This window comes from Clavibacter sp. GW821-FHT01D01 (genome assembly GCF_059422605.1).
Genome location: NZ_JBWKXC010000005.1, coordinates 190,623 through 239,487, shown reverse-complemented (window position 1 = coordinate 239,487; position 48,865 = coordinate 190,623). Strand labels below are relative to the sequence as shown.

General features: G+C 73.1%; 39 protein-coding genes (1 of these 39 running past the window's edge). 16 read left to right on the top strand and 23 right to left on the bottom strand.

The features are described 5' to 3' along the window. Positions 1–41: 41 nt before the first annotated feature. On the bottom strand, positions 42–1,127 hold the full coding sequence (locus AC07VC_RS09390) for an ABC transporter substrate-binding protein (protein WP_317230134.1): 1,086 nt from the start codon (positions 1,125–1,127) through the stop codon (positions 42–44). A 310-nt stretch (positions 1,128–1,437) separates the two neighbouring features. On the opposite strand from AC07VC_RS09390, the gene AC07VC_RS09385 reads away from it, so the two are divergent. Further along, positions 1,438–2,490: a LacI family DNA-binding transcriptional regulator gene (locus tag AC07VC_RS09385; protein WP_317230135.1), complete on the top strand. Its 1,053-nt coding sequence runs from the start codon at positions 1,438–1,440 to the stop codon at positions 2,488–2,490. 10 nt (positions 2,491–2,500) lie between these two features. On the opposite strand, the gene AC07VC_RS09380 is transcribed toward AC07VC_RS09385, so the two are convergent. The 8 genes from AC07VC_RS09380 to zapE all read right to left on the bottom strand — a co-directional run bounded on the left by AC07VC_RS09380 (position 2,501) and on the right by zapE (position 11,772). Further along, the gene (locus AC07VC_RS09380; protein ID WP_317230136.1) at positions 2,501–3,346 is read right to left on the bottom strand and encodes an SDR family oxidoreductase; all 846 of its coding nucleotides are present in this window, start codon (positions 3,344–3,346) and stop codon (positions 2,501–2,503) included. Between the two features lie 139 nt (positions 3,347–3,485). Further along, the gene (locus AC07VC_RS09375) at positions 3,486–5,462 is read right to left on the bottom strand and encodes an endo-1,4-beta-xylanase (protein ID WP_494675878.1); all 1,977 of its coding nucleotides are present in this window, start codon (positions 5,460–5,462) and stop codon (positions 3,486–3,488) included. A gap of 203 nt (positions 5,463–5,665) precedes the next feature. Continuing rightward, complete coding sequence (locus AC07VC_RS09370; protein WP_494675877.1) at positions 5,666–6,499, bottom strand: putative protein N(5)-glutamine methyltransferase; 834 nt, start codon at positions 6,497–6,499, stop codon at positions 5,666–5,668. Positions 6,500–6,576: 77 nt separating this feature from the next. Next, entirely contained in the window at positions 6,577–7,008 is a 432-nt protein-coding gene (locus AC07VC_RS09365; RefSeq protein WP_494675876.1) for a winged helix DNA-binding protein, read from the bottom strand. Between the two features lie 180 nt (positions 7,009–7,188). Beyond that, a complete protein-coding gene (locus AC07VC_RS09360; RefSeq protein WP_494675875.1) occupies positions 7,189–8,028 on the bottom strand; it encodes an aldo/keto reductase in 840 nt (279 codons plus the stop codon). A 184-nt stretch (positions 8,029–8,212) separates the two neighbouring features. Continuing rightward, positions 8,213–9,010 carry an SDR family oxidoreductase gene (locus AC07VC_RS09355; RefSeq protein WP_494675874.1) on the bottom strand — a complete coding sequence of 266 codons (798 nt, stop codon included), beginning with the start codon at positions 9,008–9,010 and terminating at the stop codon, positions 8,213–8,215. A gap of 145 nt (positions 9,011–9,155) precedes the next feature. Continuing rightward, positions 9,156–10,442, bottom strand: coding sequence for an ammonium transporter (locus AC07VC_RS09350; RefSeq protein ID WP_317230566.1), 1,287 nt, complete (start codon positions 10,440–10,442; stop codon positions 9,156–9,158). Between the two features lie 265 nt (positions 10,443–10,707). Then, positions 10,708–11,772, bottom strand: a complete 1,065-nt coding sequence (zapE, locus tag AC07VC_RS09345) for a cell division protein ZapE (protein WP_494675873.1) — start codon at positions 11,770–11,772, stop codon at positions 10,708–10,710. Between the two features lie 159 nt (positions 11,773–11,931). Here zapE and AC07VC_RS09340 point away from each other — a divergent pair, with 159 nt between their 5' ends. From AC07VC_RS09340 to AC07VC_RS09310, 7 genes are all read left to right on the top strand, one after another. Next, the gene (locus AC07VC_RS09340) at positions 11,932–12,843 is read left to right on the top strand and encodes a sulfurtransferase (RefSeq protein WP_494675872.1); all 912 of its coding nucleotides are present in this window, start codon (positions 11,932–11,934) and stop codon (positions 12,841–12,843) included. Continuing rightward, entirely contained in the window at positions 12,840–13,280 is a 441-nt protein-coding gene (locus tag AC07VC_RS09335) for a SufE family protein (RefSeq protein WP_317230563.1), read from the top strand. The genes AC07VC_RS09340 and AC07VC_RS09335 overlap by 4 nt, the downstream gene beginning before the upstream one ends. Further along, positions 13,277–14,023, top strand: a complete 747-nt coding sequence (locus tag AC07VC_RS09330; protein ID WP_494675871.1) for a dihydrofolate reductase family protein — start codon at positions 13,277–13,279, stop codon at positions 14,021–14,023. The genes AC07VC_RS09335 and AC07VC_RS09330 overlap by 4 nt, the downstream gene beginning before the upstream one ends. An 85-nt stretch (positions 14,024–14,108) precedes the next feature. Beyond that, on the top strand, positions 14,109–14,705 hold the full coding sequence (locus AC07VC_RS09325; protein ID WP_104343067.1) for a DUF3000 domain-containing protein: 597 nt from the start codon (positions 14,109–14,111) through the stop codon (positions 14,703–14,705). Next, positions 14,702–16,186, top strand: a complete 1,485-nt coding sequence (locus AC07VC_RS09320) for a ribonuclease D (protein ID WP_494675870.1) — start codon at positions 14,702–14,704, stop codon at positions 16,184–16,186. Before AC07VC_RS09325 ends, AC07VC_RS09320 begins: the two co-directional genes overlap by 4 nt. A 71-nt stretch (positions 16,187–16,257) precedes the next feature. Then, complete coding sequence (locus tag AC07VC_RS09315) at positions 16,258–17,469, top strand: thiolase family protein (protein ID WP_317229664.1); 1,212 nt, start codon at positions 16,258–16,260, stop codon at positions 17,467–17,469. Then, positions 17,466–19,595: a 3-hydroxyacyl-CoA dehydrogenase NAD-binding domain-containing protein gene (locus AC07VC_RS09310; protein WP_494675869.1), complete on the top strand. Its 2,130-nt coding sequence runs from the start codon at positions 17,466–17,468 to the stop codon at positions 19,593–19,595. Before AC07VC_RS09315 ends, AC07VC_RS09310 begins: the two co-directional genes overlap by 4 nt. 67 nt (positions 19,596–19,662) lie before the next feature. On the opposite strand, the gene dxs is transcribed toward AC07VC_RS09310, so the two are convergent. The 5 genes from dxs to dut all read right to left on the bottom strand — a co-directional run bounded on the left by dxs (position 19,663) and on the right by dut (position 26,754). Next, positions 19,663–21,615 (bottom strand): 1-deoxy-D-xylulose-5-phosphate synthase, encoded by a 1,953-nt coding sequence (gene dxs, locus AC07VC_RS09305; protein ID WP_494675868.1) that lies wholly within the window; start codon positions 21,613–21,615, stop codon positions 19,663–19,665. Between the two features lie 114 nt (positions 21,616–21,729). Continuing rightward, positions 21,730–24,543: an aconitate hydratase AcnA gene (acnA, locus tag AC07VC_RS09300; RefSeq protein WP_317229667.1), complete on the bottom strand. Its 2,814-nt coding sequence runs from the start codon at positions 24,541–24,543 to the stop codon at positions 21,730–21,732. Between the two features lie 233 nt (positions 24,544–24,776). Continuing rightward, entirely contained in the window at positions 24,777–25,589 is an 813-nt protein-coding gene (locus AC07VC_RS09295) for a DUF3159 domain-containing protein (RefSeq protein WP_494675867.1), read from the bottom strand. Between the two features lie 2 nt (positions 25,590–25,591). Next, positions 25,592–26,287, bottom strand: a complete 696-nt coding sequence (locus tag AC07VC_RS09290) for a DUF3710 domain-containing protein (RefSeq protein ID WP_494675866.1) — start codon at positions 26,285–26,287, stop codon at positions 25,592–25,594. Next, the gene (gene dut / locus AC07VC_RS09285; protein ID WP_494675865.1) at positions 26,284–26,754 is read right to left on the bottom strand and encodes a dUTP diphosphatase; all 471 of its coding nucleotides are present in this window, start codon (positions 26,752–26,754) and stop codon (positions 26,284–26,286) included. The genes AC07VC_RS09290 and dut overlap by 4 nt, the downstream gene beginning before the upstream one ends. 38 nt (positions 26,755–26,792) lie before the next feature. Between dut and AC07VC_RS09280 the strand changes: the two genes are divergently transcribed. Continuing rightward, positions 26,793–27,242, top strand: coding sequence for a DUF3093 domain-containing protein (locus tag AC07VC_RS09280; RefSeq protein WP_494675864.1), 450 nt, complete (start codon positions 26,793–26,795; stop codon positions 27,240–27,242). A 46-nt stretch (positions 27,243–27,288) separates the two neighbouring features. Here AC07VC_RS09280 and AC07VC_RS09275 read toward each other — a convergent pair whose 3' ends face one another. Further along, complete coding sequence (locus AC07VC_RS09275; protein WP_012038342.1) at positions 27,289–27,582, bottom strand: DUF4193 domain-containing protein; 294 nt, start codon at positions 27,580–27,582, stop codon at positions 27,289–27,291. Positions 27,583–27,908: 326 nt separating this feature from the next. Here AC07VC_RS09275 and sepH point away from each other — a divergent pair, with 326 nt between their 5' ends. Then, on the top strand, positions 27,909–29,117 hold the full coding sequence (sepH, locus tag AC07VC_RS09270) for a septation protein SepH (protein WP_494675863.1): 1,209 nt from the start codon (positions 27,909–27,911) through the stop codon (positions 29,115–29,117). An 81-nt stretch (positions 29,118–29,198) separates the two neighbouring features. Here sepH and AC07VC_RS09265 read toward each other — a convergent pair whose 3' ends face one another. Continuing rightward, positions 29,199–30,338: an alkaline phosphatase family protein gene (locus AC07VC_RS09265; RefSeq protein ID WP_494675862.1), complete on the bottom strand. Its 1,140-nt coding sequence runs from the start codon at positions 30,336–30,338 to the stop codon at positions 29,199–29,201. Between the two features lie 69 nt (positions 30,339–30,407). On the opposite strand from AC07VC_RS09265, the gene AC07VC_RS09260 reads away from it, so the two are divergent. Continuing rightward, positions 30,408–32,954 carry a DNA gyrase/topoisomerase IV subunit A gene (locus AC07VC_RS09260; protein ID WP_317229538.1) on the top strand — a complete coding sequence of 849 codons (2,547 nt, stop codon included), beginning with the start codon at positions 30,408–30,410 and terminating at the stop codon, positions 32,952–32,954. Between the two features lie 84 nt (positions 32,955–33,038). Here the strand turns inward: AC07VC_RS09260 and AC07VC_RS09255 are convergent, their stop codons facing one another. Then, positions 33,039–35,117 (bottom strand): DNA gyrase/topoisomerase IV subunit B, encoded by a 2,079-nt coding sequence (locus tag AC07VC_RS09255; RefSeq protein ID WP_494675861.1) that lies wholly within the window; start codon positions 35,115–35,117, stop codon positions 33,039–33,041. Between the two features lie 212 nt (positions 35,118–35,329). Here AC07VC_RS09255 and AC07VC_RS09250 point away from each other — a divergent pair, with 212 nt between their 5' ends. Next, the gene (locus AC07VC_RS09250) at positions 35,330–35,557 is read left to right on the top strand and encodes a DUF7455 domain-containing protein (RefSeq protein WP_012038337.1); all 228 of its coding nucleotides are present in this window, start codon (positions 35,330–35,332) and stop codon (positions 35,555–35,557) included. Between the two features lie 98 nt (positions 35,558–35,655). Here the strand turns inward: AC07VC_RS09250 and AC07VC_RS09245 are convergent, their stop codons facing one another. From AC07VC_RS09245 to AC07VC_RS09225, 5 genes are all read right to left on the bottom strand, one after another. Further along, positions 35,656–36,390 carry a type 1 glutamine amidotransferase gene (locus AC07VC_RS09245; RefSeq protein ID WP_494675860.1) on the bottom strand — a complete coding sequence of 245 codons (735 nt, stop codon included), beginning with the start codon at positions 36,388–36,390 and terminating at the stop codon, positions 35,656–35,658. Further along, on the bottom strand, positions 36,387–37,667 hold the full coding sequence (locus tag AC07VC_RS09240; RefSeq protein WP_494675859.1) for a MurT ligase domain-containing protein: 1,281 nt from the start codon (positions 37,665–37,667) through the stop codon (positions 36,387–36,389). The genes AC07VC_RS09245 and AC07VC_RS09240 overlap by 4 nt, the downstream gene beginning before the upstream one ends. A 3-nt stretch (positions 37,668–37,670) precedes the next feature. Then, entirely contained in the window at positions 37,671–39,143 is a 1,473-nt protein-coding gene (locus tag AC07VC_RS09235; RefSeq protein WP_494675858.1) for an RNA polymerase sigma factor, read from the bottom strand. Between the two features lie 233 nt (positions 39,144–39,376). Beyond that, entirely contained in the window at positions 39,377–40,702 is a 1,326-nt protein-coding gene (locus AC07VC_RS09230) for an MFS transporter (RefSeq protein ID WP_494675857.1), read from the bottom strand. A gap of 144 nt (positions 40,703–40,846) precedes the next feature. Further along, the gene (locus tag AC07VC_RS09225; RefSeq protein ID WP_317229532.1) at positions 40,847–41,767 is read right to left on the bottom strand and encodes a proteasome assembly chaperone family protein; all 921 of its coding nucleotides are present in this window, start codon (positions 41,765–41,767) and stop codon (positions 40,847–40,849) included. Between the two features lie 179 nt (positions 41,768–41,946). Here AC07VC_RS09225 and AC07VC_RS09220 point away from each other — a divergent pair, with 179 nt between their 5' ends. The 3 genes from AC07VC_RS09220 (at position 41,947) to sucB (ending at position 46,429) form a co-directional block, all read left to right on the top strand. Next, on the top strand, positions 41,947–43,455 hold the full coding sequence (locus AC07VC_RS09220; RefSeq protein ID WP_494675856.1) for a leucyl aminopeptidase: 1,509 nt from the start codon (positions 41,947–41,949) through the stop codon (positions 43,453–43,455). A gap of 91 nt (positions 43,456–43,546) precedes the next feature. Beyond that, positions 43,547–44,920 (top strand): dihydrolipoyl dehydrogenase, encoded by a 1,374-nt coding sequence (gene lpdA, locus AC07VC_RS09215; RefSeq protein ID WP_317229530.1) that lies wholly within the window; start codon positions 43,547–43,549, stop codon positions 44,918–44,920. A 60-nt stretch (positions 44,921–44,980) separates the two neighbouring features. Next, positions 44,981–46,429 (top strand): 2-oxoglutarate dehydrogenase, E2 component, dihydrolipoamide succinyltransferase, encoded by a 1,449-nt coding sequence (gene sucB, locus AC07VC_RS09210; RefSeq protein WP_494675855.1) that lies wholly within the window; start codon positions 44,981–44,983, stop codon positions 46,427–46,429. A 27-nt stretch (positions 46,430–46,456) separates the two neighbouring features. Here sucB and AC07VC_RS09205 read toward each other — a convergent pair whose 3' ends face one another. Continuing rightward, positions 46,457–48,031 carry a protein kinase domain-containing protein gene (locus tag AC07VC_RS09205; RefSeq protein WP_494675854.1) on the bottom strand — a complete coding sequence of 525 codons (1,575 nt, stop codon included), beginning with the start codon at positions 48,029–48,031 and terminating at the stop codon, positions 46,457–46,459. A gap of 336 nt (positions 48,032–48,367) precedes the next feature. Between AC07VC_RS09205 and AC07VC_RS09200 the strand changes: the two genes are divergently transcribed. Further along, positions 48,368–48,865, top strand: partial view of a DUF4191 domain-containing protein gene (locus AC07VC_RS09200; protein ID WP_317228755.1) — the 5' portion only. Its footprint extends 213 nt past the window's final position; only the first 498 of its 711 coding nucleotides appear in the window; its start codon is at positions 48,368–48,370; the stop codon falls past the right edge of the window.

Genomic DNA, 48,865 nt, shown 5'->3' with positions numbered 1-48,865 from the left:
CCCCCCCCCCCCCCCCCCCCCCCCCCCCCCCCCGGGGTCGATCAGTCCAGGTCGCCCTGGACGAGGGTCATGAACTCCTCGGCGGTGATGGCGCCGGTCACGAGCTGCGCGGCGTTCTGCTGCGAGGTCGTCGTGGCCTGCGCGGAGAAGTACGCCTCGAACCACGGGACGGTGGTGTCCGTGGAGGAGATGAGGTCGCGCACCTCGGTGGTCAGCGGCGAGGTCTCGACGTCGCCGTCGACGGTGAAGCCGGAGATGCGGCTGCTGTCCTGCAGGGCGACCGTGCCGTAGTTCTCGGTGATGCACTTCACCCAGGCGCGGCTGTCGTCGTTGAGCGCGGACTCGTTGATGGTGAAGGGCAGGCCCACGTTGGCGACGAGCTGGCTGCTGTCGCCGGACCCGCCGTCGACGTCGGGGAACGGCATGAAGCCGATGTTCTCCTCGCCGATCTCGTTCAGCTCCGGGTCCCCGATGCTGCTGAGGATCCAGCTGCCCATGTAGATCATGGGCGAGCTGCCGTTGAGGAACTGGTTGATGGAGGTGTCGTAGTCGATGGAGCCGACGCCCTGGCCGAAGTAGCCGGCGGCGCCGAGGTCGGCGACCTCCTGCGCGGCCGCCACGTACTCGGGGTCGGTCAGCTCGGCGTCGCCGTCCTTCACCTTCTGCAGCGCGTCCGGGCCGAGGTCGCGCTCGATGTAGTTGCCGATGAGGCGCGTGAGGGGCCAGCCCTGCTCGCCGCTGGCGGAGAACGGCACGACGCCGGCGTCCGCGAAGGTGGCGGCGGCCTCGACGAGCTCGTCCCAGCTCGTGGGGACCGCGATCCCCTGCTCGTCGAACTGCGCCTCGTTGTACCAGACGCCCTCGATGTTGTACTCGGTGGGGAGCACCACGAAGTCGCCGTCGTAGAGGGACTCGACGGTGGAGCGGGCCGCGGGCTCGATGCTGTCGGAGACGCCCAGGTCGTCGAAGAGGGTGCTGAGGTCGGCGCCGCTGCCGGCCTCCTTCAGCTGCAGGGTGAGCTCGCTGGTGTCGACGGCGTACATGACGGGGAGGCCGCCCTGGCCGGCGAGGAGCTGGACCTGCTGGTTGAGGTTGGTCTGGGGCACGGTGTCGACCTTCAACGGCATGGCCGCCTGCTCGGTGGCGCACGCGCCCTCCGCCAACGTTTGAAGCGTTCGAGGGACGACCTCGTTCTCGACGTTCCCGAGGACGGTGAACTCCGTGGGGGCAGCGCCCCCGCCGCCGCCGGCGCACGCGGACAAGGCCAAGATGGTCACGCCCGCTGCGGTGACCGCAGCAGCCCGACGAGCTGACTTGAGCAACATTCCTCCTTGAATGGCTGGACGCTCCAGAAGTTGAAGCGCTTCAAAGTAAGACACGCCCAGATCGCGATGTCAAGGGGCGTGCGCCGTCCGGGGCGGTACGCTCGGTCGCACCATGACGGTCTCCTCCTCGACTCCCCCGCGCCGGGCACCGCTCATGTCGGACGTCGCGAAGCTCGCCGGCGTCTCCATCGGCACGGTCTCGAACGTCCTCAACAGTCCCGCCGCGGTGCGGGCGAGCACGCGGGAGAAGGTGCTCGACGCCATCTCCACCCTGGGGTTCGTCCCCAACAGCACGGCCCGCAGCCTGGCGGTCGGCCGCGGGACGGCGATCGGCTTCATCGCGGTGGACCTCGGCAACTCCTACTTCCTCGACATCTCCCGCGGCATCGAGCAGGAGGCGGACGCCGGAGGGCGCCGCGTCCTGCTCGCGAACTCGGACGTCGACCTCGGGAAGCAGACGGCGCACCTGGAGCTGTTCGAGCAGGCGCGCGCGGCCGGCATCGTCCTCGCGCCCTTCGACGGCCCCCTGGACGAGGTGCGGGCGCTCCGCCGACGCGGGACGCAGGTCGTCTACGTGAACTGGCCGGGCGTCGAGGGCGAGAGCTGCGGCGTGGTCGTCGACGAGGTCCTCGGGGGCGAGCTGTCGGCGCGGCACCTCATCGAGCAGGGCAGGACGCGCCTCGCCTTCATCGGGGGTCCCTTCAGCCTGACCGCGGTCCGCGACCGCTTCGAGGGCGCCTCCCGCGCGGTCCGCGCCGCGTCGGGCGTGACGCTGGAGCTCATCACGACCCCCAAGCTGACGGTGCCCCCGGGGATCGCCGTGGGTCGGGAGCTGGCGGGGCGGGACGCGCGATCGCGTCCGGACGGGATCGTCTCCGCCTCCGACGCCCTGGCGGCCGGCATCGTGCAGTCGCTCGTCGTCGAGGGCGTCCGCGTCCCGGAGGACATCGCGATCGTCGGCTACGACGACAACCACTTCGCGGACAGCACGCTCCTGCCGCTCTCGACGGTGGGGCAGCCCGGCGTCGAGATGGGCCACCGGGCCATGCGCCTGCTGGCGGAGGAGATCGGGACGTCCGGCGACCACGTGCACGCCCACCAGACGGTCACGCTGTCGCCGCGGCTCATCGTCCGCGCCAGCAGCTCCGTCGGCGCGCTCGGCTAGCGGTCCGCGGCTACCCGGTCGACGCCGCGAGGAACGCGTCGAGCCCCACGGGCGGGCGGCCGAGCACGCGCTCCACGTCGCCGCTCACGTGCGCCATCTCCCCCGCGGCCATCGCCGTGTAGGTGCTGACCCACGCGTCCACCTGCCAGCGCGGCGCGCCCCAGCGCTCCCGGGAGGCGTACGCCTCCGCGAGGCTCTCGTCCCGGTAGGCGACGGGGCGGTCGCCGTGCGCCGTGAGGGTCGCCGCGACCTCGGCGAGGGAGAGCGCCTCGGGGCCGGTCAGGTCGTAGGTGACGTCGCGGTGCGCGTCGGGGTCCCGGAGCACCGCGGCGGCGACCTCGGCGACGTCCGACCGGGTCACGGCGGCGACGCGCCCCGCGCCGGCGGGCCCGCGGATCACGCCGTCGTCGCCCACGAGCGCGCTGATGAAGTCGAGGTAGAAGGCGTCGCGCAGGAGGGTCCAGCGCATCCCGGAGGCGCGGATCCGCTCCTCGGTCGCGTGGTGGTCGCGCGCCAGCGTGAAGGTCGCGTCCGGTGCCGCGCCGGCGAACGACGTGTAGACCACGTGCCGGACGCCCGCCTCCGCGGCCGCGTCCACGAACGCGCGGTGCTGGTCGAGCCGGTGCTCGTCCTCCGCCGCCGAGACCATGAGCAGCGTCTCCACGCCGCGCAGCGCGGCGAGCGACGCGCCGCGGTCCCCGTACGACGCCTCGTGGACGGTCGCCCCCGGGAGCCTCGGCGCCCGGGCCGGCGTGCGCGCGATCAGGCGCAGGGCGAGCCCCGCGTCGGCCAGGCGGCGGGCGACCTGGCCCCCGATGGCGCCCGTGACGCCGGTGACGGCGATCTGCCCGGTCATGCTGTCTCCTCTCCGCTCGAGGACGCCCGCCGTCCGGTGCGGACCCGGCGCGCCCCGCGGTGTCCCGACCCTAGCCCGGGCGCGACGCGGCCCCCGCCTCGCGAGGGGGACGGGGGCCGCGACGGAGCGGATCAGCGCATCACGAGCCGGCGCGGGTCACGATCACGTCGAAGGTGGTCGTCCGGACGTTCCCGGCGCGGTCCTTCGCGGTGCAGGACACGGTCGTCGTGCCGACGGGGAAGACGCCGCTGCGGGGCGGCGCGCACACCACCCGCACGTTCCCGTCGCGCGTGTCGATGGCCGACGGCAGCGCGTAGGGCACGCGGACGCCGGTCGCCTTCGTGGCGACCGCGGTGATGTCGTCGACGTCCGCGATGCGCGGGGCGGACAGGTCCGCCGGACGGGCCGGCAGCTTCCGCGCGTCCACGATGCCCCAGTAGGCGGGAGCCGCCTGCAGGTCGTCGTCGAACGGCAGCGGCTGCTCCCAGGGACGCGCGATGGGCCACGTGCGCAGCCAGCTGCGGGCGTTGCTCACGCCCCAGAAGGTGATCGAGTCGATGGACGACGACTGCTGGCGGATCATCTGGAACAGGTCGCGGTAGTAGTAGCCGACCTCGGCTCCGGCCTGCGCGTCGTCGTCGTAGACGGGCGTGTACGGATCCTGGGGTGCGCCGCTGACGTCCGCGCCCTCGTTCTGGTTCGACGCGTTCACGTCGAGCTCGGTGATGGCCTGGAGGAGGCGGGTGTCGATGCGCTCGACGGCACGGATGGAGTCGCGCAGCCACGACACGGGCCGGGCGAAGTCGACGTGCGCCTGGTGGCCCACCCCGTCGATCGGCACGCCGCGGGCGACGAGGGCGGAGACCAGCTCGAGGTAGTCGGCGCGCTTCGTCGGCAGCTCGGTGTTGTAGTCGTTGATGAACAGCTCCACGCCCGGGAAGTGGGCGCGCGCGAGGCGGAAGCCCTCGTCGACGAAGCCCTCCCCCAGCACCTGGTACCAGCGGCTGTCGCGCATGTCGTGCGCGTTGTCGTTGGGGCCGTCGGCGATGACCTCGTTGACGACGTCCATGGCCCAGATGGGGCTGTCGCCGTCGGGGTAGCGGGCCGCGATGTGGTCCGCGATGCCCGTGACGTGCGCCTCCATGCGGGCCTTCAGCAGCGCCTGGTCAGCGGGGCTGTCGGTGAGGGGGCGGTCGCCGTCGAGGAAGAACCAGGCGGGCGTCTGCGAGTGCCAGAACAGCACGTGGTAGTAGACGTCGGTCCCGGTGCGGTCGGCGAAGTCGAGCAGCTGGTCGAGCTGCGTGAAGGTGAACTGCCCCTCGACGGGCTGCACGCTCTCGGGCTTGCCGGCGTTCTCCGGGGTGAACGCGTCGAACTGGCGGCTCACGAGGTCCGCTCCCGCGCCGACCGTCTCGCGTCCGTCGATGGCGACGCCGACGTGCTCGATGCCGCGGGCGCCGAGGACGTCCCGGAGGGCGGGGATGTCCGTCTGCACGGGCGTCTCCACGGCGTCGCCGAGCTGGAAGTCGTCGAGCAGGAAGTCGGTGCCGACCGTCCCCTCCACGTAGACCTGCGCCTTGTCGACGGGACCGCCGAGCGTGTACGTGCCCGTGAGCTCCGTCCAGGCGTCGGCGGTGACGCGCGCCGCGGCTCCGGCGACGCCGTCGTAGCCGCTGCCGCCGCCGGTGTCGCGCTGCACGGACACCTTGAGCGACGCGGGCTCCTCGCCCGCGGCGAGGCGCGCCCAGACGGTGACCTCCACCTGCTGGCCGACGGCCAGCGCCGAGGTCACGTCGAGTGCGGCGCCGTGCCACTCCTGCGTGCGGTCCGCGACGAGGAGGCTGCCGGATCCGGTGTGGGCGATCGCGCTGGGCGAGATGCGGACGCCGTCGCCGCGCGGCGACCAGCCGTCCGTGCCGCCCTCGAAGCCGGAGCCGATGCCGGCGGGGGCGGCGTCGACGGCCTGGGCGGCGGGGGTGGCGAGGGCGCCGGCGGCCACGGCGAGGCCGAGGGCGGTGAGGGCGGCGAGCCCGCGGCGGCGGGCGGGCCGGCGGCCGTCCGGTCGGGGAGGGCTCACGTCCGCGAGCGCGGACGGCGTGGTGCGGGGAATGCTCATCGTCGAACACCTTCCATGTGGTCCGACGTCGATGTCGGATGCCCTCGACGCTCGCACCCTCCCCAACAGGGGGCAAGGTATTCGAAAACCTTTGTTGTGTTTGGCAACGAAAACGCCGCGGGGGTCCCGGTGGAGCGGGCGCGGCGATCCGGTGCCGCCTCGCGTGGCGCCGCGTCTCCGCATCGCCGCGGGCGCCGGCCGGCTCAGCCCGCGCGCCGCCCCGAGACGACGACGGTCCCGTCGTCCTCGTCCTCGTCCTCGTCCTCGCCGCCGGCCGCCGCGTCCGACACCGCTCCGCCGTGGTCGGCGTCTCCTCCGCCCGCCTCCGCCCGGGCCACGAGGCCGGCCGCGCGTAGGGCCTCCACGGCGGCGGTGGCCTGCGCATCCGACACCTCCAGGAGGAGGACTCCCCCGGGTGCGAGCCACGCGCCGCCCTCGGCGGCGACGCGCCGCAGCACGTCGAGCCCGTCCTCGCCGCCGTCGCGCGTCGCCGCCGGCTCGTGCAGGCGGGCCTCGGGAGGCATGAGCGCGAGCCCCGCGCGCGGCACGTAGGGCACGTTGGCGACGAGCACGTGGATCCGCCCGCGCAGCTCTCCCGGCAGCGCCGCCATGAGGTCGCCCCGGTGCACGGCGGCCCCGCGCGGCACGAGGTTCTCGGCCGCGCACGCGACGGCGCGGGGGTCGACGTCGGCGGCGTGGAGCTCGACGCCCGGCACCTCGTCGGCGATCACGGCGGCGATGGCCCCGGAGCCGCAGCACAGGTCCACCACGACCGGACGCGGAGCCGCTCGTGCCCGCGCGACGGCGATGCGCGCCAGCCGCTCGGTGCGGCGCCGCGGCACGAAGACGCCGGGCCGGACGACGATGCGGCGCCCCGCGAAGGCGGCCCAGCCGAGCACGGTCTCGAGGGGCTCGCCGGCGACGCGCGCCGTCGTCATCCGCTCGAGCGCCGCCGCGCGCGCAGCGTCGGCCCCGTCCGCCGGGTGGCGGTCCCGGGCCTCGGCGCGGAGCAGGTCCGCCTCCTCCTCGGCGAACACGCACCCGGCCGCGCGCAGCCGACCGATCAGCTCTCTAAGAGGGTCGGCGGCGGGGCGGTCGGGGCCGGACGGCGGGCTCAGTCGAGCTCCGCCTGGGAGAGGTGGTCGAGCAGCGCCGCGACGCGGAGGAGGTCGTCGGCGCGCACCGGCGGGCGGGCCTCCCGGGCCGCCCGCTCGAGCCAGTCCGCACGCGCCGCGCGGACCCGCAGCAGGAGCCCGCGGCCCGCCTCGGTGAAGTGCAGGTACGACCCGGACTCGTCCTCGGACTCCTGCACGAAGCCCTTGTGCATGAGCGAGGCGAGGCTGGGCACCGTCGCGGCGCGGGCCGTGCGCGTGTCGAGCGCGAGCGAGGCCCGGTCCATGCGCTCCGCGCCGTCGAGCCGGCGGAGGATGAGGATCTGCACGCCGGTCAGGCCGTCCCAGCTCGGGTCGACCGAGACGTCGATCCGCTCGGACAGGGTGATCATGGCGTCGGCGAGCCGGGCGTGCGCCGGAGTCGGATCGGTCACGGTGGTCCTCACGGTCGGTCGTGCTGTCCGGACCGGGTCCAGGCCCGGGCCGGCGAGCGTCGTGCCCCTCACGCTAGCCCTCCGGCCGCCGATCAGCCGGGCGACGGAGCCGGACGCGACGACGCCCGCCGCGGCCGAGGGCCGGGCGGGCGTCGCGCAGCCGGCGTGCCGGCGTGCCGATCAGGACGGGAACTGCGTGAAGTCCGCCGTCGCCGGGTCGGCGCCGAGGCGCGTGCCGGTCTCGAGGGTGTCGATCTCCGCGAGCTCCTCGATCGAGAGCTCGACCTCGATGCTCTGGAAGTTCGCGACGATGCGCTCCGGGGTGACCGACTTCGGGATGACGATGCGGCCCTGCGCCAGGTGCCACGCGAGCACGATCTGGGCGGGGGTGGCGTCGTGCTCCTTCGCGAGGCGCGTGACGACCTCCGACTCGAGGTCGGCGCCCTGGCCGAGGGGGCTGTACGCCTCGACCTCGATGCCGCGCTCGACCGAGAAGGTCGAGAGGTCGTGCTGCTGGAACGTCGGGTGCACCTCGATCTGGTTCACCGCGGGTACCACGTCGGTCTCGGCCGCCAGCTTCTCCAGGTGCTCCGGGAGGAAGTTGGAGACGCCGATGGCGCGGATGAGGCCCTCGGCGTGCAGCGCCTCGAACGTCTTCCAGGTCTCGACGTAGAGGCCGTGCTTCGGGTAGGGCCAGTGGATCAGGTACAGGTCGACCGCGTCGACGCCGAGCTTGCGGCGGCTGTCCTCGAAGGCCGTGCGGGCGCTGTCCGCGCCCTGGTCGCCGTTGCGGAGCTTCGTGGTGATGAAGAGCTCCTCGCGGGGGATGCCGGTCGCCGCGATGGCGGCGCCCACGCCCTCCTCGTTGTAGTAGCCGGCGGCGGTGTCGATGTGCCGGTAGCCGGCCTCGAACGCGCGCTCGACGGCCTGCTGGGTCTCGTCGGGCGGGGTCTGGAAGACGCCGAAGCCCAGCTGCGGGATGGTGACGCCGTTGTTGAGGGTGATGAGGGGGGATGCCATGTGCTCTCGTCTTCTTCGTCTCGATGGTCGGGGACGGGGATGGCCGTGACGGCCCTCCCGCGTCCACCCACCGTACGCCCGGCTCCCTCCCGGACGGCGGGGGCGCGGGGCGCTCCGCTCCGGGCGAACACCGGACGCGGTGAGCGGACAGCCGGCCGACCGGCGGTGCGGTCGACCGGTCTGCCTAGACGGACCGCCAGTCGTCGCTCGTGATGTGCGAGCCGCCCTGCGGTCCCATCTGCAGCATCCCGCCGTCGACCGCCCATGATGCGCCCGTGACGTATCCGGCGGCGTCGGACGCGAGGAAGGCGATCACGTCGGCGATCTCGTCGGCGTGGCCGGGGCGTCCGAGCGGGATGCCGGGGCGGGGGATGCCGCGCGGGTCCTCGTCGGTCTGCCCGGTCATGGGGGTCGCGATCTCGCCCGGCGCGACGCTGTTCACCGTGATCCCGTGCCGCCCGAGCTCGAGCGCTGCCGTCTTCACGAGCCCGCCCAGGCCGTGCTTGGCGGCGTCGTAGGAGCTCGACCCGACGCGCGGCTGGTGCTCGTGCACGCTGGTCACGGCGATGATGCGGCCGCCGGTGCCGGCCTCGACCATGAGGCGGGCGGCGGCCTGCATGACGACGAACGCACCGGTCAGGTCGACGGCGATCACGTGCTGCCAGCTGGCGAGGTCGGTGTCGAGGAACGGCGTGGAGTCGCCCGTCCCGGCGTTGCCCACGAGGACGTCGACCCCGCCGAGCTCGCCCGCGAGGCGGGTGACGACGTCCCCGGCGGAGTCGAGCTCCGCGGTGTCGAGCCGGGTCGTGACGGCGCGCACCCCGTGGGCCCGCGCCTCCTCGGCGGTGGCCTCCGCGCCCGCCTCGTCGTCGTGCCAGGTGATGCCCACGTCGAGGCCCGCCTTGGCGAGGGCCACGGCCGTGGATCGGCCGATGCCGGAGTCGGCGCCGGTGATGATCGCTCTTCTCGGTGTGAAGTCCATGCTCCCCAGTCAACGCCGGCCCGGAGGGCGCTGCCAAGGGAGACGGCGCGCGTCCCCCGGCGCGCGCCGCCTCCCCACCGCACGACGGACGGGCGCCGCCCCCTCGCGAGGTGCGGCGCCCGTCGTGGTCGACCGGGGGTGCGGGTCAGCGGCCGGAGGTCTCCAGCACGTAGCCCTCCTCGCCGTGGACGATCGTGTCGATGCCGGCGATCTCGTCCTCGTTCTTCACCCGGAAGCCCATGGTCTTCTGGATGACGGTGCCGATGACGTACGAGAGCACGAAGGAGTAGATCAGCACCGCGAAGGCGGCGAGGGCCTGCTTGCCGAGCTGCTCGAGCGAGCCCGAGTAGATGAGGCCGACGTCGGTGGCGAAGAGCCCGATGTACAGCGTGCCGATGAGGCCGCCGATGAGGTGGATGCCCACCACGTCGAGCGAGTCGTCGAAGCCGAGCTTGAACTTGAGCTCGATGGCGACGGCGCAGACGGCGCCGGCGACGAGGCCGAGGACGATGGCCCAGATCGGCGACAGGGCGGCGCACGCCGGGGTGATGGCGACGAGGCCCGCGACCGCACCGGATGCGGCGCCCACCGAGGTCGGCTTGCCGTCGCGGATCTTCTCGACGACGAGCCAGCCGAGGATCGCGGCGGCGGGAGCGGCGATGGTGTTGAGGAACGCGATGGCCGCGATGCCGTCGGCGGCGAGCTCGGAGCCGGCGTTGAAGCCGAACCAGCCGAACCACAGCAGGCCGGCGCCGAGGAGCACGAACGGCGGGTTGTGCGGGACGTGCATGCCCTTGGCGAACCCGACGCGCTTGCCGAGGACGAGCGACAGCGCGAGGGCCGCGGCGCCCGCGTTGATGTGCACCGCGGTGCCGCCGGCGAAGTCGATGGCGCCGACGTTGTAGGCGATCCAGCCGCCGTCGACGGTGGAGCCGTCGGCGATCGTGAAGTTGAAGACCCAGCTCGCGACCGGGAAGTAGACGATCGTCGCCCAGACGCCGGCGAACACCATCCACGCGCCGAACTTCGCGCGGTCGGCGATGGCGCCGGAGATGAGGGCCACGGTGATGATCGCGAAGGTCGCCTGGAAGGCGGCGAACGCGAGCGTCGGGTAGGCGCTCGTCTGCTCGCCGAGGGCGGCCGTGTAGGCGTCGCCGAGGCCGAGCTGGCCGAGGTCGACGCCGAGGATGCCGTCGATGCCGACGAAGCGCGGGTTGCCCGCGGCGCCGTCCGGTCCGTTCCCGAACGTGACCGCGTAGCCGTAGAGGACCCAGAGGAGCCCGATGAGGCCCATGGCCCCGAAGCTCATCATCATCATGCTGATGACGCTCTTGGCCTTGACGAGCCCGCCGTAGAAGAACGCCAGACCCGGCGTCATCAGGAGGACCAGCGCCGCGGCGATCAGGAGGAAGGCGGTGTTGCCTTGATCCATGGTGTTTCACCTCTCGTAGATCGTGCAGGGGTCGCACCGGACTGGAGGCGGGACGCCGCCCGTGTGGTCGGGGGGTTCGGCGTGAGCCGGGTGCCGGGTACGCGTCCAGTGTCCGGGGGCGAGGTTTCACGGGCTCGCCGGACGTGTTTCGGGCGCGTTACACGGGCACCGCGCGTGTGAACATCGTGTTTCCGGACCCGTCGGGGATGCTCGACGGGGCCGCCGGCCCAGCCGCGCCGGAGCCCGGTGGGCTATGCGGGGACGGCTACGCGTCGCGCCCGGCGGCCGTGAGGGAGATGAGCCGCGAGATGGCGCGCAGGTACTTCTTGCGGTATCCGCCGGCCAGCATCTCCGCGGAGAACGCCTCGTCGAACGGCGTGCCGGACGCCAGCAGCGGGATCTGGGCGTCGTACACGCGGTCGACGAACGCGACGAACCGGAGCGCGTCCGTCTGCCCCTGCAACTGGGTCACGTCGCGGAGCGCGATGACGTCGACGCCCTCGATGACCTTGACGTACTTGGAGGGGTGCAGCCGCGCCAGGTGCGCGACGAGCTCGGGGAACCCGTCGACGGTGACGGCGCGGCCGCCCTGCCGCGCCGCGTCGGCGCGCGCGTCGAGGTCGTCCGCCCCGACCGTGACGGCGTGGCCCTCGAAGGCGCGTCGGCGGTAGTCGAGCCCGTCGATGCGGATCGTGTCGAAGCGGTCGCTCATGGCCTGGATCTCGCGCAGGAAGTCCGCCGCGGCGAAGCGGCCCTCCCCCAGGGCGTTCGGCGGGGTGTTGCTCGTGGCCGCGATGCGCGTGCCCGTCTGGACGAGGTCCGAGAGCAGGCGCGTCATCATCATGGTGTCGCCCGGGTCGTCGAGCTCGAACTCGTCGATCGCCACGAGCGTGGCCCCGCGGAGGATCCCGACGGCGCCCTGGTAGCCGAGCGCCCCGACGAGCGCGGTGTACTCGATGAACGTGCCGAAGTACTTCGGTCCCGGCATGGCGTGCCAGAGCGACGCGAGCAGGTGGGTCTTGCCCACGCCGAACCCGCCGTCGAGGTACACGCCGGGCTTCGGCGCGGGTGCCTTCCGGCGGGAGAAGAGCCCGCCGCGGGACCCTGCGCGGTCGCCGGAGAACGCGCGGAGCACCTCCACCGCCTGCGCCTGGGTGTCGTACTCGGGATCCGGCCGGTAGGTGTCGAAGCGGGCCTCGTCGAACTGGCGCGGCGGCACGAGGTGCGCGGCGATCTCCGCGCCCGTGATGCTGGGCGAGCGGCCGACGAGCGCGCCGGCCTCCGCGCCCTCGGCGTCGTGGCTCCGCGATCCGATGTCGGCGTTCGTCACAGGTGGGTCTCCGGCTGTCATCGGGAAGGTCCCGCGCATCGCGAACCGTTACCGTGGATGGTGGTCGACGCGGTGCCCTGGGCGCCCGCGGAACACCCACCAGACTAGACCGCGTCCCACCGAGCGCGGCCCCCGCGGCCGCGAGATCAGGAGAGCCCCATGGCCGTCGAGCCGGACACCACCCCCAGGTTCGCCGAGTACGCCCACCCGGAGCGCCTCGTCAGCGGCGACTGGCTCCAGGAGCGCCTCGCGGACGGAGCACTGACCCCCGGCCTCGTGGTCGTCGAGTCGGACGAGGACGTGCTGCTGTACGAGACGGGCCACATCCCCGGTGCGGTCAAGGTCGACTGGCACACGGACCTCAACGACCCCGTGCAGCGCGACTACGTCGACGGCGAGCGCTTCGCCGAGCTCATGTCGGAGCGCGGGATCGCCCGCGACAGCACCGTCGTCATCTACGGCGACAAGAGCAACTGGTGGGCCGCGTACGCGCTCTGGGTCTTCACGCTGTTCGGTCACGAGGACGTCCGCCTGCTCGACGGCGGGCGCGACAAGTGGGTCGCCGAGGGCCGCCCGCTCACCACCGACGCCACCGAGGTCACGCCCGTGGAGTACCCCGTCGTGGAGCGCCGCGACGAGGAGATCCGGGCGTACAAGGAGGACGTGCTCGCGCACCTCGGCAACCCCCTGATCGACGTCCGCAGCCCCGAGGAGTACACGGGCCAGCGCACGACGGCGCCGGCCTACCCGGAGGAGGGCGCGCTCCGCGCCGGCCACATCCCCACCTCCCGCAACGTCCCGTGGGCGAAGGCGGCGGCCGAGGACGGCTCCTTCCGGACCCGCGCCGAGCTCGACGCCGTGTACCGCGAGGGCGCCGGCCTCGGCGACGGCGACGACGTGGTGGTCCTCTGCCGCATCGGCGAGCGCTCGAGCCACACGTGGTTCGTGCTCACCCACCTGCTCGGCTTCGAGGGCGTCCGCAACTACGACGGGTCCTGGACCGAGTGGGGCTCCGCCGTCCGCGTCCCCATCGTGCAGGGCGCCGAGCCCGGGGAGCTGCCCTCCCGATGACCGGCTCCCCCGCCCTGCCCGCCGCGCTCGCGGAGATCCGAGACGACTTCCTCGCGCTCGGGCAGCGCGACCGGCTCCTGCTGCTGCTCGACTTCAGCAACGAGCTCCCGGCCCTGCCCGAGCGCTACGCCGAGCACCCGGACCTCCTGGAGCGGGTCGAGGAGTGCCAGTCGCCGGTGTTCATGTTCGTGGAGGTCGTCGAGGGCGACGTGCACGTGCACGCCCAGGCGCCCGCCGAGGCGCCGACGAGCCGGGGCTTCGCGTCCATCCTCGCCCAGGGCCTCGAGGGGCTCCCCGCCGAGGAGGTCCTGGCCGTCCCCGACGACTACCCGTCCACGATCGGGCTCGACGCCGCGGTGTCGCCGCTGCGCATGCGCGGGATGACCGCGATGCTCGGCCGCGTCAAGCGCCAGGTGCGCGAGCGGCTCGCCGGGTGAGGATCACGCGGGTCCTGCCCGTCGCCGGCCCCGGCGGGGACGCGGGTCCGCGCGGGCTCGACGACGAGGGCACCCGGGACTGGCTCGAGGGCCTCTACCGGCCGGACTCCGGCGAGCACGTGCGCCTCAACTTCGTCGCGTCCGTCGACGGGAGCGTCATCGGCGCCGACGGGTCGTCCGACAGCCTGAGCAGCGTCGTCGACCGCCGGATCCTGGGGGTCATCCGCGAGCTCGCGGACGTCGTCCTCGTCGGCGCCGGCACGGTCCGCACGGAGCGGTACGTGCTCCCCCGGCGCACGCCGCTGGCGGTCGCCACCTCATCCGGCGACCTCTCCGGCCACCGCTTCGACCCCGAGCACGCCGACGGCCGGCTGATCGTGCTCTGCCCGCCCGAGGCGCGCGATCGGGCCCTCGCGACGCTCGCGGGCGTCCCCGCCGAGCTCGTGCCCGTGCCCCTCGGCGCCGCGGCGGACGGCCGGCTCGGGGGCGACGACGTCGTCGACGCGCTCCGCGGCCTGGGGCTCGCGAGCGTGGTGTGCGAGGGCGGACCCGCCCTCGCCGCGGCGCTGCTGACGGCGGGCCGCGTGGACGAGCTCTGCCTGACCACCTCCCCGGAGCTCGTCACCCCGCGCACGCCGCTCGTCCCCGTCGGCTCCGGCGTGGACGCGCGGATGCGCCTCGCGCAGCTCCTCGTGGACGACGACCACCGCACCTACGCCCGTTGGAGCGTCGCCCGCGGCTGATCCCCTGGTCGCGGCGGGATCGGCGGCCTGTCGCGCCTCCGGCGTGGCTCCCGGCCGCCGCGACGGCGGACCGTAGTCTGCCCACGTGGTAGACACCCGTGACAGCGCCGAGGATCCACCCGAGTTCCGCGCGGCGCTCGACGCGCTCCGGCGCGCGACCACCCGGTCCGAGCTCGTGCTCACCGAGATCCCCTCGCCCGCCGGCGGGCTGGCCCCATACGCCGTGGCGCTGGCCGCCGACGTGTCCCCCTCGGGCCACGCGGCGGACTCCGAGCTCGGCACGGGCCGCTTCATCCTGCTGCACGACCCGGAGGAGCCGGACGCGTGGGGTGGCGCCTTCCGCATCGTGTGCTTCGCGCAGGCGCCGCTGGAGACCGACATGGGGACCGACCCGTTCCTCGCCGACGTGGCCTGGTCCTGGCTCGTGGACGGACTCGCGTCCCGCGGTGCCCGCTACTCCGCGCCCTCGGGCACGGCGACGCGCATCATCTCCACCGGCTACGGCGAGCTCGCCCGGCAGGGCAGCGGCGCCAAGATCGAGCTCCGGGCCTCCTGGACCCCGGCGGACAGCGACGTGACCGCCCATGTGGAAGGCTGGGGGGAACTACTGTGCATGCTCGCCGGACTGCCTCCCGCGGGCGAAGGAGTGACACTGCTATCAGCGCGACGCACCCGGACGTGAACGCCCCGTCCGACACCCCCGACCCCGACGCGACCCCCGCGTCCCCGGCAGCCGCGGCCCGGCTCAGCCGTCCGGCCATGGGCGCGTCGCTCTTCTCCGACGTCCCGGGATCCACCGCCACCGACGCGGTCATCGCCCGGACGCGGACCCGCACGCGGCGGACGGAGTCGGCACCCGACGCCGACGCCCGCGCGCACGCGGCGGTGACGCCCCCGGCGCCGTCCCCCGCGGCCGAGCCCGCGGCGCCGGCGGACGTCCGCGCGCCGCTGCGCGAGGCGGCGGCCACCGGCGACCTCACGGTCATCGACACGCGCGAGGAGTACCTGCGCGCCGTCGAGGCGATCGCCCAGGGCACCGGTCCCATCGCCGTCGACGCCGAGCGGGCGTCCGGCTTCCGCTACAGCCAGCGCGCCTATCTCATCCAGGTGTTCCGCCGCGGGGCGGGCACGTTCCTGTTCGACCCGCCCGCCGTCGGCGGCTTCTCCGAGCTCGACGAGGTCATCCGCGACGTCGAGTGGGTCCTGCACGCGGCCAGCCAGGACCTCGCGTGCCTCCGGGAGGTCGGCCTCGACCCCCGGCGCATCTTCGACACCGAGCTCGCCTCGCGCCTGCTGGGCCTGCCGCGCGTCGGCCTCGGCACGGTCGTCGAGGAGCTCCTCGGCATCCACCTGGCGAAGGAGCACTCGGCGGCCGACTGGTCGACCCGCCCGCTCCCCCGCGCCTGGCTCGTCTACGCCGCGCTCGACGTGGAGCTGCTCGTGGACGTGCGCGACGAGATCGCGCGCCGCCTCGAGGAGCAGGGCAAGACGGCCATCGCCGAGCAGGAGTTCCAGGCGACCATCGCCAAGGAGGCGAAGCCCGCCCGGGTCGAGCCGTGGCGCCGCCTCAGCGGCCTGCACGGCATCCGCGGGGGCCGCAACCTCGCCGTCGCCAAGGAGCTGTGGGAGGCCCGCGACGCGTACGCGCGCGAGGTCGACACGAGCCCCGGCCGCCTGGTCCCCGACGGGTCCCTCGTCGCCGTGGCGCGCGTCCTGCCGCAGTCCAAGCGCGACCTCGCCGCCGTGCGCGAGTTCTCGGGCCGCGCGAGCCGGAGCGAGATCGACCGCTGGTGGGCCGCCGTCGAGCGGGGCCTCGCCGCGACCGAGTTCCCGCAGCTGCGCGGCACGGGCGAGTCGATGCCGCCGCCGAAGGCCTGGGCCGACAAGGACCCCGCGGCCGACCGGCGCCTGAAGCGCGCCCGCGTGGCCGTGCAGGAGGTCGCGACCGCGATGGGCGTCCCCCAGGAGAACGTGCTGACGCCCGAGGTGCTGCGCCGCGTCGCGTGGACGCCGCCCGCCGACCTCGCTCCCGACTCCGTCGCGGCGGCCCTCGAGTCGTGGGGCGCGCGGCCCTGGCAGATCGAGGCGACGGCTGCCGCGGTGGCCTCCGCCTTTGTCGATGCCGACCAAGCCGACGACCCGACGGACGACGGGGCCTCGTAGGAACAGTCAACGGATTCGGCTCCCCACCGGCCTCTCCCTAGGGTGGGGGAAATCGATGCGAGGAGGCGTCAGTGGTCGAGAGAGCCGAAGTCCATTTCGTGGACGGGGTCCGCACCCCGTTCGGACGAGCAGGTGAGAAGGGCATGTACTGGCGGACCCGCGCCGACGACCTGGTGGTCAAGGCCATGATCGGGTTGCTGGAGCGGAACCCGCAGGTGCCGAAGGACCGGATCGACGAGGTCGCCATCGCGGCCACGACCCAGACGGGCGACCAGGGTCTCACCCTCGGCCGCACGGCCGCGCTGCTGGCGGGTCTCCCCCGCTCCGTCCCGGGCTACGCCATCGACCGCATGTGCGCCGGCGCCATGACGAGCGTCACGGCCACCGCCGGCGGGATCGCGTTCGGCGCGTACGACCTCGCCATCGCGGGCGGCGTCGAGCACATGGGCCGCCACCCCATGGGCTTCGACGCGGACCCGAACCCGCGGTTCCTCGCGGAGCGCCTCGTGAGCGAGGACGCCCTCAACATGGGCCGCACGGCCGAGCGCATCCACGACCGCTTCCCGTCGCTCACCCGCGAGCGCGCGGACCGGTACGCCCTCGCGAGCCAGCAGAAGACGGCGCTCGCATACGCCGCGGGCGACATCCAGCCGGACCTCGTGCCCGTCGCCACGCGCAACGACGACGGCTGGGGCCTCGCGACCCGCGACGAGGCCATGCGCCCCGAGACGACGCTCGAGGGCCTGGCCGGTCTCCGCACCCCGTTCCGCCCCCACGGGCGCGTGACGGCCGGCAACTCGTCGGGCCTGAACGACGGCGCCACCGCGGCGCTCCTCGCGAGCGGCGACGCCGTGAAGGAGCTGGGGCTCGCGCCGAAGATGACCCTGGTGTCGTTCGCCTTCGCCGGCGTCGAGCCCGAGATCATGGGCATCGGTCCGGTCCCGAGCACGGAGAAGGCCCTGCGCAAGGCCGGGCTGACCATCGACGACATCGGCCTGTTCGAGCTCAACGAGGCGTTCGCCATCCAGGTGCTCAGCCTCCTCGACCACTTCGGCATCGACGACGCCGACCCGCGCGTGAACGAGTACGGCGGCGCGATCGCCGTCGGCCACCCGCTCGCCTCGAGCGGCGTGCGGCTCATGAACCAGCTCGCGCGCCAGTTCGAGCAGCACCCCGAGGTCCGCTACGGCCTCACCGCCATGTGCGTCGGCCTCGGCCAGGGCGGCAGCGTCATCTGGGAGAACCCGCACTTCACCGGCAAGAGGAAGAAGAGGAACAAGTGACTGACACCAGCCGCTTCCGGGAGCTCGTGGCGCTCGATCCCGACGAGGTCGTCACGCACTCGCACGTCCGCGACGTGCCGCTGCCCTCGGGCGGGGTCCTCGCGCTCGTCACGCTCGACAACGGGCGCGACCACACGCGGCCCTCGACCCTGGGTCCTGCGACGCTGCTGGAGCTCGCGGACGCGCTCGACGTGCTCGCGGCGCGGGCCGCCCGGGGCGAGATCGCCGGGGTGGCGATCACGGGCAAGCCGTTCATCCTCGCCGCGGGCGCCGACCTCAGCAAGGTGGGCGAGATCCCGAGCCGCGAGGTGGGCCGGCAGATGGCGCAGCTCGGCCACGACACGCTCGGGCGGCTCCACCGCCTCGGCGTGCCGTCGTTCACGTTCATCAACGGGCTGGCGCTCGGCGGCGGCCTCGAGATCGGGCTGAACTCCGACTACCGCACCGTCGATGCGTCCGTGCCGGCCGTCGCGCTCCCCGAGGTGTTCCTCGGCATCATCCCCGGCTGGGGCGGCGCGTGGCTGCTCCCCAACCTCATCGGCATCGAGAACGCCCTCAAGGTGATCATCGAGAACCCGCTGAAGAACAACCGCACCCTGAAGGCCGCCGACGTCATGGAGCTCGGCATCGCCGACGCGTCCTTCCCGTCGGCGTCGTTCCTGGAGCAGTCGATCCGGTGGGCCGACGGCGTCATCTCCGGCGCCGTCGAGGTCAAGCGCCCGAACGCCCCCGGCCGGCTCGAGAGGCTGGCCAAGTGGGACGTCGCCATCGGCATCGCCCGCAAGTCCCTCGAGCAGCGCATCGGCAAGGTCGCGCAGTCGCCGTATCGTGCGCTCGACCTCCTGAAGGCGGCGAAGGGCAGCACCCGCGAGGAGGGCTTCGCCGCGGAGGACGAGGCCCTCGCCGACCTCATCTCGGGCGACCAGTTCCGGGCGAGCATCTACGCGTTCGACCTCGTGCAGAAGCGCGCCAAGCGCCCGGCGGGAGCTCCCGACAAGGAGCTCGCCCGTCCCGTGACGAAGGTGGGCGTCGTCGGCGCCGGGCTCATGGCGTCGCAGTTCGCGCTCCTGTTCGTGCGCCGCCTGCAGGTCCCGGTGGTCATCACCGACCTCGACCGTGCGCGGGTGGACGCGGGCGTCGCCGGGATCCACGGCGAGATCCGCAAGCTCGCCGAGAAGGGGCGCATCTCCCCCGACGAGGCCAACCGGCTCACCGCCCTCGTCACGGGGACGACCGACAAGGCCGACTTCGCCGACGCGGACTGGGTCATCGAGGCCGTGTTCGAGGAGCTGGGCGTGAAGCAGGCGGTGTTCGCGGAGATCGAGCAGCACGTCTCCGAGACGGCGATCCTCGCCACGAACACCTCGAGCCTGTCGGTGGAGCGCATCGCCGAGCGCCTCGCGCACCCGGAGCGCGTCGTCGGGTTCCACTTCTTCAACCCGGTCGCGGTGATGCCGCTCATCGAGGTCGTGCGGACGCCGCGGACCACCGACGAGGCGCTGTCGACCGCGATGCAGGTCGCGCGGAAGCTCAAGAAGAACGCGGTCATCACGCGCGACACCCCGGGCTTCGTCGTGAACCGGATCCTCGCGAAGGTCCTCGGCGAGGCCATGCACGCGGTGGACACGGGCACGCCCTTCGACGTGGTCGACCGCTCGCTCGCGCCGTTCGGCCTGCCGATGACGCCGTTCGAGCTGCTCGAGCTCGTCGGGCTCAAGGTCGGCGCGCACGTGCTGGACACGCACCACGCGGCTTTCCCGGACCGCTTCTTCGAGAGCCCGAACCTGCACCGGCTCGCGGACCTCGGGCGCATCTACGCGCGCGACTCCAAGGGCCGCCCGACGGGCTTCGACAAGGAGGCCGTGCGCATCGTGAAGGGCGGCACCGAGCCGATGACGGCCGAGGAGATCCGCGCGCGCGTCGAGACGGGCCTCGCCGACGAGGTGCACCGCATGCTCGAGGACGACGTCGTGCACGCGGCGGAGGACATCGACCTCTGCCTCATCCTCGGGGCGGGCTACCCGTTCCAGATGGGCGGGCTCACGCCGTACCTGGACCGCGTCGGCGCGAGCGAGCGCGCGTTCGGCGACACGTTCCACCACCCGCCCATCCGCGGCGTGGCGTAGCGGCGCCCGCACGACCAGGAGGGCCCGGCCGCATCGCGGCCGGGCCCTCCTCCATGCGCGGCGGGCCTCAGGCCTGCTCGTCGTCCTCACCGGGCACGGAGACGCGCTCCCCGTCCGCCCTGAGCGGCCGCGCCGCGGGCACGCGGCTGCCGAGCACCTGCGCGACCACGTCGCGCGCGATGTGCTGCGGCGTGAGGCCCACGCGCTCGAGGATCTCCGACCGCGTGCCGTGGTCGAGGAACTCGTCCGGGAGCCCCAGCTCGGTCACGCCCGTGTCGATGCCCGCCTCGCGGAGGTCCTGGCGGATCCGCGTGCCGATGCCGCCGACGACTACCCCGTCCTCGATGGTCACCACGAGGCGGTGCGTCCCGCCGAGCTCCACGACGCTGCGCGGCACGGGCACGACCCAGCGGGGATCGACGACCGTGGCGCCGATGCCCTGGGCCGCGAGCCGCTCGGCGACCTCGATGCCCATGGACGCCATCGGGCCGACGGTGACGATCAGCACGTCGTGCGCGTCCGACTCGTGGAGCACGTCCACGCCGTCGTCGAGGCGGCGGACCGCCTCGATCTCGTCGCCCACGCTGCCCTTGGAGAAGCGCACGACGGTGGGCCCGTCGTCGACCTTGACGGCCTCCCCCAGCTCCTCGCGGAGGCGCGTGGCGTCGCGCGGCGCGCTGAGGCGGATGTGCGGCACGATCTGCAGCAGCGCCAGGTCCCACATGCCGTGGTGGCTGGGGCCGTCCGGTCCGGTGACGCCCGCCCGGTCGAGCACGAAGGTCACGCCCGCGCGGTGGAGGGCGACGTCCATGAGCACCTGGTCGAAGGCGCGGTTGACGAAGGTGGCGTAGAGCGCGACGACGGGGTGCAGGCCGCCGTACGCGAGGCCGGCGGCGCTCGTGACGGCGTGCTGCTCGGCGATGCCGACGTCGTGGACGCGGTCCGGGTGCTTCTCGGCGAAGCGGTGCAGGCCGACGGGGCGGAGCATCGCCGCGGTGATCCCCACGATGCGCGGGTCCTCGTCGGCGAGGGCGAGGATCTCGTCGGCGAAGACGCTGGTCCAGCTCACGGCCTGCGACGGGTCGATCGGCTCGCCCGTCTCGGGGTCGATCTGGCCGACCGCGTGGAACTGGTCGGCGACGTCCCGGCGGGCCGGCTCGTAGCCCCGGCCCTTCTCCGTGATGGCGTGCACGATGACGGGGGCGCCGTAGTCGCGCGCCTGCCGGAGCGCCTCCTCCATGGCCTGCTGGTCGTGGCCGTCGATGGGTCCCAGGTACTTGATGTCGAGGTTCGAGTACAGCGCCTCGTTGTCCGTGACGCGCGTGAGGAACCCGTGCAGGCCGCCCCGCAGGCCGCGGTAGAGGCTGTCCCCGGGCGCCCCGAACACGCCGAAGACGCGCTGGCTGGTCTCGTAGAGCCCGCGGTAGGTGCGCCGCGTCCGCACGGTGTTGAGGAACCGCGCCATGCCGCCGATGGTCGGCGCGTAGGAGCGGCCGTTGTCGTTGACGACGATGATCAGCTTCCGCGTGTTGTCGTCGGAGATGTTGTTGAGCGCCTCCCACGTCATGCCGCCGGTGAGGGCTCCGTCGCCCACCACCGCGACGACGTGGCGGTCGGTCTGGCCGGTGATGCCGAAGGCGCGGGAGATCCCGTCCGCCCAGCTCAGCGAGCTCGACGCGTGCGAGCTCTCCACGATGTCGTGCTCCGACTCGGCGCGCTGCGGGTACCCGGCCAGCCCGCCGGACTCGCGGAGCCGGGAGAAGTCCTGCCGGCCGGTGAGCAGCTTGTGGACGTACGACTGGTGCCCGGTGTCGAAGACGATGGGGTCGCGCGGGGAGTCGAACACGCGGTGGATCGCGAGCGTCGTCTCCACGACGCCGAGGTTCGGCCCGAGATGGCCGCCCGTCTTGGAGACCTCCGCGACGAGGAACTGCCGGATCTCCACCGCGAGCTCGAGCATCTGCTCGTGGCTCAGCCGGTCGAGGTCCCGGGGTCCCGTGATCGTCTCCAGGATTCCCATGCTGACCGCCTTCCCTCGGACGCCATGTCGCGACGTCCGCCTCATCGAGTGTACGCAGGGCCCTGCATGCACGAAGGAGGCCGGGCGTCGCCGCCCGGCCTCCTCAGCCTCCTGTTACGCGACGAGGCTGCGCAGTACGTACTGCAGGATCCCGCCGTTGCGGTAGTAGTCCGCCTCGCCGGGGGTGTCGATGCGCACGACCGCGTCGAACTCCACCGTCTCCTTGCCCGCGGGCGAGTCGGAGGTGGGCGCGGCGACGACGCGCACGGTGCGGGGCGTGGTGCCCTGGTTCAGCTCCTCGAGCCCCTGGATGCTGATCTCCTCGGTGCCGTCGAGGCCGAGCGTGTCCCAGGTCTCGCCCGCGGGGAACTGCAGCGGGACGACGCCCATGCCGATGAGGTTGGAGCGGTGGATGCGCTCGAAGCTCTCGGTGATGACCGCCTTGACGCCCAGGAGGCTGGTGCCCTTCGCCGCCCAGTCGCGCGACGAGCCGGAGCCGTACTCCTTGCCGCCGAGGATGACGAGCGGGGTGCCGGCGGCCTGGTAGTTCTGCGCCGCGTCGTAGATGAAGGACTGCGGGCCGTCGGGCTGCGTGAAGTCCCGCGTGTACCCTCCCTCGACGCCGTCGAGCAGCTGGTTGCGGAGCCGGATGTTCGCGAACGTGCCGCGGATCATGACCTCGTGGTTGCCGCGACGCGAGCCGTAGGAGTTGTAGTCCTTGCGTCCCACGCCGTGCTCGTCGAGGTAGTGGCCCGCGGGGCTGTCGGCCTTGATGGAGCCGGCGGGGCTGATGTGGTCGGTGGTGACCGAGTCGCCGAGCTTCGCGAGGACGCGGGCTCCCTGGATGTCGGTGACGGGCGTGATCTCCATCGTGAGCCCCTCGAAGTACGGGGGCTTCCGCACGTAGGTGGACTCCGCGTCCCACTCGAACGTCGCGCCCGTGGGCGTCGGGAGCGAGCGCCAGCGCTCGTCGCCGTCGAAGACGCCCGCGTACTGGTGCGTGAACATGCCGGTGTCGATCGAGCTGTCGATGGTCGACTGGACCTCGTCGGCATCCGGCCAGATGTCCTTGAGGAACACGTCGTTGCCCTCGGTGTCGGTGCCGAGCGCGTCGGAGTCGAAGTCGAAGTTCATCGACCCGGCCAGCGCGTACGCGATCACGAGCGGCGGGCTCGCGAGGTAGTTCATCTTCACGTCGGGGTTGATGCGGCCCTCGAAGTTCCGGTTGCCGGAGAGGACGGCCGTGACGGCGAGGTCGTTGTCCTGCACCGCGGTCGAGATCTCGTCGAGCAGCGGGCCCGAGTTGCCGATGCAGGTGGTGCAGCCGTAGCCGACCGTGTAGAAGCCGAGGTCCTCGAGGTACGTGGTGAGGCCGGACTTTTCGTAGTAGTCGGTGACGACCTTGGACCCGGGCGCGAGGGTCGTCTTGACCCACGGCTTGGCCTTCAGCCCCTTCTTGCTGGCGTTGCGGGCGAGGAGCCCCGCCGCGAGCATGACCGACGGGTTCGACGTGTTGGTGCACGACGTGATGGCCGCGATGGCGACGGCGCCGTGGTCGAGCGTGAAGTCGCGGCCGTCCTCGAGCGTGACACGGGTGGGCTTCGTGACGGAGGCCGGGCTCTGCGACGCGTGGTGGTGCTCGTGCGTGGAGTGCTCGTCCTCGGGCTGCAGCTCCCCGGGGTCGGACGCGGGGAAGCTCATCGCCGAGGCGAGGTCCACGATGTCGTGGTCGACCTGCGCGTAGTCGTTGAGGTCGCGCTCGAACTGCGACTTCGCGTCGGTCAGCTCGATGCGGTCCTGGGGGCGCTTCGGGCCGGCGATGGAGGGGACGACCGTCGAGAGGTCGAGCTCCAGGTACTCGCTGAAGGACGGCTCGACGGAGGCGTCGTGCCAGAGGCCCTGGGCCTGGGCGTAGGCCTCGACGAGCGCCACCTGCTCCTCGCTGCGGCCGGTGAGGCGCAGGTACTCGAGCGTGACGTCGTCGATGGGGAACACCGCGGCGGTCGAGCCGAACTCGGGGCTCATGTTGCCGATGGTGGCGCGGTTCGCGAGCGGCACGGCGCCGACGCCGGATCCGTAGAACTCGACGAACTTGCCGACGACGCCGTGCTTGCGGAGCATCTGCGTGATGGTGAGCACCACGTCGGTGGCGGTGACGCCCGTGGGGATCTCGCCCGCGAGCTTGAAGCCGACGACCTTGGGGATGAGCATGGAGACGGGCTGGCCGAGCATGGCCGCCTCGGCCTCGATGCCGCCGACCCCCCAGCCCAGCACGCCCAGGCCGTTGACCATGGTGGTGTGGGAGTCGGTGCCGACGCAGGTGTCGGGGTAGGCCTGCAGGACGCCGCCCACCTCGCGCGTCATCGTGACGCGGGCGAGGTGCTCGATGTTGACCTGGTGGACGATGCCGGTCCCCGGCGGGACGACCTTGAAGTCCTCGAACGCCGTCTGGCCCCAGCGGAGGAACTGGTACCGCTCGCCGTTGCGCTCGTACTCGATGTCGACGTTGCGCTCGAGCGCGTCCTCGGAGCCGAAGAGGTCGGCGATGACCGAGTGGTCGATGACGAGCTCCGCCGGCGCCAGCGGGTTGATCTTCGTGGGGTCGCCGCCCAGCTCGCCGACGGCCTCGCGCATGGTGGCGAGGTCGACGATGCAGGGCACGCCCGTGAAGTCCTGCATCACGACGCGCGCGGGCGTGAACTGGATCTCGGTGTCGGGATCGGCCTCGGGCACCCAGTCGCCGAGGGCGCTGATCTGGCTGCCGGTGACGTTCTTCCCGTCCTCCGTGCGGAGCAGGTTCTCGAGCAGCACCTTGAGGCTGAACGGGAGGCGCTCGTGGCCCGCCACGGTGTCGATGCGGTAGATCTCGTAGTCGGTGTCCCCGACGCGGAGTGTGTCCTTCGCGCCGAAGCTGTTGATTGCAGACACGTGGCCCTCTTCCCTCGCTGGATGGGCGCGGAACTCGAATTCCGCCCGTCACCCGATCTTGGTCGCCCGCCGCGGCCGGGTCCAGTAAGGCGACCCTGAACGGGGCACCCGACGCGGGGCGGGGACGGCATCGATGTATCTCGATGTCGAGATGAATCTACCATCGGGCGCGGCGGTCCGGCGCCCGGCGCGCGGGCGCGCCCGGCGCCGAGCGCCGGGGCGGGTCAGGCGGATCAGGCGGCGGAGGGGCCGGCGGGAGGCGCGGCGGGGTCCTTCGCGTACACGGCCCGGACGAAGAGCCACGAGAGCACCAGGAGCACGCCGTACAGCGGCGTCCCCATGACGAGCCGCGCGACGCCCAGGGCGTCGATGGAGTCGGCGAGGTAGAGCGGGAGCTGCACCGCGAGCCGCAGCGCGAAGAAGCCGACCCAGACGAGGGTGAGGAGGCGGAGCGCGCGCGCCTTCCTGCGGTCCGCGCGCCACGCCGTCCCGTCGCCCATGAGGAACCCCACCGCCACGCCGACGAGCGGCCAGCCGACGACGACCGAGACCAGGAGCACCGCGAAGTAGGCGCCGTTGGTCCAGAGGCCGAGCGCGTAGAAGTCGCGCCCCTCCCCCGAGCGGAGCGCGAGGAGCGCGGAGATGACGATGCCGACGAGGCCGCCGACGGCGGGCGCCACGGCGGAGCGCTGCACGAGCCGGGCCACGACGGCGACGACCGCGACGGCGACCGGCACCGCGACCGAGAGCACGATGTCGCGCGTGACGGTGAAGGCGACGAGGAACAGGAGGCCCGGCACGATGGCCTCGAGCACGCCCCGGATGCCGCCCATGGCCTGCAGCAGGGCGGCCGCGGTCATCGTCTCGCCGCGCGCCGCCTGGCCGAGACCGGCGCGCTCGGCGGCCTGCGCCATGCTCGCGCCCAGGGCGTCGCCCGCAGCAGGGGACCGGGGCGCGGACCCGGGTGTCGGGGATCCCGCCTCCCGTGCGACGCCGTCGGCGTCGGGCCGCGCGGGATCCCGCTCGAGCGGGCCGTCGCCCGACATGCTCAGGAGCCCAGGACGGGGGCCGGGGTGTCGCCGGCGGGAGCGGCGCCGGGGGTCGTGCCGACCTGCGCGGCCGGCATCTTCAGCGGGATGAGGTCCCGCGGGGGCATCGGGGAGGACCCGCGCACCACCACGACGCTGCGGAACAGGTCCTCGACGGCGGCGGCGGCATCGGGGTCGGAGACGGCACGGCCGGTGATCACTCCGCGGAGGAACCAGCGCGGGCCGTCGACCCCGATGAAGCGGGCGTCGCGCGTGGCCGCCGCGGGCTGGCCGGGCTGCTGCACGACGGGGATGACGGCGTGCAGCTCCGGACCGAAGGGCCCGTCGGCGAGGCGCGTGGTGCCGCCCTGCCGCTGGATCTGCTCGCCGATGGTCGTGCGGATCTCGTGCCACAGCCCGCTCGAGCGCGGCGCCGCGAACGGCTGCACCTGGAGGCTGGACTCCGCGTAGTCGAGGCCGACGGCCACGACCTGCTGCGTGCCCTCCGCGACCTCGAGGCGGAGGTGCAGCCCCTCGCGCGGCAGGATCTTGATCCCGCCGAGGTCGACGTACGGACGGACGGGGTTGGCCTCGGTCTCGTCCAGAGGGCCCTCGTCGGCACGGTCGTCGGGGGCGGACTTGGCGTCCAGCACGTGCTCGGCGGCGTCGTCGGTGACGGCGGCGTCGTCCGGCTGGTTCGCGTTCTCGTCGCTCATGTTCGGTCTCCTGGGTCTCGGACGGGGAGGGCGCCGGTGCCCGTGGAGCCGAAGCCCCCCGAGCCGCGGTGGCTCCCGGGCAGCTTCTCGACGGGCACGAAGCGCACCCGGCTGACCGGCATGACGACGACCTGCGCGATGCGGTCGCCGACCGCGACATCGTACGCGGCGTGGGCGTCGGTGTTGAGGAGCGTCACGCGGATCTCGCCGCGGTACCCCGCGTCGACGGTTCCGGGGGCGTTCACGATCGTGATCCCGTGGCGGGCCGCGAGGCCGCTGCGGGGCAGCACGAACGCGGCGTACCCGTCCGGCAGGGCGATCGAGACGCCGGTGCCGACGGTCGCCCGCTCACCGGGCTCGAGGCGGACGGACTCCGCGCTCGTGAGGTCCGCGCCGGCGTCGCCGGGATGCGCTTGGGCCGGGATCGGGGCGTCGCCCGCGATGAGGACGTCGACGGGATCGGGCACGGTCCGAGGCTAGTGCAGGAATCTGATCGAATAGGCGCATGCAAGCGTCCCCCTACAGGGAGCGGCTGTGGCCGGCTCCCTGGCTCTTCGTCGCCACCGCCCTCGTCATCCCCGCGAGCCTGCTCGTGTTCCTGCCGATCAGCGTCCTCGCCGGCGTGGTCGTCGCGATCGTCCTCTACGCGGGCGTCGTGGCGGCCCTCGTGCTCACGAGCCCGGTGATCGAGGTGGTCGACGGGCGGTTGCGCGCCGGACGCGCGTCGATCGACGTCGCGCAGCTCGGCGAGCCGGAGGGCTTCCGCGGCGCGGAGGCGGTGGCGGAGCGGGGAGTCCGACTGCACGCCCGGGCGTACCTCGTCATCCGCGGGTGGGTGGACCCCGTGGTGCGGGTGCCGCTGACGGATCCGTCCGACCCCGCTCCCTACTGGCTCGTCTCGACGCGGTCGCCGGAACGACTGATCGCCGCGATCCGGGGATCGCGGCGATCATGACGTGCGGGGAGGCGGTGGGCCTCCGGGGCTCTCGCCCGGCGTCGCTCTAGGCGGCGCACTCCTGGCAGATGGGGCCGAGCTTCTCCTGGTGGTCGATCTGCGAACGGTGCTTCACGAGGAAGCAGCTCACGCAGGTGAACTCGTCGGCCTGGGGCGGGAGCACGACCGTCTCGAGCTCGAGGTCGGAGAGGTCGGCGCCGGCGAGGTCGAAGCTCCCGGGGTTGTCGGCATCGTCGACGTCCACGACCCCGGACATGCGGTCCGGGACGCGCTCCTTCAGAGCCTCGATCGAGTCGGAGTCGTCCTCCGTCTTGCGCGGGGCGTCGTAATCAGTTGCCATTCCTGTCCACTTCTCGAATAACCGCCGAACGGAATCGGCGGGCACAGTTTGCATGAATCGCATCCGGATAGCAAACCGCTCCGGAGCCCCTCGCGAGGCACCTGACCGGCTGTTTCCGATGCGGAGCACCGGCCCGTGCCCGGGCCGCGGATGCGGACTCACACGGTACACCGTTCGCGCACTAACAACCTGCGCTCGGGGGCCGTGATCCCGCCTCCCGGCGCTCTCGTCCGACACAAGTCACGGCGCGCCACGCGTATTCCCCGGAAGAGGGGCCGACTCGTGGCATCGTGAATCGTCCAGTGAGCGCGAGAGGCGTGGAACCCATGCAGGATCTGAAAATCGTCGGAGTCGAGGACGGCGCCCTCGTCGTCGAGACCGCGGGCGGTGAACGGCACCGCCTCGTCATGGACGACTCCTTCCGGCAGGCGCTGCGTCGCCAGTCCGACGCCGGGACGACCACGCGCAAGGCCGCCCCGCGCATCATCCAGTCCTTCATCCGCCAGGGCATGAGCGCGGAGGACGTCGCCCGCGAGACCGGCGCCTCGGTGGAGTACGTGCGGAAGTTCGAGGGGCCCGTCGTCGCGGAGCGCGAGCACGTGGTGCGCAGCGCGATGAAGGTCCCCGTGCACACGGCCATCGAGGTGGACCCGATGGGCCAGGGCACGCTCTTCGGCCAGGTCATCGAGGAGCGGCTCGAGTCGCTCGGCGCGCAGGAGGTGCGCTGGAGCAGCTGGAAGGAGCAGCTCGGCGGGTGGGTCGTCAAGGTGGCCTTCACCTCCGAGGAGATCGACCACGACGCCCGCTGGTCCTACGACGCCAAGAAGCACGCCCTCTCCCCCGCCAACAACGAGGCGATCACGCTGTCGCAGCAGGGCGAGATCCGGGGTGCGCTCATCCCGCGCCTCCGCGCCCTGCCGCCCGAGGCCGCGGACACGCACCAGGAGGACGGCGTCACCCGCTTCGACAGCGGCGCCTTCCGCCTCCCGGACCCCGCCGCCTCCGCCACCCAGGACACCGCTCCCCAGCCGTGGGAGTCGGCGCCGCGTCGCGACGAGGGCGCGGCGGTGTCGCACCTCGGCCGCCAGGGCAACCACCCCGCCGGCAGCCAGCAGCCGGCGCGCGTCGCGCAGGTGGAGCTCAACGAGACCGCCGACCTCCTCGAGGCGCTGCGACGCCGACGGGGCGAGCGCGAGTCGGTGCCCCGGGACGACGAGGGGGACGACGCCGTCGACGACGCACCCGCGCCGCCGGCCGCCGCTCCCGCCGCGCGCCGCGAGGAGCCGCTGTCCCGCCCGCGCGGCGGCCAGCGCCAGGCTCCTCCCCTGCGCTCCGCCGTGATCCCCGGCATCGGCCGCGTCGAGTCCGGCCGCGACCGCCCGCGCGACGAGGGCGACGACGAGGGCCTGCGCACGCCGGCCTCCGGCGAGGGCCGCGGCGCCGCCAAGCCGTCCGGCCGCCGCGGCCGCACGGCCATGCCGAGCTGGGACGAGATCGTGTTCGGCGCGCGCAGCGACGACGACCACCTGGCCTGATCGGGCCCGGGGAGCCCTCGGAGCCGGCTCCGTCCGTGCTCCCGCACCGTGGTCCCGGCCGCGTGAGGCGGAGGGGACGGCTCAGTCGCGCGCGAAGGCGCCGGCGCGGATGAGGGGCACCAGGCGCTCCTCGTCCGAGAACGACCCGTGCTGCCCGACCATGCGCCGAGCGCCCTGGTCGCGCGGGCGTCCGTCGTAGTACGCGATGAGCGCGCGGGTCGGGACGACGACGTCGCCGATGCGCGCGGCGACCCCGTCCCGCAGCGGGCCGTACCAGTCGGCGGCCACGGCCTCCGCACGCGTCGCCACATGCGCCCGGGCGCCCTCCGACGCCCGCCACGCCTCGGCCAGCGCGTCCGCGTCCGCGCCGGGCTCCAGGTGCAGGTGCAGGCAGCGCGGCTCCCCCGCCACGTGACGCACCCCGGCGACGAGCTCGGGCACCCGGTCGAACAGCACCTGCGACTCCGCGGGAACGTCGACGATGCCGTGGTCGGCGGTGATCAGGGCGCCCTCGCGAGGGCGGAGGCGATCGAGGAACGGGCCCACGGCCGCGTCCAGCTCCTCGAGGACGCGCAGCCAGCGGTCGGACTGCCAGCCGTGCGCGTGCGCGGCCTGGTCGAGCTCAGGGACGTAGAGGTAGACGAGCGCGCGCGGCTCCCGGTCGAGGAGCGCGCGCGTCGTCGCGAACCGGTCGGCGATCGACTCCGCTGGGACGAAGGCCGCTCCGCGGAGCGCCGCACGGGAGAAGCCGGACCCGGCGTACCGCGCGGATCCGACGACGTAGGCCGGCACGCCCGCCGCCGTCGCGCGCTCGAAGGCGGTCGGCACGGGCTGCCACTCCTCGGGGACGCTCCGCGCGTCCCACCCGGACAGCAGCTTGATGACCCGGTCGTGGGCGGGGTCGAGCGCGCTGTAGCCCACGAGGCCGTGCTCGCCGGCGCGGACGCCGGTGGTGAGCGACGTGATGCTCGCGGCGGTGGTCGTGGGGAAGCCGACGTCGACGACGTCGCGCTTCCGCCACCGCTGCACGAGGTGGCGGGCGTGGCCGGCGCGGGAGCGGAGGGCGGTGGACCCGAGCCCGTCGACGAGGACGACGACCGCGCGGTCGACCGGCGGGAGGCCGGCCTCCGACTCCTCCCCCGCGAGGGCGGCGAGGCAGCCGGGCATCACCGCGGTGAGGCTCATCCGGCCGGATCCGGGCGCCGGTAGCATGGGGGCCATCCGGCCCAGTCTGCCACAGCAGCCCCGCGCGCATCCGCGCAGCGACGCCGATCCCGACCCAGAGAGTCCATGAGTCCCTCCACCACGAACACCACGCCCGACGAGCCCGCCGAGCGGATCGAGGACGTCGACGTCTCCACCGAGATGGAGAACTCGTTCCTCGAGTACGCGTACTCGGTCATCTACTCGCGGGCCCTGCCCGACGCGCGCGACGGCCTGAAGCCCGTCCAGCGCCGCATCCTCTACCAGATGAGCGAGATGGGCCTCCGCCCCGACCGCGGGCACGTGAAGTCGGCCCGTGTCACCGGCGAGGTGATGGGCAAGCTCCACCCGCACGGCGACACCGCGATCTACGACGCCATGGTCCGCATGGCGCAGCCGTTCACGTTGCGCGTCCCCCTCATCGACGGCCACGGCAACTTCGGCAGCCTCGACGACGGGCCCGCCGCGCCCCGCTACACCGAGGCGCGCTTGGCGGCGTCCGCCCTCGCGATGGTGGAGGGGCTCGACGAGGACGTCGTCGACTTCGTCCCGAACTACGACAACGCCTTCATGCAGCCCTCCGTCCTGCCGGCCGCGTTCCCCGAGCTCCTGGTCAACGGCGCCAGCGGCATCGCCGTCGGCATGGCGACGAACATGGTGCCGCACAACCTCATCGAGGTCGTCGGCGCCGCGCGCCACCTCATCGACCACCCGGATGCGTCGCTCGACGACCTGATGGCCTTCGTGCCCGGTCCCGACCTGCCCACGGGCGGGACCATCATCGGCCTCCAGGGCGTCAAGGACGCGTACCTCACGGGCCGGGGCAGCTTCAAGACCCGCGCGCGGGTCTCGGTCGAGAGCCTCACGCCCCGTAAGTCGGGTCTCGTGGTCACGGAGCTGCCGTACCTGGTGGGGCCCGAGAAGGTCATCGAGAAGATCAAGGACGGCGTCCAGAACAAGAAGCTGTCCGGCATCACCAATGTCACGGACCTCACCGACCGCACGCACGGCCTGCGGCTGGTCATCGAGATCAAGACGGGCTTCAACCCCGAGGCCGTGCTGGAGCAGCTGTACCGCTACACGCCGCTCGAGGACGGGTTCAGCATCAACAACGTCGCGCTCGTCGACGGCAGCCCGCAGACCCTGGGCCTCACGGAGCTGCTCCAGGTCTACGTGGCCCATCGCCTCGACGTCGTCACGCGGCGCACGCGCTACCGCCTGGCGCGGCGGCAGGAGCGCCTGCACCTCGTGCTGGGGCTCCTCATCGCGATCCTCGACATCGACGAGGTCATCCAGGTCATCCGCGGCAGCGACGACACCGAGCAGGCGCGCGCCCGGCTCATGGACGTATTCGACCTGTCGACGCTGCAGGCCGACTACATCCTGGAGCTCCGCCTCCGCCGACTCACGCGGTTCAGCCGCATCGAGCTCGAGGAGGAGCGCGACCGCCTGCAGGCCGAGATCGCGGAGCTCGAGGCGATCCTCGCCGACCCGCGACGGCTCCGCTCCCTCGTCTCGACCGAGCTCCAGGAGGTCGCCGACCGCTTCGGCACGCCGCGGCGCACGCTCCTCACGGAGGCGGCGCCGAGCGTCGCCGGGGCGTCCAGCCGACGGTCCGCGCCGGTGCTCGAGATCGCCGACGTGCCGTGCCGGGTCCTGCTCTCCACGACGGGCCGGGCCGTGCGGGTCGACCTCCCGACGGACGCTCCGGGCACGCCGCTGCAGACCGTCCGGCGCAGCTCGCACGACGCGGTGCTCACCGCGATCGAGACGACGAGCCGCACGCGGATCGGGGCCATCACGAGCACGGGGCGCCTCGTCACCATGACGCCCGTCGACCTGCCCGTGGTCCCGGTGGCGAGCGTGCAGCTCGGCGCGGGCGTCCGCATCCGCGACTACCTCGGGCTCACCGACAAGAAGGAGCGGGTCGTGGCGCTCGTCGCGCTCGGCACCGAGGAGGCGATCGCCATCGGCACCCGCCAGGGCGTCGTGAAGCGCGTCGCCCCGTCCGCACTGCCCGCGAAGCCGGAGTACGAGGTCATCGCGCTCAAGAAGGGCGACGAGGTCGTCGGCGCGCGCCAGGGCGCGGAGACGGACGAGCTCGTGTTCGTCACGAGCGAGGCGCAGCTGCTGCACTTCCCGGCCGTCTCCGTCCGCCCGCAGGGCATCCAGGCCGGCGGCGTGGCCGGCGTCAACCTGGGCGCGGGCGCCCGCGTGGTCCACTTCTCCTCCGTGGCGCCCGAGGGCGCCCAGGTGGTGACCATCTCGGCGTCGTCCGCCACCATCTCCGGCGTCGACCCGGGCCGTGCGAAGGTCTCCGCCTTCGCCGACTTCCCGCGGAAGGGCCGCGCGACGGGCGGCGTGCGCGCGCACGCCTACCTGAAGGGCGAGGACCACCTGGCGCTGGCGTGGGTGGGCCCCGGCCCCGCGCTCGCGGTGGGCGCCGCGGGCGAGGTGCGGCAGCTGCCGCCGACGGGCATGAAGCGGGACGGCTCGGGCATCCCGCTCGAGAAGCCCGTCGGCAGCGTCGGGCAGGCCGTCACGCCCGCGGACGCCCCGGATGCCGCGTCCGGCGCGGCCGTGGGCGTCGTCGAGCCCTCGGCGGAGGACGGGTCGGCGCCCCTCGACACCTGACGCGCCGGTGCGGCATCCCCGCGCGGACGGCCGCGGGCCCCGGGGTCCGCGGCCGTCCGGCGTCCGGGGCTCCCGCGCCTCCCGTCAGACGTCGATGCGGTCGCGCACCGTGCCCGCGCCGTCGATGATGAACTCCTTGCGCGGTGCGACGTCGTTGCCCATGAGCAGCTCGAACATGCGCGTCGCCGCCTCCGCGTCGTCCACCCGCACCCGGCGCAGGGTGCGGTTGCGGCGGTCCATGGTCGTGGTCGCCAGCTGGTCGGCGTCCATCTCCCCGAGGCCCTTGTAGCGCTGGATCGGGTCCTGGTACCGCTTCCCCTGCCGCTTGGCCTGCGCCAGCACCGCCGCGAGCTCGCGCTCGGAGTACGTGTAGACGACCTCGTTGGGCTTGGAGCCCGGGTTCATGATCACGACGCGGTGCAACGGCGGCACGGCGGCGAACACGCGGCCCTCGTCGATCATGGGCCGCATGTAGCGGAAGAAGAGGGTGAGCAGCAGCGTGCGGATGTGGGCGCCGTCGACGTCGGCGTCGCTCATGATGATGATCTTCCCGTAGCGCGCCGCCGACAGGTCGAACGTGCGGCCGGAACCGGCCCCCAGCACCTGGATGATCGACGCGCACTCGGTGTTCGAGAGCATGTCGGGCAGCGACGCCTTCTGCACGTTGAGGATCTTCCCCCGGATCGGCAGGAGCGCCTGGTACTCGCTGTCCCGCGCGAGCTTCGCCGTCCCGAGGGCGGAGTCGCCCTCCACGATGAAGAGCTCGCTGTTGGCGACGTCGTTCGAGCGGCAGTCGACGAGCTTCGCGGGGAGGGACGAGGACTCCAGGGCGTTCTTCCGGCGCTGCGTCTCCTTGTGCGTGCGCGCGGAGATCCGCGACTTCATCTCCCCGACGACCTTCTCGAGCAGCACGGCGGTCTGCGCCTTGTCCTCCCGGCGCGTCGACGCGAAGCGCTCGGCCATGGCCTTCTGGACGACCTGGGACACGATGGCGCGGACGGCGGGCGTGCCGAGGACCTCCTTCGTCTGGCCCTCGAACTGCGGCTCGGGGAAGCGCACGGTGAGCACGGCGGTGAGCCCCGCGAGCACGTCGTCCTTCTCGAGCTTGTCGGTGCCGACCTTCAGCCGCCGGGCGTTGGCCTCCACCTGGGCGCGGACGTACTTGAGCAGCCCCGCCTCGAACCCGGCCTGGTGGGTGCCGCCCTTGGGCGTGGCGATGATGTTGACGAACGACTTGAACCGGGTGTCGTAGCCCGTGCCCCAGCGCAGCGCGATCTCGACCGCGCACTCCCGGGTGAGCTCCGTCGGCACCATGGCGCCGCCGTCGGTGAGGACGGGGACCGTCTCGGTGAAGGTGCCGGACCCCTCGAGCCGCCAGGTGTCGGTGAGCGGCGCGTCGACGGCGAGGTGGTCGACGAACTCGGCGATGCCCCCGTCGAAGCGGAAGGACTCCCGCACCGGCTGCTCCCCGCGGAGGTCCTCGATGTCGATGCTGAGCCCCGGCACCAGGAAGGCGGTCTGCCGCGCGCGACCGAGGAGCTCCTCGGTGAGGAAGGACGCCCCGCGGGTGAAGATCTGCCGATCGGCCCAGTAGCGGATGCGCGTGCCCGTGACGCCCTTGCGCACCTTCCCGACGACCCGCAGCTCGCTCCCCGACGTGAAGGGGCGGAACGGGGCGTCGGGGCTGGGCTCGCCCTGGTCGTCGAAGATGCCGGGCTCGCCGCGGCGGAACGACATGGCGTGAGTGCGTCCGCCGCGGTCCACCTCCACGTCCAGGCGCTCCGACAGCGCGTTCACGACGGAGGCGCCCACACCGTGGAGCCCGCCGGACGAGGCGTAGGAGCCGGATCCGAACTTGCCGCCCGCGTGGAGCTTCGTGAAGACGACCTCGACGCCCGACAGTCCCGTCTTCGGCTCGATGTCGACGGGGACGCCGCGTGCGGTGTCGCGCACCTCGACGCTGCCGTCCGGGTGCAGCCGCACGTCGATCCGGTCGCCGTGGCCGCCGAGCGCCTCGTCGACGCTGTTGTCGATGATCTCCCACAGGCAGTGCATGAGCCCGCGCGAGTCGGTGGATCCGATGTACATGCCGGGCCGCTTGCGCACCGCCTCGAGCCCCTCGAGGACGGAGAGATGGCGGGCGGAATAATCGGATGCTGCCACGTGCTGTCCTCCATGTGCGTCCGGCGATCGCCGGACGCGAGCCGGTGTCGATCTTAACCGCCGCCCGGTGCCTCCCCCTCCGACCCGCCGTCCCCGGCCTGCGCCTACGCGCAGAGCGAAACGGCGGCCGCAGGGTGGGCCGGCACCCGGGAGCACGTGGTGTACTTGACGCATTCGGCTCGACCCAGACCCGACCCGGAGGGGAGCATCACATGACACCGACCGCCACCGAGCGTCCCGTGGACGAGCTCGACAACCACCAGCTCACCGCCAACGACCGCTGCGACAGCTGCGGCGCGCAGGCCTACATCCGAGTCGAGGTCAACAGCTCCGAGCTCCTCTTCTGCGCCCACCACGGCAAGAAGTACCAGGAGAAGCTGTCGGCCATCGCGACGAGCTGGCATGACGAGTCGAGCCGCCTGCTCGACGAGCGCGCCTAGGGCGCCACGCGCCGAGGCTCCGGCCGACGCACGACGAAGGGCGCATCCCCCGCGGGGATGCGCCCTTCGCCATGCCCGGCCCGACCGGCCGGCGCATGCTAGTAGTGCGCGGGCCGTGCCATGACGGTGGCGCGCGCCTCGCGCGCCCACCCGTCGAGGCGGTCGAGGACGCCGGAGATGTCGGCGGGCAGCTCGCGTCCGTGCCGTGCGAGCGCCGCTGCGAGGAGCTCGTCGGCGAGGCGCGGATTGAGCGCCAGCACCGGCCCGCCGAGGTGGGTGCCGATCGAGGCGCCGACGCGCACGCCCTCACCGCCGCCCTGCCCGGAGTTGCCGAACCCCGCGCGGACTGTCCCGAGGGGAGCGTGCGCGCCGATGTCGAGCGTCGATCCGTGGTTCTCGTAGCCGACGAGCTCGCCGTCCGGGGTGTCGAGGACGAGGTCCCCCACGCGGCGTTCGGCCGTCAGCGTCGTCCGCACCGGGAGGACCCCGGCGCCGACCAGCTCGCCGCCGTCGGCGAGCCGGACGGACTCCCCCAACAGCTGGAGCCCGCCGCCGACGGCGAGGACGGGGACTCCGGAGGCCTGCAGCGCGATGAGGTGCGGTGCGTGGGAGACGAGGTCCGGGAGCACGGCGCGCTGGGCCGTCAACGGCCCGGACCCCGCGATGACGAGGTCGGCGTGCCCGGGGTGCCCTCCTCCCGGCGCGTGCCGCACGACCTCGGTGCGGATGCCGCGGATGCGCGCGCGCTCCACCAGCACCGTCACGTTGCCGCGGTCGCCGTTGATGCCGAGCTCCTCGGGATAGAGGTGGAGGATGCGCAGGGCGTCGCTCACGCGGGTCCTCCCTCGAGGTCCGTGTAGCCGAGGATGCGGCGGATGGCCATCATCTGCTCGTAGTTGACGATCATGGTCTTGACCCCGCGCGACGGCTTCTCCAGGGCGAGGAACGCCGAGACCGCACGACGGAGGTCGGGCTCGACGCGCCCCACCTCGAGGCCCTCGTAGCCGAAGCGGACGGCGAGCTGGTAGCCCTTCGTGCCGGACACGACGTCGGCGTGGGTCAGCGCGGACAGGTCGGTGTCGTAGATCCACGACGGGTCGGGAGTGCCGTCGTCCACGGCGAGCAGCACCTGCTCCGGCGGGTCGCCCAGCGCGTCGAGGTTCATCTGCAGGCTCGCGGGGTTCTTCATCATGATGATCTCGATGTCCTCGTCGCCCGCGCGCAGCATCTCGCCGCGTCCGTACACGGCCGCGACGGACCCGAGCCCCTCGGCCGCGAGCCGCGGGTCGAAGCGCTCCCCGAGCACGCGGCGCGCGGTCGCGAGCGCACCCGCGGCGTCGACCGCGTAGTGCAGGCCGCGGGAGGGGAGGGACACGGGCAGGTCCCCGGACGGCAGCCGGAACACCGCCTCGCGACCCGCCAGCGCGACGGCCTCGACGCCCGCGGCCACGTGGACGAGGTCCGGGGCCTCCGAGCCGAACCGCGGGGCGGACGCGAGCCCGTGCTTGCTGTCGCCGAGGAGCTCCTCGGACACGCCGAACCAGTCGACGGCCGCGGCACCGGCCCGAGCGGTGTGCGCCGCGATGGCGTTGACGTGGGCGTCGTCGCGGTTGGCGACGACCGCCTCGGTCGCCGTGGCGGCGATCCGCTCGAGCATGCCGACGACCCGGTCGGGCTCGTGGAAGCGGTTCAGCTGGTCGATCTGGATGTTGAGCAGCAGGACGGTCCGCGGCGTGAGCAGCGCCGAGAGCGCGACGCCGTAGGCCTCGTCGACCTCGAGCACGGCCACGTCGGCGTCGAGCCGGCCGGAGGCGTCGGCGTCGGCGAGCACGGCCGACGCGATGCCCTGCGGCAGGTTCCCCCCGGAGGGGTTCGTGAACACGCGCAGGCCGTGGGCCCGCAGGATGCCGGTGAGCATGTGGGTGGTCGTCGACTTGCCGTTGGATCCCGTGACGGCGACGACGCCGTGCGGGAGGTCGGCGATCGTCCGCTCCAGGAAGCGGGGCTCGAGGCGGAGGGCGACGACGCCGGGCACGGCGGAACCGCCGCCGCGGAGACGGGCGGCCCAGCGGGCGGCCCGTCCTGCGGCGACGGCGAGGCGCAGGGGCACGGCCTACTCGAGGTAGTCGCGCAGCGACTGCGAGCGCGACGGGTGGCGGAGCTTGGCCATGGTCTTCGACTCGATCTGGCGGATGCGCTCACGCGTGACGCCGAACGTGTCGCCGATCTGGTCGAGCGTCTTCGGCATGCCGTCACCCAGGCCGAAGCGCATGCGGATGACGCCCGCCTCCCGCTCGGAGAGGGAGTCGAGCAGGGACTCGAGCTGCTTCTGCAGCATGGTGAAGCCGACCGCGTCCGCGGGGACCACGGCCTCGGTGTCCTCGATGAGGTCGCCGAACTCGCTGTCGCCGTCCTCGCCGAGCGGCGTGTGCAGCGAGATGGGCTCGCGGCCGTACTTCTGCACCTCGATGACCTTCTCGGGGGTCATGTCGAGCTCGCGCGACAGCTCCTCGGGCGTGGGCTCGCGACCCAGGTCCTGGAGCATCTGGCGCTGCACGCGGGCGAGCTTGTTGATGACCTCGACCATGTGCACGGGGATGCGGATGGTGCGCGCCTGGTCGGCCATTGCGCGGGTGATGGCCTGGCGGATCCACCAGGTGGCGTAGGTGGAGAACTTGAAGCCCTTGGTGTAGTCGAACTTCTCGACCGCGCGGATGAGCCCCAGGTTGCCCTCCTGGATGAGGTCGAGGAACTGCATCCCGCGACCCGTGTAGCGCTTCGCGAGGCTGACCACCAGGCGGAGGTTGGCTCCGAGGAGGTGGCTCTTGGCACGCTGCCCGTCGCGGGCGACCCAGCGCAGCTCGCGCTCGAGCTCGCGGGAGATGCCCGGGGTGTTCGCCAGCTTGTCCTCGGCGAACAGGCCCGCCTCGATGCGCATGGCCAGCTCGACCTCCTCGGCGGCGTTGAGGAGCGCCACCTTGCCGATCTGCTTCAGGTAGTCCTTGACCGGGTCGGCGGTCGCGCCCGTGATGGTCGTCGAGTAGACGGGGACGTCCTCGTCCTCCTCCTTGTTCGACAGCACCATGGCGCCGGTCGGCAGGGGCTCGAGCACGACGGGCGGGGTGATGGTGCCGCCCTCCTCGACGGCCTCGTCCTCCGAGTCGTCCTCGGCCACGGGGACGACGACCTCGTCGCCCTCGTCGTCGGAGGCCTCTCCGGGTCCCGCGGCGGCGGTCTTCTTGGCGGCGGTCTTGCGCGGCGCCTTGGCGGGTGCGGCGTCCCCCGCTGCGGCGGCGGCCTTCTTGGCGGCGGCGGCCTTGGCACGGGCGGTCGGCGCCTTCGCGGGCGCGACGGCGTCCGCGTCACCGGTCTCGGCGGCCGTGTCGTCAGCGGCTGCGGCTGCCGCCGCGGCCTTCGCCGCGGCGGCCTTGGTGGGGGCCTTGGCGGCCGCGGTCTTGGGCGCGGCGGCCTTGCGGGCGGGGGCGCGCTTCGCGGGTGCCTTCGCCTCACCCGTCGCGGCGTCGTCGGCCGTGCTGGTCGCGGCAGCCGCGTCCAGGGTGGCGGACGGGGTGGAGGGGGTGGCCATGCGAACACCTTTCGTCCCCACGACGACCGGTCGCGCGCTCCGCGATCTCGCTGCGGGGTGACCTGCCGGAGGTGGGTCGGGGTTGTTTTCGGACATTGCTAGGACCCATGTCAAGTCCGCGGCTCGTGCACCACCGGGGTGGTGCGAGATGCAGGACATGAACGGGTCCGTACCTGATTATTGCACGGATGGGCGCACGGACGAGCCACGTGGTCGCAGCGTGACGGGCGATGTCACGCGCGGCGCCGGCGTCGCCTGTCGATGTAGGCAACCCACAGCGGCCCCACTCGTATTCCCTCGTCGGCCAGCACCCGGCGCGTGCGCCGTCGCGTCCGGACGAGCATGACCGCCCCGAAGCCGACGATGAGGTACTGGACGGCGAAGGCGACGCGGAACGAGTCGAACGCGTAGAGGTCGCCGGGGGCCCCGCCGGCGACGCGCACCGCATCCTGCACGTCGAGGGCGATGCCGATCAGCAGCATCATCGTGAAGCTCGCGGTGAAGCCCGCGACGTTGACGATCCCGGACGCCGCGCCGAGGCTCCGCGGCGGGTTGAAGGTGCGGGCGAAGTCGAGCCCGACCTGGGATCCGGGGCCGCCGATGCCGATGGCGACGACGACGAGCACCACGACCGCGAGCGGCGGCACCCCCGGCCAGAGCAGCAGGACGGCCCAGGCGACGCCCATCATGGCGACGATGCCGAGCACCAGGTTCGACCGCCGGAAGGGGAAGCGTCCCGTGAGGATCCCGATGACGGGCCCGACGACCATGCCCGACGCCACGATGACGATGAGGAGCGCGGATGCGAGCGCCGGGCTGTAGCCCAGCCCGCCGACGAGGAACGGGAACCCCCATAGGAGGCTGAACATCACGCCGGAGGACTGGGTGACGAAGTGGGACCAGAAGCCCAGCTGCGTCCCCGGTCGGCGGAGGCTCCGGCCGAGCTCGCGCATGGAGTCGCCCCAGGTGACGCGCGGAGGCGGCGGGTCGCCGGCCGGGCGGTCGCGGACGGCGACCACGACGGCGATGAACGCGACGACGGCCACGGACGCCGAGCCGAGGAAGGCGGGCGTCCACCCGGCCGTGTGCAGCACGAGGGAGAGGGGCACGGCCGACAGGACCTGGCCGAGCTGCCCGACGTTCGCGAACCACTGGGACAGCACGGGCACCCGGGGTCCCGAGAACCACGAGTTGATGAGGCGCAGGCCCGACACGAAGGTCATGGCGTCGCCCGCGCCGACCAGCATCCGCCCGACCACGGCGACCTCGAGGGACGTCGAGAGCGCCAGGGTCGCCTGGCCCGCCACCATCAGCAGGGCGCCGCTCGCCAGCAGCGCCCGCGGGCCGATGCGGTCGATGAGCACGCCCACGGGTATCTGCAGCGCCGCGTAGACCACCAGCTGCGTCACCGCGAGCGTCGACAGGAGGGAGGCCGAGGCGTGGAACCGCTCCCCCGCCTCCACCGACGCGATCCCGAGGGATCCGCGCTGGAGCACGGAGGAGAGGTACGCCACCATCGCGACTCCGAGGACGATGCGGGCGCGACGTGTGCTGGTCATCGGGACGACGATACCGGCGCTGCGGTTGCGGCCGTCGTCGCCGCCGGGCGGCGTATCGTCACGGGCCAGGGCCAGGGCCAGGGCCGGCGCGGTCGCCCGAGCGATGCGCGTCCGCGGTCGGCCGTTCGCGGCGGGACGCCGGGATCAGGCGGGGTCGCCGTCGGCCGGCCGACGGCGCGCGAGGAACTTCTCCAGCTCCGCGGCGATCTCGTCCGCCGTGGGCAGCGCCCCGTCCTCGTCGGTCAGCGGGGACTTCAGGGGCGTGTCCTCCATGTAGCTGTCGTAGCGCTCCTCCAGCGTGGTCACGAGGCGCGCGAGCTCCTGGTTGCCGGCTACCTGCTCGTCGATCCGTCCCACGAAGTCGCGGCCCTCCTCCCGGAGGCGGTCGGTGGGGAAGATGAGGCCGGTGGCCGCGCTGATGCTCTCGAGGGCCGCGACCGCGGCGAGGGGGAACTCCGTGTCGGCGAGGTAGTGGGGCACGAGGAGCACGAAGCCGGCGACCGGGTGGCCGGCGTCGTGCAGGCGGTGCTCCACCAGGTGCAGCGCGTTCGCCGGGACCTGGGTGTGCGGCTTCCAGACGCTGAGCGCGTCGATGAGCTCGGTGCGGTTCCCGCTGACCGTGACGTTGATGTCGCGGGTGTGCGGGACCGGCATGGGGATGCTGTGCACCCACGTGGTGGTGGAGATGCGGTACCGGTCGACGATGCCGAGCACGGCGGCCGTGAACGCCTCCCAGCGGAAGTCGGGCTCGAAGCCCGTGAGCAGGAGGAACGGCTGGCCGATCTCGTCGTGCGCCAGGTAGAGGGCGAGGCGGGCGGGCCGGTAGTCGGCGAGGTGGTCCTGGTCGAAGTAGATGGTGGGGCGGCGGGCGCGGTAGTCGAGCAGCGTGTCCGTGTCGAAGCGCAGGACGTCGCGGTGGCTGAGCGTGCTCAGGAGGTACTCGCTGACCTGCGATACGCCGGAGCCCGCGTCGGAGAAGCCGGTCAGGCCGGCGACCAGGGGCAGGCCGGTCGGCACCTCGCCGATGTCCGTGTCGATCTCGTACAGTCCGTCCGCGTCAGCCATGCCCCAACTCTAGAGCCGGCCCTCGACCGGTCCCGGCCGGACGGGACGCGGTCCGTGGTGCCGAGAGCGAACACATCGTCCCCTCCCGCGGGTGGGCTCCGGAGAGGGGGCGGTGCCGACGCGGCCGGCGCGGCTGGCACGGCCGTGGTGCCCACGGCGCCTCGGTAGGCTCGGCGCCCATGACCCTCCCCACCCTCTCCGTGTCCCCCGACCGTGCTGCCGACGTGGAGGCGGACGTCCTCGTCGTCGCCGTCTCCAGCGAGAAGGAGGGGATCCGCGTGCACGCGCCCGAGGGCGTCGAGCTCGATGCGGAGGGCCTGACCGCCATCGGCGTGACGGGAGCCCGCGACGAGGTCGTGCGCGTCCCCGGCACGGGTACGGCGGCGCGCGCGATCGCCCTCGTGGGCCTCGGCTCGGCGGCGGTCGACGCGGTCGTCCTGCGGTACGCCGTCGGCACCGCCCTGCGGCAGTTGCGCGGTGTCGCGCGCGTCGCCGTGGCGGTCCCCGTCGCGTCGCTCGCGGAGCTCACCGCCGTCCTCGAGGGCGCCGCCCTCGGCGTCTACTCCTTCGACGCCTACCGCCGCGACTCGCTGGCCGGGCAGAAGCCACCGGCCTCCGCCGTCGTCGTCCTCGCCGCGGGCGGAGCCTGGACGGCGGAGGACGCCGACGAGGCGGTGGCGCGCGCCACCGCCGTCGCCGGGGCGGTCGCGGGCACCAAGGACCTGGTCAACACCCCGCCGCTCGACCTGTACCCCGCGACGTTCGTGGACGCGGTCCACGAGCGCACGGCCGGGCTGCCCGTCGACGTCCGCGTCTGGGACGAGGACGCACTGGCGGCGGACGGCTTCGGCGGCATCCTGGGCGTCGGGCAGGGGTCGACGCGCCCGCCCCGGCTCGTGAAGGTCGCCTACTCCCCCGCCGGCGCCACGCGGCACCTCGCGCTCGTGGGCAAGGGCATCACCTACGACACCGGCGGCATCTCGCTGAAGCCCGCGGTGCCCATGATCGGCATGAAGTACGACATGACCGGCGCCGCCACGATCCTCGAGGTCGTCGTCGCCGCGGCCCGGCTCCAGCTCCCCGTCCGGCTCACCGCCTGGCTGTGCATCGCCGAGAACATGCCCTCGGGCTCCGCCATCCGCCCGGACGACGTCCTCCGGATGCGCGGCGGGACGACCGTCGAGGTGCTGAACACCGACGCGGAGGGCCGGCTGGTCATGGCCGACGGCATCGTCGCGGCGAGCGAGGAGCACCCCGACGCCATCGTCGACATCGCCACGCTCACCGGTGCGCAGGTCGTGGCGCTCGGCGAGCGGTACTCCGCCGTCATGGGCGAGGACGCGCTCGTCGCCCGACTCCTCGACGCCGCGCGCGACCAGGGCGAGAGCATGTGGGGGATGCCCCTGCCCGAGGAGATGCGCGCGCTCCTCAACTCGGACATCGCGGACATCGCCAACGTCAAGCCGGGCAACCCGGCCGGCGGGATGCTCGTCGCGGGCGTGTTCCTCCAGGAGTTCGTCGGCCGCACCGACGACGCGGAGGGCTCGCCGCGCATCCCCTGGGCGCACATCGACATCGCCGGTCCGTCGCACAACAAGGGCGGCGGCCACGGCTTCACGGGCAAGGGCCCGACCGGTGTCGCGGTGCGGACGCTCCTCGCCCTGGCCGCCGGTTTTTCCCGCGCGTAGTAGGCTCGGAGAGGCCTCCTGAGGGGGTCCCGCGCCTGCCCGGTCGGGCGGTCGCATGAGACGACCTTGATGCATACGAGGGAGATCCTGGGTGTCGGAACAGAACTTTGACGTGGTGGTGCTCGGCGGCGGGAGCGGTGGCTACGCAGCCGCCCTCCGTGCGGTTCAGCTGGGCAAGACCGTGGGCCTCGTGGAGAAGGGCAAGCTCGGCGGCACCTGCCTCCACCGCGGCTGCATCCCCACCAAGGCGCTCCTGCACTCGGCCGAGGTGGCCGACGTCTCCCGGGAGTCGGAGAAGTACGGCGTCAACGTCACCTTCGACGGCGTGGACATCGCGCGCGTCACCGCCTACCGCGAGGCCATCGTCGCCAGCAAGTACAAGGGCCTCCAGGGCCTCATCAAGGCTCGCGGCATCACCGTCATCGAGGGTGAGGGACGCCTGACCTCCGGCACCACCGTCCAGGTCGGCGACCAGACCATCACCGGCACGAGCATCGTCCTCGCCACGGGCTCGTACTCCCGCACGCTCCCCGGCCTCGAGATCGGCGGCCGCGTCATCACCAGCGAGCAGGCCCTCGAGCTCGACTACATCCCCAAGAAGGTCGCCATCCTCGGCGGCGGCGTCATCGGCGTCGAGTTCGCATCCGTCTGGCGCTCGTTCGGCGTGGACGTGCAGATCATCGAGGCCCTGCCCCACCTCGTCCCGAACGAGGAGGAGTCGATCAGCAAGCAGTTCGAGCGCGCGTTCCGCAAGCGCGGCATCGCCTTCTCGTTGGGCGTGCGGTTCAAGTCGGTCACGCAGGACGACCAGGGCGTCCAGGTGACGCTCGAGGACGGCACCTCCTACGACGCCGACATCCTGCTCGTCGCCGTGGGCCGCGGCCCGGCGACGCAGGGCCTCGGATTCGAGGAGGCCGGCGTGCGCACGGACCGCGGCTTCGTCCTCACGGACGAGCGCCTCCAGACCAGCGTCCCCGGCGTCTACGCCGTCGGCGACATCGTGCCCGGCCTGCAGCTCGCGCACCGCGGCTTCCAGCAGGGCATCTTCGTCGCCGAGGAGATCGCGGGCAACAAGCCCGTGGTCGTCGAGGACATCAACATCCCCAAGGTCACCTACTCCGACCCCGAGGTCGCGAGCGTCGGCTACAGCGAGGCGAAGGCGGCCGAGAAGTTCGGCGCCGACAAGATCTCGAGCTACGAGTACAACCTCGGCGGCAACGGCAAGAGCTCGATCATCGGCACGGCCGGATCCGTCAAGGTCGTCCGCGTCCAGGACGGCCCGGTCGTCGGCATCCACATGATCGGGGCGCGCGTCGGCGAGCTCATCGGCGAGGGCCAGCTCATCGTGAACTGGGAGGCCTACCCCGAGGACGTCGCCAACCTGGTGCACGCCCACCCCACCCAGAACGAGGCGCTCGGCGAGGCCCACCTGGCACTCGCCGGCACCCCGCTGCACGCCCTCTAGCACCCCGTCAACACCGACACACGAGCCGGGTCCGGAGTCGGGCCTGAAGGAGACAACCCCATGAGCGAATCCGTCAACCTCCCCGCACTCGGCGAGAGCGTCACCGAGGGCACGGTGACCCGCTGGCTGAAGAACGTCGGCGACCACGTCGAGGTCGACGAGCCCCTCCTCGAGGTGTCGACCGACAAGGTCGACACGGAGATCCCCTCCCCCGTCGCGGGCATCATCGAGGAGATCCTCGTCCAGGAGGACGAGACCGTCGAGGTGGGGGCCGTCCTCGTGCGCATCGGCGACGGATCGGGCGGCGGCGACGCACCCGCCGAGGAGCCCGCAGCCGCAGCCGAGGAGCAGCAGACCGAGGCCCCGGCCGAGGAGGCCGTCGAGGACCAGGTGACGCCGTCCACGGAGGCGGATGACGACGCCGAGGCCCCCGCGCCCGTCGAGCCGGAGCCCGCTCCGGCTGCCGAGCAGAAGGCGCCGGCACCGGAGGAGACCGCGGCTCCCGCGCCCGCCGCTCCTGCCGCAGCGGCTCCTGCTCCCGCCGCAGCGGCTCCTGCTCCCGCCGCGCCCACCGCTGCTCCCACGTCCGGCAACGCCGGCTACGTGACGCCGCTGGTGCGCAAGCTCGCCAACGAGCGCGGCGTGGACATCTCCGCCGTGACCGGCACCGGCGTCGGTGGCCGCATCCGCAAGGAGGACGTCCTCGCCGCTGCCGAGGCGGCGGCCGCGAAGTCCAGCGCTCCGGCGGCGTCCGCTCCGGCGACCCCGGCGGCGGCTCCCCTGGAGACCTCCCCGCTGCGCGGCACGACGGCCAAGATGTCGCGCATGCGCAAGCTCATCGCCGATCGCGCCGTGGTCTCCATGCAGTCCACCGCGCAGCTCACCTCCGTGGTGGAGGTCGACGTCACGAAGGTGGCCCGCTTCCGCGACCGCGTGAAGGGCGACTTCCTCGAGAAGACCGGCGTGAAGCTCTCGTTCCTGCCCTTCTTCGCGCTGGCTGCCGCCGAGGCGCTCAAGGCGTACCCGGTCGTGAACGCCACGGTCGACGGCGACAGCATCGTCTACCCCGACCACGAGAACATCAGCATCGCGGTGGACACCGAGCGCGGGCTGCTGACGCCCGTGGTCAAGAACGCCGAGGGCAAGAACCTCGCCCAGTTCGCGTCCGAGATCGCGGACCTCGCGGCCCGCACGCGCGACAACAAGCTGTCGCCGGACGAGCTGGCGGGGGGCACGTTCACGCTGACCAACACCGGTTCGCGCGGCGCGCTCTTCGACACCCCCGTGGTGTTCCTTCCCCAGTCGGCCATCCTCGGGACCGGCATCGTCACCAAGCGTCCCGTGGTCATCACGGCGGACGGCCAGGACACCATCGCCATCCGGTCGACGGTCTACCTCGCCCTGTCGTACGACCACCGCATCGTGGACGGCGCGGACGCCTCGCGGTTCCTCGTGGCCGTGAAGAACCGCCTCGAGGCGGGCGCCTTCGACGCCGACCTCGGCATCTAGGCACCTGCTCGGGATCCGCGACGCCGGTCACCGGTCGTCCATCAGGTCCCTGATCCGCCACCCGGCCTCCCCCCTGACGATCAGGAGGGAGGCCGGTCGGCGTTCCGGCCCCGATGGATCCCCGACCGGGGGCTCGGCCGACCCGGTCTCCGGCAGGAGCTGGACGAGCACCGTGTCGCCCATCCGCTGAATGCCTCCCAGCCGGTCGTCCGCGTGCAGCGTCGTGACGTCGCGGCGCTCGTCGTCGGCGATGAGCGCCCGGTCCGCGTCCTCCACGGGGGACCCGACTTGATCCGCACGCCGGAGGCAGGCGACCTCGCGGGCCTGCACGCACGCGGCCCGGATGCGGAGGAGGGCCGACGCGGCCAGGGACGGGTCGTCGCCGGCCGCCGCGCCGGAGTCCCCGTCCGCGTCCGCGGGTGTCGTCGCGGAGGACGGTCCGGTGTCCGTCGGCACGGCTGAGGACGTCGCATCCTCGCTCCCGTCCTCCGCACCGGTGGAGCCACCACGGGCGGAGCTCGCCATGGTCGGCAGGGCCGCGGCGCCGAGCGCCACGAGCAGGAGAGCAGTCCCGCCCAGGAGCCATACCCGCGGCCGGACCTCCGCCAGCTCGCGGCGGACCGCGTCGCGCAGCGCTCCGAGGCGCGCGGCCGCCCGCATCGCGGCGCGGTCGCGCGGCGCCCGATGCCGACGCGCCGGAGCCCGTGAGCCGGCGCGTCGGCGGGAGGCGCGCGCATCCCACGCCTCCGCGTCCTCGTCCGCATGCGTAGGCGCCGGCGCGAGCGCATCGATCCCCGGGTGCGCTCGTCCGGGCCGGAGCCGTCCGACGTCCACCGGGCGAACCGCGTGATCCTGCCGTCCATCGCCGCCGTGCACGGCCGCCTCGGCCAGCGGGGCGGCGTCCGTGACACCGAGGAGGCGGTCCGCGAGCTCATGCGCCGACAGGTCGGACTCCCCGTGGATGACGGCGTCCAGGAGCTCCTCCCACGAGTCCCACCGCTCCTCGGACACGCGCGGGCATCCGATCGCCGGATCCCGCAGGGCCTCGGCGATCCGCGCGACTCGGACGAGGTCCTGCCCGACCGGATCCGCGCTCCGGCCGTCGACCTCGTCCCTGCCGGCCGACGGACGCGAGGAGCCCAGGCCGCACAGCAGCGGACGTCCCGACGCGTCGATCAGGACATGGCCCAGGTCGAGCGCGCCATGGGCGATCCCGGCCTCGTGCAGGTCCCCGAGCCCGCGGAGGACGGACGCCACGAGGGTCACCGTTTCCCCCGGCGTGAGCCCGCCCCTCCTCGCCACGAGCGACGCCGCCGTCCCGCGCGACGCGATCGGCTGCACGAGGCAGAGACCGCCGTCCGCGAGGGTCGCGACGTCGACGAGGCCGACCACGTGATCCGACTCCACGGCCTGGAGGGCGAGGACCTCCGCCTCGCCCCGGCTGCGCTCGGTAGGCGGCACGATCTTGACCGCGACGCTCTCCGCGCGCGCATCCGGCGTCGCCCCCCGATGCGCCGGTCGGGCGAGGTACACCTGGCAGCTGCTGCCCCTCCCCACGAGCCGCACGAGCCGGTACCCCGCGACCGTCGTGCCGGCCTCCACGGCGGCGTCCCTCCGGCGCCGCCGGACCGTGCCCCCGCGCTCCTCGGGGCGCGCCTCCCGCGCGCCCGACCGGTCCTCCCAGCTCCTGGGGGCCGAACCGTGATGCCGCGTGCGTCCTCCGTGCATCGCTCCTCGTCCTCTCCTCCCCGCCGCGGGCGCCCTCGGACGGACGGCGCGGGGATGCGTCGGCGGCAGTGTGCGGCGGCGAGGCCCGCCCGCCGGACACATGCGCGGAACCGGGACGCGCCGGCGCGATGGAGACGTGTGGGGGAGCCGAGCCGCCGGACCGGCGCCGCAGGTCCCGGCATCGGCCCCGGCACCGGTATCGTGGGCGTCATGGCCCGCAAGACAGCCTCTCCGAAGGCACCCAAGGAACCCGGCCGCATCAAGCAGATGTGGCAGGTCTTCCAGATGACCCGCCGGTACGACAAGAGCTCGGTCTGGTGGATGCTCCTGGCGCTGGCCGGGCCGATCGTGGTCGGCATCCTGCTCGCGGTGTTCGCGACGGGTGGCAACTGGCTCACCGCCATCCTGTTCGTCATCGCCGGGGTGTTCGCCGGCATCCTCGCGTTCCTCATCGTCCTGGGCCGGAAGGCCGAGCGCGCCGCCTACCTGCAGATCAAGGGACAGCCGGGCGCCGTCGGCGTCGTCCTCCGCAGCTCCCTGAAGCGCGGGTGGGTCGGCAGCGAGATGCCGGTCGCCGTCAACGGCAAGTCGCAGGACGCCGTCTACCGCGCGGTGGGACGCCCCGGCGTGGCACTCATCGGCGAGGGCCCGAAGAGCCGCACGACGCGCATGCTCGAGGATGAGCGCCGCAAGATCGCCCGCGTGCTC

What these genes read in the sequence shown, in the direction of transcription:
- AC07VC_RS09390 (WP_317230134.1), bottom strand. Translation starts at nt 1,127, where the DNA reads ATGCCGTTGAAGGTCGACACCGTGCCCCAGACCAACCTCAACCAGCAG.
- AC07VC_RS09385 (WP_317230135.1), top strand. Translation starts at nt 1,438, where the DNA reads ATGACGGTCTCCTCCTCGACTCCCCCGCGCCGGGCACCGCTCATGTCG.
- AC07VC_RS09380 (WP_317230136.1), bottom strand. Translation starts at nt 3,346, where the DNA reads ATGACCGGGCAGATCGCCGTCACCGGCGTCACGGGCGCCATCGGGGGC.
- AC07VC_RS09375 (WP_494675878.1), bottom strand. Translation starts at nt 5,462, where the DNA reads ATGAGCATTCCCCGCACCACGCCGTCCGCGCTCGCGGACGTGAGCCCT.
- AC07VC_RS09360 (WP_494675875.1), bottom strand. Translation starts at nt 8,028, where the DNA reads ATGGCATCCCCCCTCATCACCCTCAACAACGGCGTCACCATCCCGCAG.
- AC07VC_RS09355 (WP_494675874.1), bottom strand. Translation starts at nt 9,010, where the DNA reads ATGGACTTCACACCGAGAAGAGCGATCATCACCGGCGCCGACTCCGGC.
- AC07VC_RS09350 (WP_317230566.1), bottom strand. Translation starts at nt 10,442, where the DNA reads ATGGATCAAGGCAACACCGCCTTCCTCCTGATCGCCGCGGCGCTGGTC.
- AC07VC_RS09340 (WP_494675872.1), top strand. Translation starts at nt 11,932, where the DNA reads ATGGCCGTCGAGCCGGACACCACCCCCAGGTTCGCCGAGTACGCCCAC.
- AC07VC_RS09335 (WP_317230563.1), top strand. Translation starts at nt 12,840, where the DNA reads ATGACCGGCTCCCCCGCCCTGCCCGCCGCGCTCGCGGAGATCCGAGAC.
- dxs (WP_494675868.1), bottom strand. Translation starts at nt 21,615, where the DNA reads ATGGGAATCCTGGAGACGATCACGGGACCCCGGGACCTCGACCGGCTG.
- AC07VC_RS09295 (WP_494675867.1), bottom strand. Translation starts at nt 25,589, where the DNA reads ATGTCGGGCGACGGCCCGCTCGAGCGGGATCCCGCGCGGCCCGACGCC.
- AC07VC_RS09290 (WP_494675866.1), bottom strand. Translation starts at nt 26,287, where the DNA reads ATGAGCGACGAGAACGCGAACCAGCCGGACGACGCCGCCGTCACCGAC.
- AC07VC_RS09280 (WP_494675864.1), top strand. Translation starts at nt 26,793, where the DNA reads ATGCAAGCGTCCCCCTACAGGGAGCGGCTGTGGCCGGCTCCCTGGCTC.
- AC07VC_RS09275 (WP_012038342.1), bottom strand. Translation starts at nt 27,582, where the DNA reads ATGGCAACTGATTACGACGCCCCGCGCAAGACGGAGGACGACTCCGAC.
- sepH (WP_494675863.1), top strand. Translation starts at nt 27,909, where the DNA reads ATGCAGGATCTGAAAATCGTCGGAGTCGAGGACGGCGCCCTCGTCGTC.
- AC07VC_RS09265 (WP_494675862.1), bottom strand. Translation starts at nt 30,338, where the DNA reads ATGGCCCCCATGCTACCGGCGCCCGGATCCGGCCGGATGAGCCTCACC.
- AC07VC_RS09260 (WP_317229538.1), top strand. Translation starts at nt 30,408, where the DNA reads ATGAGTCCCTCCACCACGAACACCACGCCCGACGAGCCCGCCGAGCGG.
- AC07VC_RS09250 (WP_012038337.1), top strand. Translation starts at nt 35,330, where the DNA reads ATGACACCGACCGCCACCGAGCGTCCCGTGGACGAGCTCGACAACCAC.
- AC07VC_RS09235 (WP_494675858.1), bottom strand. Translation starts at nt 39,143, where the DNA reads ATGGCCACCCCCTCCACCCCGTCCGCCACCCTGGACGCGGCTGCCGCG.
- AC07VC_RS09230 (WP_494675857.1), bottom strand. Translation starts at nt 40,702, where the DNA reads ATGACCAGCACACGTCGCGCCCGCATCGTCCTCGGAGTCGCGATGGTG.
- AC07VC_RS09225 (WP_317229532.1), bottom strand. Translation starts at nt 41,767, where the DNA reads ATGGCTGACGCGGACGGACTGTACGAGATCGACACGGACATCGGCGAG.
- AC07VC_RS09220 (WP_494675856.1), top strand. Translation starts at nt 41,947, where the DNA reads ATGACCCTCCCCACCCTCTCCGTGTCCCCCGACCGTGCTGCCGACGTG.
- sucB (WP_494675855.1), top strand. Translation starts at nt 44,981, where the DNA reads ATGAGCGAATCCGTCAACCTCCCCGCACTCGGCGAGAGCGTCACCGAG.